Raw genomic sequence first — 57,671 nt, 5'->3', positions numbered from 1 at the left:
ATGTGACAAACTTTCTCATCTACCATTTGCTCCGAAATTTGTGCCATTTTTACTGAAAATGTTCCTCCAAAGCCGCAGCATTGTTCCTTTCCAGGCAATTCAGTCAATTTTAATCCTTTAACATTTTTTAAAAGAGTGATAGGTGCATTTTTCACGCCTAAAAGCCGCGTCATATGACAAGAGGTATGATATGTAACATTGCCTGTAAACTGGGCACCTACATCTTCTACTTTCAAAACATCGACAATAAATTGAGTTACTTCATACGTTTTATCTGCCAGTTTTTTCGCCTTTGGTCCCCAAACAGGATCGTCTTTCAAAAGATGAGGGTATTCCTTAAACATATAGGCACACGAACCCGAAGGAGAGACGACATATTCGGCATCTTGAAAGGCGTCAATCATTCGCTTCATAGCTTCCTTCGATTCTTTGACATAGCCGCTATTATAGGCTGGCTGGCCACAGCATACTTGTGATTCAGGAAACTCAATTTCACAACCAAGTCGCTCTAGCAGCTCGACAGTTGCTTTCCCAACATTACTTTGAAACATATCTACTAAACATGTAGCAAACAGTGCAACCTTCATACTTCTACATCTCCCTAGCCTTCTTAAAATACAAGTAAATCAACAGGTGAATAAAAAAGATCATTGCTATTGCTGAGGACCTTTAATCTTTAATTGCGTTGAAAATGCAGTTCAATTTAATTGAATCTATTACTTATCATAATAAATCAAAATCAAACAAAAGAAAACAAAAATACTAAAGGACTTCCACCCAGGTAAACAAAAATGAGATGTGGTTCCTGTCCCCGTGTCTCCGTCACAAGACAACATGAATGGAATAAAATCAGAAAAATGGAAAGAGGCTGACCCAAAAGGTAGATAATGATCATCCTTTTTGAGTCAGCCTCTGCTAATTTATACTATATTTTTAGTGTTTCTCTTCTAAAAGGATCCCGTTAGTACCCCTAGGTTATGTATTGCCATGCATTTATTTTATAATAAGATTCGCTTGATCCTTTCCATATTGACCTTGCCACTCTTCTTTAAAAACTGTTACGTCCTGTGGAGTAGCGGGAAAAGCAATAAACTTTTCAATTAACTCAGGACCGACGGTAACACTTTCGGCTCCAGCCAGACACACATCATGTACTTGTTGGACATTTTTAAAACTGGCAGCGATAATCTCTGTGGATAATTGATAGGAAGAAAATAAACTCGAAATCTCTGAAACAACTTTTACGCCACCGCCAGTTAAATTATCAATCCGATTTACATATGGAGCTACATATTTTGCTCCCGCCATCGCTGCCACCAGTGCTTGAAAAGAAGTATAAATCGTTGTAGCCAATGTAGGAATGTTTTCGGCGGTCAGAAGCTTTATTGCCTTAATGCCTTCTTCTGTCACAGGGACTTTAATCACAAGTTCCCCTGAAACTTGGCGCCGGACAAACTTTGCTTCTTCCACCATTTCTTCCGCTTTATCACCAATGACTTGGACAAATAATTCTTTTTCCTCACCAATCGCTTCCCTAATTTCCTTAAGCAATTCTAAATATGGGCGATTCTCCCTAACAATAAGGGACGGATTCGTTGTTACTCCAGAAATGGGATAATATTCATTCAAGTAGGCAATTTGTTTTACATCGGCAGAGTCAATAAATAATTTCATACGATTTCCTCCTTGTTATTATAAAACCATCCAATTTTATTACGCTAACCTAATATACTATTTTTCCTAGTCCACCGAATTGGTTAACTATTCTTTTTCGGCCATTCCAAAGCGACATGCCAAGTATAACATAAAATTTGTTATTTTATTAATATTCCGTAAATATGCCATATTGGAACGGCTAATTATCTATTACTTCTCAGCATAATTCACAGTCAAAAAGGCATAGAGATGCAACTATCTCTATGCCTTTTTTTAATCTTCTTATTTCACGAAAGCACCCGTAAGTTGTACAAGTTCATTAGATGCTAAAGCACCTCCTTCCCGAAACGGAAAGAAGCATAACAACCAACCTAACAATCATTTTCCACAAATATAAAAACCTATCAAACTTCGACAAAATCTATCAAATTTCGGGGCGTGACAGGCACCGAAAGGGATCTAATCCATATCCGAAATGTACCATTTGCCGTTTATTTTTTTTAACTCAAAGATGATGGTTTCGGGATTTCCTCTAAGCGGTTTAGGCTTCATATCAGCCTCTACTTTCAACTTGGCGTAATCTTCAGTTTGCTGCATTTCGACAATGCTTCTTATTTTAATAGAAGCCCCAGCCGGTTTAGATGCAGCATTAGCATTCCATGGAAGCTTGGGATCCACATATTGTGCCGCTTTTTTCATGTTCCCAGCATCCACAGCCTTAATAAAGTTTTCCACCACTTTCTTTGGTGAATTTCCGCCATTAAGCATATTAACAACCACGATTAAAGCAATAATAATTCCACCAATTATATAGAGATTTCTTTTCCCAATTTTGTTGATCCAGATCTTAATCGAATCAGACAAATGGCCGCTGTTTGGTGAAGCCGGTATTGGCTGCATGTAACCGGGGCCGAAAGGATTAGGTTGAGAAACTGGCGGGGCTGACATATGATCTAAATGACTTGGATCATTTCTCTTTGCCCCGCAGTTGGAGCAAAATATGCTAGTTTCAGATAATTCATGTTCGCATTGAAGGCATACTTGGGATGCCCCGCAATAACCGCAGAATTTTCCTTTTTCAATTTCTTGATGACACGAAATACATTTTATCATTTAAATCACCTTTCACTCTTGTCCTAATTAATGATATCTAAAAAACTCCAAAATATAGGTTATTTTCTCCAAATGGGACAGGCCTTTATTGGAGAACTCGTTAAACTGGCTAGAAGGAATTTGATTTCGGGGCGTGCCAGGCACCGGAAACCAACATCAATACCACCCAAAGGAAAAACTCTGGGTGGTACCTTGGATAGTGCCTGACACCCTGTTTCTTTGCAACACACTATCCTAAAAATCTATCAATCTTCTACAAAATTCGAGTGGTGATAGGTACCGCATGTCTTTGCTGTATTCGCATTTGGCTAAGCCCTCACTTTAACCACTTTAAATTCTCATTGTCAATTATTGTACTTTTTCTACTGTTGCACCGAAGAATACCTGTACGTTCGTTGATCCACCCGATACATTTTCAAACGAAGAGCCCCCTAAAGGTAATCCCCAGAAACGCACTCGATCTTCTTCAAGGATATCTCCAGTACTCTTATACATAAGAATTTGATAGTTGTTCTCTTCATCATCTATTATATGTAAAACTGAAACCACTTCATTATTATCTAGATTCTTTTCTTCAACAGTAACGACGTCTCCTTCAAACGAAGCAACTTTTTCAAAATATGGTGTTGCATTTTTATTAAGCAGTTTGTAATTGATGGAATCATCCGTCATTTGTTTGACCTTTTGTACATCTTTATCCGTTTTTGATGGAAAAAGTGTATGATTTTTTACAATGAAATCATATGACACTTGCTCTAATTTAAGAAAATCATCTGTGATTAAAGGTAGATCTTCAGACAATCCATAAGCATATAATTCATCAGCAGAACGATCTTTTTCCTTTTTCACAGATTTTGTTTCTTCTGATTTTTTCTCATCGCTAGATTTTGATGCTGGTGCATCAGCTTGATCACTACACGCAGATAATGCTACTAGTAAAAAAACTGACAAAAGACATGAAAAGAAAATCTTTTTCAACACAATAACCCCCTGAATAAATATCTCTTTCTTTTTAAAATTTGAAATCCTTTGCCATTATACCACATATATTTACATAACTAGGTAGAAATAACTAAAAATTTGTCTATCTTTGTAAAAATCGCCAATTTCATCTACTTGGTAGGGTAAGTCGCTAAAATCTTTGTCAGTTAATTAAACGTTTGATTAACATAGATTTGTCTCTCATCGATGGTATTTGATTATAGGTGCAGTGGGAATAAGGATTAATCTTTAAGGTAAATTTTTAAAAATAGAGGATTGATACGGTTATGGCTCTTGAAAGAGCCGATTGATAAAGAAGTCGTGAAATAATCGTTGGAACAAAAAGCCGCCAGATCCGTCTCCATGATTTCATGATTTAGTTTTTATTTCTTCCCTTCTGCCACTATCACCCCTGACTCTAAGGCAATACTTTGCCTTCTTCTGTTCCAAGGTCCCTTCATAGAGATCTAGTAATCGATCAATATTCATAAAACTGGGTTGTACCGCTCTTGGATACTTAAACAAATAATAGCTGCTCCAAGGATAGTATTCAGGCTGCCTGACCATCTTCGCTTCAACAGGATTTAGATGAATGTAGCGACTGACCTCTAACAAGGCCTCTTTATCTTCAATCACTTTGTCAAAATAGCGCTTTTCATAAACATGTCCTGTTAACCGGTACTTTGCATTGTAATAGTTTGCGTACCGTTTGTTGATAAGAGACATAAGTTTTGAGAAAGGGATTTCTGGGGAACGAATCTGCAGGTGATAATGATTGGTCATTAAACAATAGGAGGCCATTTCAAAAGGAACTTTCTCATGAAGTTGATTCAGGATGTGCAAAAAAGCTTGAAAATCAGTTGCATTTCGAAAAAGCGGATCCCGCCGGTTGCCCCTACAAACAATATGGTAAAAACGATTAGGTATCCAAATTCTTTTCTGACGTGACATTTATATCTCCCTCGCTACAGATTGTTGTTTTTTTAAACTAACAAAATATGTTGAAAATAATTAAATGAAGCGTGAAATAGGAATTGAATCAATAAAGGAATTGATGAAGGTATACGGAGTCCAAAAGAGAGTTAGCGGGCTTATATTAAATATTTTTCTACAATAAACTTAAAAGTCCTTCAAAGAAATACGAAAAAACGACAATCTTTATATTTTAATTTTCGACAAAATCCGAGGCGTGACACTGGAGTTCACCGGAATTCAGCGGTTGTGCAACTTATGGGGAGTAAAGTTGGAATCTATAAACAGAAAAGACCAGAAATAACACAGGTAATCTCCCTGTGTTATTTCTGGCTTAATTCTTTTTGGTGGCCCTAAAGAGTGATTCCGTGGAACAGCACTGTGAAACAAGAAAATTCGGGGCGTGACAGGCACCGTTCGTGACAGGCACCGAAATGTTTAAACTTTAGCCGGATGAGGATCCGACCCCGAAATCCTGTCATCTAGAAGTGGGACACTAAATTTAGTTTTTGGACCGAATAATGCTAGCGTAATCGCTCCAACCGCCCAAGTACCGGCAATAAAGTAGAATACAACTTGATATCCGTAACCCGTATAAAGAAATCCGATCAGGATTGGACCAATCATGTTTGATAATCGACCGACACCATACGGAAAACCTGTTCCAACTGCGCGAGCCTCTACAGGAAATAGTTCAGGTGAATAGGAATAGGCTAATGAGGTATAGGTTCTTTCAAAAACATTTAGCAAAATTCCAAAGACTACAATAAAGATAGGTTGAAAAGTAAGTCCATAAAATAATCCGCAAAGCGCTATCGTAAAGCCAGTAATGGAGAGTAACCATTTTCGTTCAAATCGATCCGTAACTAAGGCAGCAATAAAGGAACCAAGTGGTGCTCCTAAAAGCGCTAAAGACACATATGTTAGTGACTTCTCAATATCGATACCTTCTTTAAATAACAATGTAGGTGCCCAACTGGAAAATCCAAAGAAGCCAATTGTTTGAGTGATCCATAATACTGATAGAAGAAGTGTACTTTTTAATAACTTACCTTTAAACAAATCTGTCGTCTTTATAGGTTGAACTTTTACTTTTAATTTTGCAGGTTCTGGTTGAGGAAGAGGCCCTGATTCTTTCTCAGCCTCATTTTCAAGGAGTTGTAAAACTTTATTCGCTTCTTCATATTTTCCGCGACTCTCATACCAACTTGGAGATTCAACGATTTTACGGCTAAAAAATAAAAATACGATTCCGAGGGCCCCCCAAATAAATATTAATCTCCATGAATTATCACTTAGAGGAATAATAAAACGAGCAATCCAAGATGTAGCTGGAGTTCCACAAATCCCAACCATAATAGCTAAAGCTTGGAACTTACCTTTCGATTTTGCAGGAAAGATCTCACTAATATAAGTATTAGCAGCTATCGTCATTGCTGCAAGCCCCATTGCTGTTAAAAAGCGGAAAAATCCTAATGATATTGGATCCCAGCTTATTGAAGTTAACAAGGAAAAAATTGAAAAGAAGATAACTGTGCTACTTAAACCTTTTTTTCTTCCAAGTTTATCAGTTATCCAACCACCTACAATAGACCCCAAGAACATGCCCAAAAATGTAATCGATGTAATATAGGCGATCGTATTTACTGAAATGCCCCAGACTTGAATTAGTTTAGGAGCAGTAACCGCAAATGTATTTACATCAGCGAATTCAAAAAAGTAGGCAAACGAAAGAGCAAATAAGATTACTTTATGTCGTTTTGTAATTGTAAGACGATTTAACCTGTTTTGTGCATTTGAATTCCTAGCTGGATTAACCAATATTCAACACCTCTATTTCTAAAAAGTTAATATTTCCTTGCTCAGTGATAGAACAAGATGCTTCTCACCACATGTAAACCCTTTCATATTTTCAAAAAAACTCAGTTGATTCTGCTCCATTACTTTCTGGATGAAAACTAGTAGTCTTATAAAAGGAGCAGAATCAATGAATTTCAAATACCTAGTTTGAATAGTTACTATTCTTGGGTAAATTAGATTAGTTATTACACTTTTTGATAGCCTTTTTCCATTTCTTCCTTATTGTCATAATACATGACGTTTTCTTTAGCCAACGTTTCTCTTAAGTTATAAAAGTCCAAGCTGAGTTCACCATTAGCTATTTTTTTCTTTGTCCCTTCTTCCTTTAAAACCCTCTTGTCAGCCCGATGATATACTTCTTCCACTTCATCTTTTTTCACAAGAACGACACCATCATCATCTGCCATAATCAGGTCTCCTGGTTTCACTTCAATTCCTCCACAAATCGCAGGGGCATTAACCCAACCAGCCTTAACTTTGGTAGTCCCTTCTGAATAGATAGCCTTGGACCAAATTGGAAATCCTAGCTGTCTAATTTGAGCTGCATCACGAATACCAGCACTAATGATAACGCCCTGAACACCTTTTTTGATCAATGCTGTCACGATAAGTTCACCAATCATGCCGGAGATACTCTCACCTATCGTGGTAATAACCAGAATATCTCCCGGCTGACAGACCTCAATGGCAGCATGAATCATTAAATTATCCCCTGCTTGACATACAACGGTTACAGCCGGTCCACAGATGGATGCTCCAGGAATGACAGGTTTTAACTCGTAATTCATAAGCCCTCTTTTCCCTTGAGCTTCGTAAACTGTAGATACATCAAATCTTTTAAAATCACCGATGATTCGTGGATCAGGGCGTTCAATATTTTTGATGATATATTTTTTCATTAGACAAATTCCCCTCCAACATATGGGAAGAATCGACTGAAAGCTTCTGCATATTTATATTCTTTATTACCAGAGCACCTTCTAGCATGATTTCCTCGAAGTTTCGCTTTGGAACCATAATAATCAATTAGATGTTGTTGAGCTTTAAAACAGTTCATTGCTTGTTCTTTCTGCTCGTATACTTCTGTAATATCGATGATCACTTCTGGTTTAAAGTCGCTAATTTCAGATTGATGTGGTTCAAAGCCAAATAGTTGAGCCTGTTTAGCCGTTTGTGTTCCTTCTATTCGAACACCGTTAGAAGTGGATAGAACACTTGCATCAAAGACAAATTTTGATACTGCTTCATGGTCCGGATTAAAAGCATCCCTTGGACCGTGAGTTAAAATATGATGTGGCTTAACCTCTCTAATTTTCGTTACCATCCGGTCCATCCGTTCTTTATCAAAAGACATATGGTAATCTTCAAAATCCCAGATCTCCAGATTAGTCACACCAAAATATCCTGCTGCTTTTTCAATTTCTTCCCTTCGGATCCTTTTTACATTTTCTAATGTTTGCCCATCGATATTCCACAGATCGTTTGATTCACCTCGAGCACCATAGCTTAAGATAACAAGAGAAACATTTGCATTATGTTTTACATACTTCGCAATTGTGCCACCGCCTCTCCAAACAAAGTCCGCTGCATGAGCACTTACGACAAGCAAGTTTGTATTATGATCAATCATTATTATTTCCCCTTCTTTCTATGAGATTTTTTCCCCCTAGATCAATACTTTTTTATGAGAATATCCTTCTACTAAAAATCCTGTGTTTTCAACGGTCATTTGTTTCACTTCTTCTTTAGTAAATCCATTCTCTAACAAATTAGTCACAAAGATATATAAACCTTCATCAGGATACGGTCCTGCTGGCTGTCCCAAATCTGTTGATAAAATACTTCTTTCAGGCCCTACAAATTTTATTTCTTCATATACAGCATCCCATGTCGTTTTATTGGAATGTGGTGTAGTGAAACAATATTCCATAAAAGCGCCTAACTCTGCTAACTCTTTTTGTTCTTCTTTTGTAAAATTAATAGATGGAAAGTTAGGGTGTGTGACCACAATTTTATTAACATTCATTTTTCTTGCTTCCTTTATTAACTTAACTGTTTCTTCTTTACCAAGGTGACCAGTTGCTAAAATTAAGTCATATTGCACAATGACATCAAGAATGTCATATACTTCTTTTTTTAATTTCCCGTCCTCTAAAATTGTAATACTTGATTGTGTTTTTCCTTGTTCAATTAATTCCATTTGGAGTTTTGCCCAGTATGGAAGTTTCTCATGCTTTCCATTCTTGAAATGTTCTTGTTCATTTGTCGCATCAAATGTTGGCATCCAAATAATTTTCGCTCCATCACGGGCTGCCATTTCAGCTGCTAGTGGATTAAGTCCCCCCACTGAATTGTTTAAACATAATGCCCCGATAGCGTTTACATTCGGAAAGGCTTTGTTGACTAATTTTGCTCTTTCAGCCGTGCAAAAATAATGCGATTTAATTCCGTAACCTTTCATCCCAGCTTTTTGAACACGCTCAGCCATCTCTAAATCATCTAGTTTTCTAGACATAACATCTGGACCAGTATGGACATGAAGATCATAGGCACCTTTTAATAAATCATCATACATCTCAAAATCACCCTTCCACTTTAATCTACAATATTGTTCAACAATTTTGTTTACAATTCGATTTTAGTTTATATTCTGAAAGCTGTCAACCTAACTTCATGAATTTTCAAAAAACAATTCGAGCAATTGAGTAACATTTGTCATCCTGATAAATTAGGAATGATTTAAATGATTAGAAGCCTTCGGTTTATCTTTTCCTGATTTGACAAAAAGTGTCCCTCCAAGTAAAAAGGCTCCACTTATAAAGAACACGGAGATGACCCCTACCCAAGAACCAACTAAGCCAAAAAAGACAGGTGCAATCATTTGAGAAAGTCTATTTGTTGAGAGACGAAGTCCAAGAACCTCTCCCGTCCTATTTTTTGGTGAGGCATTATAGGTTATCGTCATGGATAGCGGTTGTCCACAACCAAGCCCAAATCCCATTAAACAGCTTAATAAACCTAGTATTATCACATTTTCAGTGAATGGAAGTAGAATGAAAGAGACTCCAGCGACAATAATAGAAATGGATAAAATTCTATCTCTTCCTAAAAAATTTGTTAGTTTTGGCAAAATAAAACGAACGATAATCATAGCAAGTGCTTGAATGGATATGATCCACCCAATAATAAACTCGGAAATATGATTTTGTTTAGCAAACAACGGAAAATAGGCAATAAAGATGTCCTTAGAATACAATACTAAAGCACTTGAAAATAAAGCTTTACGTAAGATAGAGATATTTAACAAGCCGATTGAAGAAAGGATAGTGCTTTTCTTTTGTTGCTTTTCCCTAATCACAACTGGTATATAAAAAGAGAAGGCAATCGGGATAAAACTGATAAAAATAGAAACAAGAAAGGCCGTAGTATAGGATAGATGCTCAGAAATATAGCCTCCTAATAGAGGCCCAAGTAAAGCACCTGCTGCAACAGCCATTCCAAACATACTAAAGTAGTAATCTCGATTTTCTTTTGATGCCGTGTTTCCAAGTACATTTTGTAATGAAACAACAAGAAAAACATTTGCGAGTCCTACAATAAACTGGCTGACATATAAAGACCACATCGAAGCAAACATAAATGGTATAAGCATGCCAATTGTGATTCCCAACGAACCTAATAATATTGGTAAACGATCACCAACTTTATCTGCGATTTTACCAGCTTGAATGGCAAAGATTAGTGGAAGAAGTGAATAGGAGGCTGTCAGAATACCGATGTCAAAGGCCGTGGATCCCATATGTAATGCATATAAAGTTATAATTGGTCTAGTAAGATTAATAACTGTCTGAAAACCAAACGTAATAATCATAACGTTCCTAAGTGTCATCTTAATTCCTCCCAATTATTATCGTTTCTAGTAACGAATATTCAAAAAGGACCAATGCTAATGAACAGGTCCCTTTCAATAATTGATTACAGTAGGTACATATAATTTTTTTCTATCGTTAACCTAACATTAGCAATGTGTTTTTTCACAGCTTCTTCCGCGGCATTCTCATCACGATTTTTTAATGCTGCAACGATATTTTTATGCTCTTCATACGATTCAGCATTCCTACCTGGTACGAGGATGGTCCTTAGGTGGAATCTAGACAGCTGTATTTTCAACATCCTGATCATCTCAACTGCTTGAGTATTAGTAGTTGCACCATAAATGATATTATGAAATTCTTTATTCAGATTGGAATATTCATCAAAAAGATTTTCTTTCAAATAATCCCCCATAGTTTGTAGAATGTTTTCCATCTCATGCAAATCTGACGCTGTTATGTTCACTGTTGCATCCTTTATGACGAGTCCTTCGAGTACTTCCCTTATCTTTAAATAATTAATAATCTCCTCTAATGTAAAAGATTTAATATAAGCTCCTTTATTTTTCTCCATCTTAACTAGATTTTCTTGTTCAAGCATTAGAAGAGCCTTCTTTACGGTATTTCGAGAAACTTTTATTGCTTCAGTAAGTTCAAGCTCATTTAACTTTTCCGAAGGTTTATAAGTTCCATCCAATATCCTTTGTTTCAAAAATAAATAGGCATTCTCCACTGCTAGTTGCTTACTCATATTTTCCCTCCGTTACTTTTCATACTAATAAAAATTTTAAAACAATATTGTTCAACAATCAAGCTCCCTAGATTTTGTTTTCTTCCAACTTCCAAAAGAATAAAAAAAAAAGTGCCTGTCACTACCCGAATAATGTCGAAGAATTCGACATTATTCGGGGCGTGACAGGCACCGGAATCTGGCACCGGGATTCAACAAGTTATCCTTAAAATCCTCCCAATTTGCTCAGCAGTCCTCCTAAGATTTAAGCGGGTATGTGCTGGCTTCATCGCCTCTTCTAAATCAACTGGCCCACCCACAATCGTAAAATATGCTGTGATTCCTAAATCTTGCAAAGAGCGATTGCCCTCCGATACGTCACCAGCAAGGGCAATCACCGGAATTCCGTACTTACCTGCTAAACGTGCAATTCCTGCAGGGGCTTTTCCCATCGAGGTTTGTCCATCCAGCTTTCCCTCGCCTGTAATCACTAAGTCCACTTCACGAAGCGCTTCCTCTAAGCGGGCCAGTTCAAGTATTAATCCAACACCTGATTCTAACTCAGCCTGCAAGAAACCAGCAAAAGCTCCACCCAAGCCACCCGCAGCACCAGCGCCCGGGATTTTCTGCAAATCCGTACCTAACTGATCTAATACAACATCTCCAAAGCATTTAAGACCTTCATCTAAATCCTTAACGATTTCAGCCGTTGCTCCCTTTTGTGGTCCGTAAATGTAGGCGGCACCATTGGTTCCATAGAGCGGGTTATTGACATCACATGCAACACGAAACCTCGCGTTCCTTACTTGCTCAGAAACCGCATTCCCATCAATGCTAACAATGTTCTTCAGCTCCGCTCCACCAAGTCCAACTAGCGCACCTTCCTTAGTGAGGAATTGGTATCCTAAAGCCTGAAGCATTCCAACTCCTGCATCGTTGGTTGCACTGCCGCCAAGACCAATAATAAAGTCGCGGCAGCCCTTTTCAATCGCAGCCAAAATCAGCTCTCCGACACCATAAGAAGTTGTGAGTAGAGGATTACGCTCTTCCTTCGTTAATAAGGGCAATCCACAGGCTTCAGCAATCTCGATGACAGCTGTTGTCCCATCGCCTAAAATTCCGTATCTTGCCTTCACTGACTTCCCCAATGGTCCTGTCACAACCGTATCAACAAACCTGCCATTACTAGCAAGAACAAGCGCCTCAACCGTTCCTTCCCCGCCATCAGCAATCGGCATTGTTTGAACATCGAAGTCAGCACTCGCCTGTAAAAACCCTTCCGCTATCGCGCTATTTGCTTCAATCGATGAAAGACTTCCTTTCAACGAATCCATCGCTATTAAAATTTTCAATCTTAATCCCTCCCAAACCTAGTTAGAACCTTAGTGAAATCACTTTCTTGTTTGATATAATAGAAACCATCGAGGTGAAATATGATGCAATTTGAAGAACGCGTCCATAAATTTGAATATAAATTAAATGATACTGACGACCAAATTATAGAATATATTGTAAACAACAAAAAGGACTTCGTGAACCAATCAATCCAAAGCCTAGCAGCCCGTCTATTTACTGTCCCAAATACGATTACAAGACTTTCTAAAAAGCTTGGCTATGATGGTTTTTCACACCTGAAAAATAGTATTAAGGAAGAACTCGAGTCGACTAAACCCGCAACTGAGGATGGCTCCTATTATTTTATTCAAAAAACCTTTGAACTTAGCGATGCGGAACTGATCGAAACAGTCGCTAAAATGATTCACGATGCAAAGCATGTCCTATTCTTTGGCGTTGGCGACAGTGCCGATTTCTGTGAAATGATGGTCCGAAATTTACGAGTAGTTGGGAAAACCTCCGAACACTATATCCATCGCCATGAAATGCTTCATATGCTTGATCAAATGAATAAAAATGACCTACTTTTCTTAATTAGCTTATCTGGTGAAACAGCGCAAATCCTTGAAATGGCTGAAAGAGCAAAACAAAGGGAGACGCCGATTATTTCCTTAACACACTTCACGCGGAACTCTCTTCAAGAAACAGCCACAGTCAATTTATATTGCTATGCACCTAAAAAAATAAAGAACGGCTATAATATCACCGACCGAACCCCGGTTATGGTGGTATTACAGGCATTATCTCAATATTATTGGGACCATTATTAAAAATGTGTAAAAATACACATGAAAACGCTTAATCATGGCCCCAATGTGTAAAAATAAGAAGATTCATTCTTCTTATTTTTATTTTTGTTACGATAGACCCATGAGATGAAAACACTTACAAATGAAATACAGGAGGTAAACCAAATGCAACTACAAACCCTTACCTCACCAAGCCTAATCAGTACGGCAAAGACATTCGGGTCTAAAGAAGATGTCATCCACTACTTAGTTAAAAAGCTTGGTGAAGCCGGAAAGCTATATTCTGAAGCTGAATACCTTCAATCTGTATTAGATAGGGAGAAGCTTTCTCCTACAGGATTTGAAGGCGGTCTTGCCATTCCACACGGAAAGTCAACAGCCGTCAAGGAAGCCGCTTTTGCAGTCGCGACGCTAAAAAAGCCATTAACTAACTGGGAAAGCATTGATCCAACCAATCAGGTACAGCTTGTGATCATGCTTGCCATACCAGAGAATGAAGCAGGTTCCACTCACCTTGCCTTACTTGCGGAATTTGTAAAAAGATTATCCAACGAAGCTTATAAGGAACGACTCCTCAAAGCAAAAACGAATACAGAATTATTTGAGCAGCTAGACAAAACAGAGTCTCAAGAGGAAAAACGAGCAGTAAAGAAACAAAACAAAACCGTTTTAGCCATTACTGCCTGCCCTGCTGGAATTGCCCACACCTATATGGCAGCAGAAGCACTTATTAAAGCCGGAAACGAACTAGGTGTCGATGTATTTGTTGAAAAACAAGGGGCGAATGGTATTGAAGACCGCCATACGACTGCTCTATTGAAAAAAGCGGATGCAATTATCTTTGCCAATGATGTTGCTATTAAAAATGAGGAACGTTTCGCCCACTTACCCAAGTTGAAAACTTCAGTTGCAGCTCCATTAAGAAATGCATCGAATTTAATTCAACAAGCACTAGAAAAAGCAGAAACGGCACCGAAGAAAGAATACAATCCTGCTCAAATCGCTGAATCTTCCTCGGAAGACGGTGAAAAATCATTTAAAACCGAAATCAAAGACTCGATTTTAACAGGTATTTCTTATATAATCCCCGTCATTGTTGCCGGTGGAATGACCTTAGCGGCAGCGGTCTTAATCTCTCAAGCCTTTAACCTTCAAGAAGTGTATGCCCAAGAAGGTTCCTGGCTTTGGTTATTAAGACAGCTTGGTGGCGGACTGCTTGGACAATTAATGGTTCCAATTTTAGCCGCATATATGGCCTACTCCATTGCGGACAAGCCCGCACTTGGACCTGGTTTTGCGGCCGGTGTCGCAGCCAACTTAATTGGCAGTGGATTTCTTGGCGGTATGCTTGGTGGTTTCTTAGCAGGTTTCTTCTTAAAATTCCTAAAGAAAAAGATTCAACCAAAAGGAACGTTTGCAGGATTTATTAGCTTCTGGGTCTACCCAGTTGTCGGAACACTTGTTGTCGGTTCGATTATGTTATTTGTGATTGGTGAACCACTTGCTTGGATCAATCAAAGCTTAATCAATTGGCTGGGAAGTCTATCTGGTGCGAATGCCCTTATTTTAGGAGCAATCCTCGGTGCCATGGTTTCATTCGACTTAGGTGGTCCAGTGAATAAAGCAGCCTACACCTTCTGTATTGGTGCAATGGCAAGCGGAAACTTTATCCCTTACGCAGCCTTTGCTTCAGTAAAAATGGTCTCAGCCTTCTCAGTTACAGGGGCAACCATTATTGGCAAAAGGTACTTCACAAAGCAAGAACAAGAAATTGGAAAACAAACATGGCTGCTTGGTCTAGCAGGAATCACAGAAGGCGCAATTCCATTTATGATTAACGACCCATTACGCGTAATCCCTTCATTAGTTGCTGGTTCTGCTGTTACAGGCGCGATTGTTGCCTTCTTTAATATTGGGTTAAACGTACCCGGCGCAGGAATTTTCTCTCTAGCTTTATTACAAGGCCAGCAAGCCTTAATAGCGGCAAGCATTTGGTTAGGCGCTGCATTAATCGGAGCACTGATATCCATGGTTCTTTTAATTGCAACAAGAAAAATGAAACTAAAAAAAGGAAATTTAGAAGTTTCCACTACACAAAACGTAGCATAATAGGATAAAGAAAACTCGCCGATTGGCGAGCCTTAAGGCGAAGACAGAGGCGTAGTTGCACTTATGCGACATAGGAAAGTGTAAATTTTGAAAAAATTTATACTTTCCTATTAGCCAAAAAAATACGGTACCTAGGGAATCTCTAGGTACCTACTTTATTAGGAGGACATCATGAAAAAAGTTCATATCGTACCCCATATGCATTGGGACAGAGAGTGGTACTTTTCAACCGAAGAGTCTCGAATTTTACTTGTAAACAATATGGAAGAAATCCTGGAAATGCTCGAAACGAATCCAGACTATCCATACTATGTATTAGACGGTCAAACCTCAATCCTGGAAGACTATTTTGCGGTGAAACCAGAAAATAAAGAACGTGTGAAAAAGCTTGTCCAAGCAGGCAAACTAATCATTGGCCCCTGGTATACGCAAACCGATGAAATGGTAGTCGGCGGAGAATCCATCGTTCGAAATCTCCTTTACGGGATCAAGGACAGTGAAGAGTTTGGTTCACCGATGATGATCGGCTACCTGCCTGATTCCTTTGGGCAATCTTCACAAATGCCGCAAATCCTAAATGGATTTGATATAAAATATTCGATTTTCTGGCGTGGTACCTCTGAGCGTCATGGTACCGATAAAACTGAATTTTACTGGGAAAGTGATGAGGGCTCAAAAGTTCTCGTTCAACTCTTCCCTCTTGGCTATGCAATCGGAAAATATCTGCCTGAGGATGAGGAAAAGCTGCAGGAGCGAATCGATAAATACTTTTCGGTTCTCGACCGTGGGGCAACGACAGAGAACATTATTCTTCCAAACGGACATGACCAAATGCCGATCCAAAAGAATATTTTTACTATTATTGAGAAACTACAAAACCTATACCCAGATCGTGAATTTTTCTTGAGTAAATACGAAAATGTCTTTACCGAATTAGAAAAAAATCAAGCCTTACCAACCCTTCAAGGGGAATTCTTAGACGGAAAATATATGCGTGTCCACAGAAGTATCTATTCTACCCGGATGGATATTAAGGCGGCAAACACTAGAATTGAAAATAAAATCACTAACATCCTAGAACCATTAGCAACCATTGCTTATTCATTAGGATTTGAATACCATCATGGCTTGATTGAGTTAATTTGGAAAGAAATCATGAAAAACCATGCCCATGATAGTATCGGTTGCTGCTGCTCTGATAAAGTTCATCGTGAAATCATGAACCGATTCTTCTTAGCAGAGGAAAAGACCGATCAACTGATTGAATACTACAAGCGCAAAATCACTGATTCCATTGATACGGATCGTAAAGAGGACCGCTTAACAGCATTTAACCTGTTGCCTTATGAACGAAAAGAGGTAGTGACTACTACCGTTATTACTAAGCTTCCTTCTTTTACACTTGAGGATGCGGAAGGAAACACCATTCCTTTTGAGGTTTTGGAAAAAGAAGAAATGGATCCAGGCTTAATTGACCGTCAAATCGTTCACTACGGAAACTACGATCCATTCTATCAATATAGGATTCAACTAAAGGATTCTATTCCGGCCATTGGGTATAAAACCTATTTTGTCGTCAGCACCGAGAACAAGATGACCAATACCCTTGCCGAAAAGGAAACCATCGAAACGGACTATTATAAGGTATCCGTGAATCCAAACGGAACATTGAAAATTTGGGATAAGCAGCTTGAAAAGGAATTTAACGATGTGCTGTTGTTAGAAAATGGCGGAGATGATGGAGACGAATATGACTTCTCTCCACTACCAGATGAAACACTTATTTATAGTACTAACACAAAGGCAGAAGTGAAAATCGCCCAAAATCAATACGCTGCCCAGCTTGACATTCAGTTAAAGCTTAATGTACCTGGAGATTTAGAACAGCGAAAATCAAACAAATTCGATCGTTATGTTGATGTTCATTGGACGATTACGATTCCTAATCACCAGCCATTGATAAAAGTAGATGTTGAAATCGATAATCAAGCGAAAGACCATCGTCTTCGCACGATAATTCCAACAGGTATCGCTTCATCCTTCTCTATATCTGATAATCAATTTGGATTCATTAAGCGCAATGTGTATGATTCAGCTATGGATTATTGGCAGGAAGAAGATTGGGATGAACGCCCCGACTCCATTTATCCAATGCTTTCCTTCGTTGGTTTATCTGATCAGGAACACGGAATCAGTGTATTAACCAATAGTACAAGGGAGTTTGAAATTGTCGGGGAGAGCGACGATTCGATTGCGATTACCCTATTCCGCAGTGTCGGTGTTTTAGGAAAGGAAGAAATGCTACGAAGACCTGGCCGCCCATCCGGGATTAAACTACCGACACCTGACTCACAAATGCTCGGCAAAATGGAGCTGAGCTTTGCGATTACAACACATAAAGGCTCAACTACAGCTGCAAACATCGGCAGAATTGCAAAGGAATTTACGACACCAATCCAGACCTATAATAAAATACCGCATAATGCAATGAAGCTGAATCCATCTGGTGTAAAAACACCGTTAAGCTTTAGTTTCCTTCAGGAAACAAGCAATACTTCTGTTCTGAGCACATTGAAAAAAGCAGAAAAAGAAGATCGCTTCGTGGTCCGGTTCTTTAATCCGACAGAAGCAGAATCTCAAGCATCATATACAGTGAACCGCTCCATTGACCATGCACAAGAAGGAAACCTAAACGAAAAAGCAGTTGCTCCATTGAAGCTTGAAAATAATCAATTTTATCTTTCAATAAAACAAAACCAAGTCAAGACAGTCTTATTTTAACCGGTGTCAGGCACCGAAAAAGGTAAAAAAGCCTTAAAAAAAGTGCCTGTCACTACCCGAATAATGTCGAAGAATTCGACATTATTCGGGGCGTGACAGGCACCGGAATCTATTTCTTCCGTACCTGTTCAACAACATGACTTATGGCTTCAATAACAAATTCCGGCCGCGGCATCTGTAGGCTGTGCCCCTTGCGATCACTAATCTTATGGATATGGTTGGTCGAGCGGGAAGCAAGTTCTCTCTGCATCTCCGTCCAGTTATCACCAAATCCTGGGTTGTTCACCACCACAATTGGAAGGTCTCCAAACTGAGGTTTTTCCGCACTATTATTCAATCGATTCACCGCAGCGTCCAAATGCGACCAAGCCTCTTTAAATTCTGCTCCAGCAGCATTACCGGCAATATTGCTGTAGATGATTCCTCTCCATTGTTTGTATTCATCGAAACTAATTTGCTGTTTGTAATACGACTTCTCGTTACCAAACATCGGGAGAATACCTAACACGTTTCCTAGAAACCGTGGAATTCCAAACGGAGAAAGAAGTCGCAACATCTTTAGCATTAAACCGAGGGCGGCGAATCCCTGTTTGAATTTAACATCGTCCTTTAAAAACTCATGGGTAGAGTCCAAGAAGACCAAGCCTGCCACCTTATCGGGATATTCCAAAGCATAGAGCCGGCTAATAAGTCCGCCTAAAGAATGACCGACAATCACATATGGTCCTGGAATTCCAGCCTTGTTTAATAGATTATTAAGTTCCCTAATGGTATGATCGGGGCTTGGCGCAGGCCCCGGACCACTTGATCCCAACCCTGGGCGGTCATAAGTAAACACTCGGGTAAACATGCTAACTTCATTGCAAATATGGAGCCATGAATAAGTAGAATCTCCCGCACCATGAAGCAGGACGACTGTGGGCCCGCCCTGACCACGATCGATCATGTGGAGACGATAGCCATCCACATCCATCATTTGACCAGGAAGGGATCTTCGCGCATCCCGATTTCTTGAAACCTGTTCGTACACAATCCCAAGTAGAACTACCAACACAACTACTGTAAACCCAATTATCATCTTGTTAACTCCTAATTTCATAATTTTTCCTATGCAAATGATTTGGCATCGTTCCCCAACACTTTCTAAAAAACTTTTTTTGTACAATTTATTAGGAAATTATTACAATATGAAAGACTTTAATAAAAGCAAAAAAAAAACGACATCCTCCTTAATCACGTTATATGTTTTATACCATATAGGTAAAATATACCATGGTGCAATTTTACTAATCAATAAAAACATATGCTAATTTGCAACAATAGAATGCATAATTCGAGGCGTGACACTGGAGTGCAACAGAATGCGGCGGTTGCGCAACTTATGTGGAGTAAAGTTGGAATCTATTAAAAGAAAAGACCAGAAATAACATAGGTAATTTTCCTAGGTTATTTCTGGCTTAATTCTTTTTGGAAGTCAAAAGAGTTATTCCGTGGAACAATGCTGTGAAACAAGATTATTCGAGCGGTGACAGTGAACCCTATTCAAAATGTTCCTTCTGAAATGCAAGCTCTTCTTCGTCCTGGAAGCCAATAAAATAGATTTTCTCAATTTGATCATGATTAAACAGGAACATATACTCTTCATTAATGTTTCCTTCAGGATAAAGGCAGGCAATATAATCCCAGATTTGATCCGATTTTAATTGCTGCTGTTTTCGGCCATAGATCATAATCCTCTTTGTGCCGCTCTTTAATTGGACAACAGAACCAATTGGTAAATACTTTTCCATTTCTATTTCCCCCACTTCTTTGAACGATAAATAAGAATGAATACCGCTATACTGCCAAACCCGATGATGACAGAAGCCATTAAAAACTCATATGGTACTTTCACCGTTTCAGGTTGAACAAAAAAGACATCTTTAACCATAAGCATTCCAGCGAAGGTCACAACTACTAAGCAAATGCCTCCAGCAATCGCAGCTACATACCCTTTGATACTTTTACTCTTTCTAAATAAAAGTTTCGGAGATGATAAGATATAGATTAACAAGGATAATAACGCAACAGCAATCACATATTCTACAAATGAAAATCTTAGGAAATTTACCTGCTCTGCAATCCTGCCGGCATCCTGGTCGGCCCGATAACTGATATTTGAGATGAGGTAAAAATGAATGCTCATCAATAGTAAAAAAATCGACGTGAAGAATCCAAACTGGTGCTTTAATTGGTAGCGAGAACGAAGCCAAAAGCCGTAAATAAACATCGCAAAGCTTCCTGTAAAAACGGCATATGATGCGTATTCTATCCATTTTGGAACAACGGAAGAGAACTGATAGCTTACCAATGTTGCAAAGGCATTAATGGCAAAGAAAAAAATCGTCAAAAACAGGACATTTTTTCGATATAAACGCCTTTCTGCAGGCAATGATTTCGTTTCTGGGAGATTCATTTCTCATTACACCTCCGTTTCGAAAAGAATATTGGGTAAATCCCCAAAAGGATATCGGGCCAAAATGACGTAATCTCCATCTTCCGAATAAATGCTTTTAATGAAACTGATTCCGCCAAGATAACAATGAAACTTTGTTAAGATTGTACAAGGTTTCCCGATATATTCAGTAAGAATAATTATGGAATCATGTAAATGGATATGATCGAGAATCATTTTACACTCGGGAAAATTCTCCTTACATAGCTCCTTCATCTTTTCATTTTTATTTTTTTCATAGTATGTAAGTAATTTTTCAAACTGTTTTGCTGCTAACTGAAAATGAAACGGGGGAACTTCCAGAGTGTTTTCGCTTTGTTTCAAATGGATTGCCGTTAAGAAGCTTTCGCTAAACTCTTCTTCATTTTCAAAAAGGGTTACTTCATATAGTCCACTCACTTTCTTTATTAGCACATTTTGCCCCGAAGTGAGATAAAAAGCACTGTTTATCTGTTCACCTTCAAGCAGTGACACCACTTTATCAGCCTGAAAACAACACATGAGTGTTTCGGTAAGCGTTTCGTCTACACGCATACTATAATCGGTATCATCCACTGAAAAATATCCCCGATTTTTGAAATCCTTAAGGACAAACTCCTCCTCCTTACGCATATCCTTTTCCGAGACATTTCCAAACGAATCCTCTACTATTAATGGTAAGGGATGTTGAAAAATGGAACATAACAGGGCCATTTCAATTGCGGAAAATTTATATTTCATCTTTTGTTCTCCTTCCGGCATGTAATTTACTTTCAGCCTGTTAGCCACCTGTTGCAGGTTTTTCAGTATGGAACAGCCCGCCTATCCATTTAGAAGCTCCTCTAACACAATCCCCAACTGATTTTGCTGCCTTTTCAACTTGATCGCCTGAAAAATCCTTTACAAGACTCATAACTGACTTTTTATCCTTTCCTGTACCGATAAAGTTCCAGTTGAGAAGTTTATCTACACCATAGGCAATACCAACTCCAACAGCAGCACCAACTACCGCTCCGACGATCGTTCCTCCGACTGGAATCACAGAGCCAACTGCTCCTCCAATAACAGCCCCCGCCTCTGCTGCTCCAATGGCAAGACCAACAGTAGTTCCTCCCGTGATGACAGCATTGCTAATCTTTCTTTCTGTCGAGATGCTTTTTGGCATGGTTAGTTCTTGGTAGGCTGCGGCAGCCCCTGTCATCCATGGTAGGGACTTGGAGACTAACGCTAATTTACTGACGGCCCGATTCAAATTATATAATTTCAACGCGTTCGGATATTTGCCAGCCGTCAGGTTATCCAATGTGTATCTTCTTGCTAAACCTTCGCCGCCTTTATAATTTTCACTGTTTAATATCTTCATATATTTTCCGTCTATCCTAAATCCGGGGATTTTATAATAGACTGGTAAGGCGCCTTTCGGCAGTTCGATTAAAAGATCCCTTGCGGCGCCAATTTCTGAATTCGCCAGGATACCAGCGACTTTTCGATCCCATCGCTCACTATTTTTAGTGGGCGAAGACTTCTGCGTACCCTTCATTTCCACATTTTGGGCATTTTTATTAAAGGAGCTAAGAAGCGTCAATGCCCTGGCCGATAAATGGTTATCAGCAGAAGAATACCTGTCCATAGATTCATTGATGAATTGAACGAGACTCCTAAGGTCCATTTCTACCTCGGTTAAAGATTTATAGACAGTATTTATTCTTGCACCAATATTTCTCCGCGCCAAAACTTGCGCATCAATCGTTTGTGAAAGGGATGACAAGCTATTTTTAGATGCTGAAAGTTTGACGATATTTCGTCCAATATTTGTATTAACGTGCATGACTTCATTAACATTCAATTTAATCATACTCAATACATTCACCTGCCATAAGATCTATTCATGGCAGATGCTGTTGCTTCTGCCATAACTTTAGTAGCTGCCTTTTCGGCTTCCAATTTTTTTTGAACTTATACTTTAGGAATCGGATGTAAGAAAATTCCTAACTTCAATAGTATAATATATAAAAAGGACCAATAACCGCTTTTTCACGGCACATGGCACAAATTAGGTGTCAGGCACTATTTGCGGGGAAAAGGCGGGCATGTTTTTCTGGTGGAATTGAGGCTATAGTCCCGAGAAGGTTGCAGACATTGGGGTCTGTCCCCCGATACGAAAATCCCTCCGTTGGAATCATTTTAAAATGACAAAAAGCTCGTTTCAGCTAAAAAACGAGCTTTTCCGTATACTCTCCAAATTGCTTTAGCATCTGCTTCCTTCATCATTTCCGCATTTGCTTTACGTAAGTTATCAAGCTTGTTTAATTCTTTTCTTTCTTGATCGGATAACATCCCTTTTTTCTTCAATTCATTGATACGGGCATCATATGTTGTTTGTTTGTCCTTCATATCATTTAAAAATTGAGTCATAGTTTTTTGCTTTTTTGATCGATTAATAGAGTAATTGGTATGATTTAAATTGGTTTCTGAATTGGCTAAATCCACTCCGTTTAATTTTGCTAGGTAAACAGCGGGATCATCATGAATTTCCTTTGCAGCAATGGTATGATCTAAATCGTACCTTTCATTACGTGCAATTTTTTGCCCGGTGTAGGAATCTTTAAGTTGACCTTTATCTCTCAATTCCGATGCCTGACGGTTTTTATCTTTATAATTCTGAGCACTATGATATAAACTACTATTATCCATATACTCGACCCGGCTACCGTACCGACCTTGGGCGGCCTCATCCTTCAATCCATATTTTCGAGCAGTCAATGGAGTGTCTACATTCCCACCATTTTGGTCCTTAATCATAAAATCAAGCGCAAAAGAGCGTAGCAAGGTTGTCACAATCATCTTTTCATATTGCTGCAATAAAGATTGTGATGGAGGAAGTTCTTCATCTATCGGCGTTTCATTTAAAAATTCTAGTGAACTGGCAACAGTCATGGTCATCTACCTTCTCTTTTATTTCTGTTTTTTGCAAAAAAAGTGTAAGTGTCAAATGGACTTACAACTATGTAATTGATTCTATTTTACTAAAATATGGTGTATTTTTACATGCTATAATGACAAATTTCGGGTGTACAAAAATAGAAATAAATCTTCAAGATAAAGTAGTACCTGAAACCATTTTTAATAAGAAGTTTGATGAAAATACCTTAAGTGATTACCTTGCATGCTTGTTACATCAAATTCGAAGCGGAATAGATTTTGCACCCCTTCTAGCAATCTTATTTGACTTTGAGCACGGTACTTTTTTGTTTGCCCCTTGCCCCTAATACTTACCATACCATGGATATTCCTTCAGATAGAATAGATATTTGAGTAGTGCCTATTACCTAGTCCTCCATTTCAGGCAATGCCTCGCGACAATGCAATAGATTAATCTTCTTAGTTGTAGCAAAACTCCTAAGAAAGGACCTTCACCTCCAGGAAAAATAACCCTACCAGTCATATATTTTTCCCCCCACCCTGTCCTTTTCACCTAAAAAGCCGTATATAGAAGGTGAAAGGAGGTGGTAACAATGGCAAAGGGATTATTACTAGGGACGAAGCTTCGCTTGGTGTTTGAAGCGGGGATGGATGACGAAGGGAATCCACTTTACAAATCTAAAACATTTAGCAATGTGAAAAAAGAAGCAACAGTGGATCAGTTGTTGCGCCAACCTATGGGCACATGGATTTTGACAAATATTTTAGTGAGGTTCGTTATTGCCAGGAGAAATTTCGCGACCAATTAACAGTAAAAGCCGGGATTAGAACTTTGTGAACCCCATCTTTTAACGGATCAATATGATCAAACTCTTAAACACCTAAATTTAGATTTCATACTAGGCTCCGTCCATAATATAAACAACCAAAAACTTCGAATTGTACTCAATGAACATAATCCACAAGGCTACCAGCTATATTTTGAAGAATTGTATAATATGGTGTCAGCAGCTGACATCGATGTGATCGCCCATTTAGATTTAATGAAGTGCCATGGCTATAAAGAGTATGGAATCTATCGATTTGAAGACTATCAGGAAATCATCCAACAAATTTTAAAAAAGGCCATCGAACGGAATATTGGAATTGAAATCAATAGTTCTGGTCTCAGAGCAGGTTTGAAACAGACTCTGCCATCCATGAATATTATCCAACTTTACAAGGAGTTGGGCGGAGAGATTTTAACCATCGGATCGGACCTCACACAAAGCCGAAACCGTTGGCGCCAATCTGACGGAAGCCTATCATTTAGCGAGGGAATGTGGATTTACCTATATTTATAAGTTTGAACAAAGGAAACCAATAGCAATAAAAATAGTTGTGTGAATAACAGCATGCAAATAAAAGTGCGTAAAGATTCCCAATCAATAAAGGGCCATTACGCTATTTTATTATTAGCTTTCGTGCTTTATCGCTTTTAAACTTTACTGAGTGGGTGTCTGAGCCAAAATTAAGGAGGTCTTGCCACAGCAAGCCCCTCCCTGTTTAACAGCATTAACTAACATACGATTAACCGTCTCCACCATGCCTATCTGCTCAAAATATTCCACTACCCTTTTAGTAATCAGGGGAAAGGGATTCTTCATTAAAGTCTTATGACTTTTTATTTTTACGTGAATCAATTAACACAGCACTTACAATAATCGCACCCTTAAGGATCTGCTGCCAATAGGAAGATACCCCCAATAAATCAAGGCTATTATTTAATACACCAATAATCAATGCCCCAATAATGGTTCCAGGAATTGTACCAACCCCGCCAGATAGGCTTGTTCCACCAATTACTGCTGCCGCGATGGCATCTAACTCAAAAGAAACGCCCATACTTGGTTGCCCGACACTAATCCTTGCGGTTAGCATCATCCCCGCAATCGCCGAGAGTAAACCCGCATACATATAGATAAATATTAAATAGCGGTCAACATTAATTCCACAAATTTTTGCAGCGTGTTCATTACCACCTATAGCATACGTATATTTACCAAACTTCGTTTTACTTAATAAAATATGTGAGATAATACCAATTAAAATAAACACTATAATTGGAACCGGAATGCCAGCTACGACACCTTTCCCCAAGAACATAAATGATTCTGACAAATTTGGAATTGGCCTTCCGTCACTAAACAGTAAGGCTAAACCTCTTGCTGCCGTCATCATTCCTAGGGTAGCGATAAATGGTGGAATTTTTCCCTTTGCAGTAATAATACCATTAACTGCACCGCAAGCAATACCGATTCCGGCCCCAAGAGCTAATGCTCCAATCAACGAATCACCTGGGTGAGCCACACTTGCAACCAAAACAGATGTTAAGGCGATAACAGAACCAGACGATAAGTCAATTCCCGTTGTAATAATAACGATAGTGACACCCATCGCCACAATTCCGATAAATGAAATTTGCCGGACGATATTCAGGATATTCTGGGTCCTAAGAAAGGTATCTGACATAAAGGACATGACGATAATCATAGCAAGCAAAATAAATACAATTCCATATTTGCTCATGAAAGGAGCAATACTCTCTTTCCAGATGGATTTATTACTATTTTCTTTAATCGTAGAAACTGGACTGCTCATTGGATTACTCAAATGAAGAACCTCCCTTTGATATTTTTGTAAAAATTTAACTGTAGGCTAGTTCTAAAATTTTTTCCTGATTGGCTTCTTCCCTGGCTAGCTCTCCCTTTTTATTTCCCTCATGCATAACTATGATCCGGTCACTCATTCCTAATATTTCCGGCAATTCAGAAGAGATCATGATAATTGCTTTTCCCTCTTGAGCTAACTTTGACATAATCTTATGAATTTCTGATTTTGCCCCAACATCGACACCTCTGGTCGGTTCATCCAAAATAAGAATGTCAGGATCATTCAGCAGCCATCTGGCAAGAAGCACCTTCTGTTGATTGCCCCCGCTCAAATTCATAATAAGTTGATTAATATGTGGCGTTTTAATATTTAAAAGCTGTACCTGTTGATTACATTTTTCATTTACTAACTTCCGATTAATCAAACCAAACTTTAAAAATTTATTGATATTGGAGATAATCATATTTTCTTTAATGGAAATAGGTAGGAACGCACCGGTCAGTTTCCGGTCCTCCGTTAATAGGGCCATCTTGTGATTAATCGCATCCTGTGGTGATTTAATCTTCACTTTTTTACCATTTATATAAATATCACCAGAATCATATGGGTCAACACCAAAAATGCTTTCAATAACCTCGGTTCTTCCTGCCCCCATCAATCCTGCAATTCCAAGAATTTCCCCTTTTCTCAATTCAAAACTAACATTTTGAAACTTCCCTTTGCAGGATAAGTTTTGGACAGATAAGGCAACTTCTTTAATTTCTGCCTTTTCTTTATGAAAGACTTGTTTAATTTCTCTACCAACCATCATTTGAATTAACGTATCCTGATCAATTTCATTTGTACCTTTTGTACCGATATATTTGCCATCACGGAATACGGTTAAATCATCACAAATCTTAAAAATCTCATCCATTTTATGTGAGATATAAATAATAGAAACTCCCTTTGCTTTCAAGGAGCGGATAATTCCAAATAGTTGCTCTACTTCCTTTTCCGTTATTGCGGACGTTGGCTCATCCATGATAATTAAATCCGCATTATACGAAACGGCCGTTGCAATCTCAACCATTTGCATTTTTGCAATGCTCAAATTCTTCATCTTTGCATTTGGGTCAATATCCATATTCAAGGATTCAAATAAATTTCTCGACTCTTCAATCATTTTCTTATTGTTGACCCAACCGGTCTTTCCATAAGAAAATTCCCTGCCTAAAAATATATTTTCTGCAACGGTCATATGTGGGACTGGACTTAATTCTTGATGAATCATGGAAATGCCATTTTTTACTGCCTCTTTTGGTCCTGAAATCTCTAAATCTTTTCCTTTAAATTTCAACGTTCCGTTGTCAGGCGTATAGATGCCAAATATAATTTTCATTAAGGTTGATTTCCCTGCACCATTTTCCCCCATTAAGCCATGGACTGTCCCTTTTTTCACTTTTAATTGGATATCATCTAAAGCCTTTACGCCAGGGAATTCCTTGGTTATGTTATCAAGTTCTAAAATATATTCAGTCACCTTTGTCACCACCTATATCATGATTTCAGAGAGGCCGCCCAGGAATCGTTCTGAACGACCTCCAACTTGGAAATTATAAACTAGTATCTTCACTTATACTGCTTTTGGTGCCAGAGTTTCTTGTACACCTAAATCAGCTACTGATTACTTCTCCCACTTTTTGATGAACTCGTCAACATTATCTTTTGTAATTAATTGGAATGGAATATTAATAAAGTTATCTTTAGGTGCCTTCTCACCTTTTACCGCTTTGATTGCTGCTTCGACAGCACCTTTCCCTTGTCCCATGGGATCCTGGAATGTAGATATGTTTAATGTACCGTCTTTTACATATTTTAAGGCGTCAATGGTCCCATCTACCCCGGCAATAACGGTGTTTCCGCGCTTACCACTTTCCTCTAAAGCCATAATTGCGCCAATAGCCATTTCATCATTATTAGCTACAATCGCATCAAAATGTTCACCGGATTGTATCCAGTTCTCCATTAAGGTTATAGCTTCTGACCTTTGCCAATTAGCTGTAGCCTCACGGACGATTTTTATATCAGGGTACTTCTTCTTAATAAGCTCTTTATTACCTTCTGTTCTTTTTGCCGCAGCTTCTTGTCCTAATTGCCCGTTCATGAGGCCGATATTTCCTTTGCCTCCAATCAATTCAGCGACTTTTTCCATTTGTATGGTACCGGCCTCAAGAGATTCAGAACCAACATAGGCATAGATTTTTTTCATCGCTTTGTCATCCGGTTTTCTATTAACAATGATAACTGGAATGTTTGCTTCATTAGCCGCATCTACCATCGGTCCTGCGGTATCTGTGTCTGCAGGGGCGATAATAATGGCATCAACACCTTGTGAAATAAATGTCTCAACCTGAGAGAGCTGTTTACCTGAGTCATTTTTTGCATCAACCATTTTAACTTCTACATCGTCATGTTCTTTGTCATATGCTCTAATTGCATCATATAAATAGGAAAGCCATTTATCATCAAATATCGGCATTGCTGCTCCTATAACGATAGTCTTTTTATCTTTTCCCCCAGAGGCACTATTCGTTCCACAACCAGAAAGAATTCCCGCCAGCAAAACAAATATCATTAGAAAGCCAACTAATTTTTTATTCATCTACAATTCCCCCTTTTTAATTTCACTCTTATGTAAGAAACAGGCTGCCATAAAATATTCCCAAAAATAAATGCATTAAACTGAAATGTACACAGCCCTTAATGTACCTAAAGACTATTTAATATTTATTCCAAAGGTACTTCACCCCCTTAAATAGATAATAGAATTTCTTAACCTATCCCCTCTGTTTGACTCTTAATTTGGTTAAATATTGGATAACTTCGAAAAAAATATTATTTTTAAGCGTTTACAATTTGAGGTGCATACAATATTTTAACCAAATTTGTTATATATTGATTATTTGTTGATGTCTTTATGATAATTTCAAAAACGCCCCCAGTCAAGATTTTTTTTTATTTTCAAAAAATTATATTAGGATAAAAGTAGTAAAAAGTAGACAAAAGAAACCAAGTTTATACTTGGTTTCATCTATATCCTCCTTTTTCTTCCACTCTATTAATCATTTCTTCCCTCTAATATTGCCATGGATTTAAATCCAAATGAACACGTTAAATATTTATTTTAAAAAACCCATTTAAATGATGAAGTTTTGATAATTTATTGGTAATATATATTATTATATAGGTTAGTTGAAAACGGTACCAAAAAGAGTATTATTTGTAAAATAAAGGGTGATTTATAATGATTAAAGATAAACGGATCAATAAAATCGAGGAGTATATTATAAAAAACAAATCTGTATCTTTAGATGAATTGATGGATGTATTTCAGGTGTCTAAAAACACGATTCGGCGTGATGTACAGGAACTCGTTGAAAAAGGTGATTTTAAAAAGGTTTATGGTGGTGTATCAGTCAGCGAGGACAACCGTGCAAAATTAGAATCTTTCCATGACCGACAAGTACGGAATCAGACGGAAAAGGAAATGATCGGGAGGGCCGCAGCAAATTATGTAAAAGACGGAGATATCATTTTTATCGATTCAGGAACAACTACAATTGAAATGATTGAATTTATCAATAAAAAACAGATCACGGTTATCACCAATAGTCTTGATTTTATTATTAGTGCACTTCCTTTTGAAAATTTAAATGTGATTACAGCCGGGGGAATCCTTGAAAGAAAAACAAATTCGTTCGGGATCTTGAAATACATGGATATTTTAAACGCCTACAATATTAATAAGGCATTTATGGCTTCAACGGGAGTTTCCTTATCAAATGGTGTTACGAATTCTTCACCACTTGAAAGCGAATTAAAAGCTTCCATTGTGAACCGAAGCTCTGAAGTATTTTTATTAGTTGACCATGATAAATTTGATAAATACGGCTTAATGACTTATTGCGGGTTAGATAAGATTGATTACCTTGTAACTGATATGGCGCCAAATGAAATGTACCAGGATTATGCGAAAAAGAAAGATATTAAACTGATCATAGCTGATTAAGTCAAAAAGGGATGAGTCCATTTCTGAACCATCCCTTTTTGCTTTTTATCCTACTTCAACTGTATCAAATTCAAAATACTTTGAAGCAACCTTTACCGTTGTTTCTTTAGCTGTCTTAATCGCTTCTTCTGCATCTAGTTGATAATATTCCGGACGGAATAATTCAACTGACGCAACATCAGAAAAACCAATTTCCTTTACTGTTGATAGAATACCATCTAAATCGATAGCACCTAACCCCGGCCATACACGATCTTCATCTGTCAGGAAGCCAATAGGGAAGTCTTCTGTATCATCCATGTGTAAAATGAAGACTTTTGAGCCATCCGCCTTTTTCAAATCTTCCATCTTGGATCCCATTGCATGAAAGTGGAAACAATCCAATACTAAACCTACATTATCGCGATCAACCGTCTCAACAATATCATATGCTTGGCCAAACGTATTCACCGTACATTGTGGATGGCCAACAAACTCCACTGCAATTTTAATTCCATAAGGCTGAGCGATCTCTGACAGTTCCGTCAACACCTCAACACAGCTGTTTTTTATATCTTGTTTTAATATTTTTTCTTCTGTTACAAGCGGGACAGCTACGACATATTGAACACCTAATTTCTTGCCGGCTTCCATCATGCCTTTAAATTCATTGATAATTTCTTGGTGTCCAGCTTCATCACGATTATTAAAGAACACTAACGCATTAAATGCCAGCGGCTTAATATGATGAGTATTGAAATACTCTACCAAATCTTCCATTGTATGGTCTTCAAGATACTCGGGTAACTTGTCCATCGTACGAATTTCAATGAAATCATAGCCGTGTTTTTCACAATACTCTAAATCCCTTACAAGATTAGAGTTTTCCAGTGTTGTAGCTTGATTAAAACATAGTTTCATTTCTGTCATCTCCCTATCTCTATAATCAATTTAATTTTCTAAACAGTTTCACAAACAGTGGTTTCACGATAAAATGCTGGTCTTTCTTGGAGTGTGATGGCTTCTTTTTCACCTGTTTGCTGAGCTTTTACACATGCATCAGCCGTAACTGCTGCAATATAACCATCCCATGAATCCGGACCTTGTGGTTCACCTTTTTTAACAATTGCGTCCATAAAATCTTGGATTTCAACATCATATGCATCCATAAAACGGTATTTCCAATCTGTTAAAATTTTGGTACCTAAGGTAGCTTCTTTACGGAAGCTGATGCTTGCCGGTTCAGGCAGTTTAACAATACCTTCCTCACCAACAACTTCACATTGGATGTCGTATCCATATTTACAGTTCACAAATACTTCTACATTTATCACGATGCCGCCTTTTGTTTCGATGATGAACAGTTGCGGATCACGTAAATGCTCTAATGCATTTTTGGTTTTCTTCGGAAAAACAACCTGTACTGTTTTGTAATCATCATTGACTAACCAATGCAAGACATCAATTTCATGGATAAGGGTATCCACGACTGCCATATCTGTTGTATAGCGCGGATCAACAGTCGGGTTACGGTGTGCCGCGTGAATTATTAACGGTTCTCCAATGAACCCCTCTTCAATTGCCTGCTTTAATTGAACATATCCACTGTCATAACGGCGCATGAAGCCAACTTGAACCAATTTCTTTCCATGCTTCATTTCCGCTTCCACAATTCGCATACAGCCTTCTGCAGTGGTAGCAAGCGGCTTTTCACAAAATACATATTTACCAGCTTCAACCGCTGCTACTACTGTCGCTTCATGCGCAGGACCCCAGCTTGTCACAAGGACAACATCAACATTTTCATCAGCAATGAGTACCTTATCATTCGGGTAAATAACTGCATCCAATCCAAATTGGTCAACCGTTTGTTTTGCTGATTCTTGATTAACATCAGTAACAGCTACAATTTTTCCACCAGCTAATTTATTTGTAATTCTATTAATATGTTCGCGGCCTATTGCACCTGTACCTACTACTCCAAATCCTAAAGTCATGTTAATCTTCCTCCTACTAAATTTTTTCCGGACCATCGTCCTTCATTTTAATTCGCAACTTTTCTTACATCATTTCTTATCTCATTATTACCATAATGACGGAAGTAATTTTCCAACTGTTCAAGTGACTTTCCTTTTGTTTCCGGTAAGAATTTCTTTACGAATGTAATAGCTGCAATACCTAGTACAGCGAAGATGAAGAATGTTACCGATAAGCCAACCGCACTAAGTAAGATTGGGAAGAAAAAGCCGACTAGAAAGTTTGTAATCCATAAACAAAAAACAGTAACACCCATTCCAAGTCCTCTCAACTTTAATGGGAATATTTCAGAAAGCATAAGCCACGTTACTGGTGAAATAGCTCCTTGTTGAAAAGCAAGAAAAGTAACCGTCATGCCAAGCACTGCGTATGGAAGCGCCGCAGACCCATTAAGTGTAAATGAGAATACGCCAATTAATGTAAGAGCTGTAGTGGTCCCAATCAAACCGGTAATTAACATCGGACGACGTCCAACTTTACCAAGGAGCCAGATGCCTACGAAAGTAGCCAAAACTGAGATAACACCATTAGCAATATTCCCTACAAGTGCGGCATCTGTAGAAAAGCCAGACTTTTGTAGAATTTGCGTACCATAGTACATAATCGAGTTAACACCAGTAATTTGCTGCACTACACCGATTCCAATTCCGATATATACGATCCGGCGAACCCATGGTACGTTTAAATCACTAAATGTTGCTTTCTTAATTCCGGACTCCTGTGCAATAGCACCTTGAATCTCTTTAAGTTCTGCTTCGGCACGGCTTTGTTCACGGATTTCTTTCAAGACCCGAAGGGCATCGCCAACTTTACCTTTTGAGGCCAGCCAACGTGGACTTTCTGGTACAGTTAACATTCCAAACCATAAGACAACTGCCGGAAGTGAGGCAATGACTAACATATAGCGCCAAACATGTGCTGCTTCCTGCCCAATTGTAGTACCTAGAATAGCGTTAAAAACGAATGCTAAAAGTTGTCCAGTGACAATCATTAATTCATTCTGAGTAACCATCCTTCCCCGTCTTTCAGCTGGAGACATTTCTGCTAAAAAGGCTGGTACCATGACAGATGCGGCACCGACAGCCAAACCCAGCAAGAAGCGGAAGATAATCATAATGCCAGCATTCGGCGAAACCGTACATCCTATTGCGGCTATGAAAAATAGTAATGCGAGATGGAGAATCATTTTGCGCCGGCCGAAACGGTCTGCTAAACGCCCGCCAAACACGGCCCCAAATGCGGCTCCAAATAGAAGTGAACTCGTAACTAGACCTTCTGTAACCGGGGTTAGATTAAGTTCATCCGGCCTTGCCATATAAGGTAATGCTCCGTTAATTACACCCGTATCATATCCGAAAAGAAGGCCTCCAAATGTGGATATGATGGTAATCTTTTTTAATGCCTTTTTGTGGTTATGCGATTTCTCAGTTAGTTGATTACTCATTTTTTACCATCTCCATGGAAAATTTTAATTGTAGCAATTTTAAACTAATACACAATCTTCATTAAAAGATTCCCGCAAAACCGAATGACCGTCACCTCCAAGGACTATGTATGAGGATTGAGAATATTATGACAACTAGGGACAACCAATAGCCATTTTAGGAAAGCGTTTTCCAGCAATTCCAAAAAAAATAGTAATAATTAATAGAGTTTTATTATATTTTGGTTATCTCTTGATCATCTATGAATAAATGATAATATTAAAAACGCTTACAGTCAATTAAAAAAGCCACAACTTTCAGGGAAGAAACGTAAAGTTCCTTCCCTTTTAATGACTATTTTATTGTTTCATTGTCTTATTTATAAATTATTGCTATCAGGTACTGAGGGTAATATACTTTATGGTACAAGGTCATTACAAAAAAATGTTACTTTTTTTAAAATCTTGCTCATTTAAATAGTAACTGTTGTATATGGAGGCTGAAAAGAGTTGAAGGAAAAAGGGGTATTACCGGGTTCTAAGTTATTTTTCCACACAGCTAGTAATTTCGCCAAACAAGCTCTCTATTATCCTTTTAGCGGCGGGAGATATATCATTTCTAATAGTTACGAGACGAAAAGAGATTATTTTGATCAGTTTCTTTTCATCCATATTATAAAAGGTAAAATGGAGATTCATTATAAAAATGATGAATTTATCGGTGATGAGAATTCTTTTATTTTCCTTAATTGTCATGAGCCGCATTTATATAAGGCATTAGAGAATACAGAATATCATTGGATTCACTTTAAAGGAAATGCAACGAAAAATTATTATGATCGCCTTTTTGAAAACAATGGTTGTGTTTTTTCGTTAAAGAACAATTGGCAAATCCCAAATTGTTTGGACAGAATCATTAGTATGTTAGAAAATGAAAGAGTAGATGAGCATGAATCCTCAGTCATGATTCACCAAATTCTTTTGGAATTAGAGAAGATCTCAAACCAGGATGAACATAGTTTGGAAGGGACAGTAAAGCAGGCAATTGCATTCATTGAAGGTCATTACGGTGAAAAAATCGATTTACATGCTATCGCCAGCCACGTAAATGTAAGTCCCTTTCATTTCTCAAGGGTATTTAAGAAACATACAAATTTTACACCTCACCAGTACTTAATTAATTATCGGATAAATACTGCCAAAAGCCTTTTATTCAGCTCAAATCTATCCATTAATGAAATTGCCCTTAAGTGTGGATTTAACAATGTTGCTTATTTTACAACTACATTTAAAAACCAAACGAATTTTTCTCCTAAAAAATATCGTGATTATATGTTTAGGAAGAAGAGCTAAGGCGGAAGCGCCCTGGTCAGCGACGTATGCCCTGGTGCTGGACATTTCTCAAAGTCAAAACTCATAAATTCTTTTTATAAGGAATAACAGAGGACCAAACTGGCCCTCTGTTCCTTTTGATAAAGTGAAACTTCAATCAGTGGGGGGGTTTTTCCATCCCCCACTGATTGTTAGTTGAACCAATCGGGCTTTTACGGGCAGTTGACCCCCACTTATCCTTCTTGAAACTCTAAGTCTTGAAGTGGGGGTCTTACTGCCCGTTAATGCGGGAAAAAAATCAACACTAGCGTTTAACAGGATCTAAACATTCAATTCATCATTTATTTATCGACCTTATCGAAAGCCTTCATGCGGTTCAGCCAACTACTGAGGAATAATCAAAGCACTCCTTAACAGCCTTCACTGCTGTAGGCGTATCTGTTTGCGGATAAAACTCAAATCCAACCGATCCGTTATATCCAAGTTTATCTAAATGCTTTATAAAGTTCTTAAAATTAATTACACCTGTCCCCGGCTCATGACGCCCAGGTGCATCTGCGATATGAAGATGTCCAATATATGGCAGATATTTCTCCACTGTCTCATAAATTTTACCTTCATTTAAATACATATGATACGCATCATACAAGACCTTAATATTCGGTGAACCAACGGCAGCAACCAGATCAACCGACGTCTTCGTCTTAGTCAAGAAGTTCCCGCAATGGTCTTTCTCAATGTTTAATGCCTCAAGCACAAAGGTAACACCTGCTTCCTCAGCCCATGGTGCAATGGTTTTAAGCACATCAAGCATTGCACAAATACGGGTTTCATACGAATAATCACTTGACATTGGTTTGGCAAACTGCGGCCATTCCTGCAAAGCGTCTGAATGGATCACGAGTATCGGGCAGTCAACAATCTTTGCGGCTTCAATTGATTTCTTAATATACTCCAAATAAACTTCCCTTTTTGCCGGGTCACACATGGAATAAGGACCATCGCCCGACATAGCCGTAAGCTTTAGAGCATTTTCATCTAACAGGTTCTTCATCTCTGGAAGATCTTTATCCTCCCACCCCCACATTTCAACAAAGTCAAAGCCGTCCTTTTTAGCTGCTGCAAATCGCTTTTCAAATGGAAGTTCCGAATAAATAGACTCGATATGGATATCTCTTTTTAACATCTTTGTTCCCCCAAATCCTAATTAATTTTTTACAAGTTTTTTATTGATGTGTACACTTTCAAAATGAATTACAAGTTAAATTTTATCTACTTATCGTCATTTTGTATTTTCAATTCTTGCTTAAATTACACATAATTCTCCTTGCCTTTTCCGTTACAGCAAACCTTCATTGTAAATTCTTGCTATTTTCAAATAATGTCGTTATAATTCAGCGAAATCATTGAAAATTTTAATAATATAAATAAATATCTATGGTTAATGTAATGGTAATGTGTTTTAAGGGGGGGAGATGTTGTTTAAAATTGGAAAAAATTCGCCCGTTGTAAGTAATTTGGAAAGACAACCGTATCTGTTATCAATTAACGCGGAAAATAGGATACAGACGCGGTTAGCACGGATGATGCATGTACATGATGACAGGGTAGAAATCCTGCAGATGCAAAGCGGCCATGGAGTTCATATAATTGATGGGAAGGAATATAAGACAAAGCAGGGTGATATCTTAATTTACAACGCTGGGGCCAAGCATGAGGAATTTGCGGATTCGGAGAACGGGATGGATATTTTAAGCTGCGCGATTGGTAATGTTTGCATTAAAGGGCTTGCACCAAATGTGCTTTTTCCGAAGAAATACAGCCCGGTTATTCAAAATAGGGGTTGTTACCATGAAGTCGGTACACTTATGGGCATGTTACATACGAACTTTTTAAGCCGCAGTCCATCCACAGAACTTGAGTATCATCTGCTGTGCTCACTGCTTTTGACGATTCGAGAGATTGTCATGCGTGAAGAAAGTGAAGAGGAACAAAAGGAACAGGAACTTGGGCACCTCATACAGAGTTATATTGATGAGCATTATATAGAGGATATAAGCCTGCAGGATATTGCAGACGAGCTGAATATGAACCAGTATTATATATCCCATGCGTTTAAAAGCACGACTGGCTTATCGCCGATGCAGTACGTCATCCGGCGGCGGATTGGAGAGGCACAGTCATATCTTTTAAATACCGATAAGACCGTGACAGAGATTGCTTATATTGTTGGTTACAACAGTGCAAGTAACTTTAATAATGCGTTTAAGAAAATGATTGGCATGTCGCCGCAGAGGTATCGAAAGCTTTGGAGGAATCAACCGTAAAAGGGCAAGTTAATGTGTGTATATATTCACAACAAATGATCCTACAATTTCCTCTTCCATCAAAAAAGGCTGACCATACATCTTTGCTTCTGGGGCAGCCTTTTACTTTTTCAATTTTACTAATAACTTTTAAACTTTTTACACTAATTGAGGGTTTTTGTTCTCAATCTCTACCCAAACTGCTCCATTGTCTGCAGAACGAACGCAATTTTCAATCCAGCGAATTCCATCAATACCAGCATTAATATCCGGATAAACTAGATTTTTCAGAGTTTCCTCATCGTTTCGATTTTTAGCATCAATCGCAATGGCAAATTTGAGATAAATATTTGCCCAGGCATCGGACAAACCTTCGACATGTAGTGCCCCTAAACGTTCGTCAGCATTACAGCTTTCATCTAAGTATGGCATCGCTCGAATGAACGTTTGGGAAGGCTCACCTTGAACTTCAAACTTAAGTTCGCCGCCTTTATTATCCCACCATTCTAAACTTCCTTTAGAACCTACAATACGGATTCTATGACCATCCATACATCCTGCATTGATAGAAGAAGTCCAAAGTCTTCCTACCGCTCCGTTTTCATAATGCATCATAACAAAAGCATTATCTTCTAAGGGAGCGCGGCTTCCAACAAAACTCTGCCGATCACATAACAATTTTTTAATTTTCATATGCGGCATAATCAGTTGGGACATATAATACGTATGGGTGGACAGGTCCCCTAAAACAAAACTTGGTCCTGCAACCTTAGGGTCCACACGCCATTTTTGTGCATCACTTGTTTTATCAGCCTGATCATTTGCATTAAATCCATGTGTATACTGCAATTCAACCACACGAATCTCACCTATTTTACCTTGTTCAATCATGGCCCGCATTTGAAGTAACATTTGATTCCCAGAAAATCCATACGTTACACCAACAATTTTCCCTTTTTGTTCTGCCAGAGCTTTAATCTCTTCCCCTTCTTCAGAGGTAAAAAACAAAGGCTTTTCACAAATTACGTGTAAACCGGCTTCCAATGCACCTTTTGTAATTTCATAATGAGTCCCATTAGGAGTCGCAATGGAGACAACCTCAATGCCATCTTCTCTCTTTGCTTCAGCGGCAAACATGGTTTTATAATCAGGATAGCAGCGGCTTTCATCCATACAGATATTGACCCCAAAATCTTTACCTCTTTCTGCATCTATATCAAAGGCACCTGCTAGTAATTGAAAAGCGGTATGATCTCTTAGTGCACCGGTACGGTGCTTGTAACCAACCTGACTAAGCCGGCCGCCTCCGATCATTCCCCAACGCAGCGGTCTTGCAATTTTTTTCTCTCCATTTAGCATGATAATCGCCTCTCTTTTTTTGTGTTTTATTTTTTGGATTTTCAGATACCTATACGCAATAAAGGCTATACTTTACAAATAGAATGTAAAAATTACATATTTTGTTTGGACTAAAAACTAAGTGTTTGTTGTAATGCATTGATAGATGTCCGGATCCCTGCTTCTACTGACATGGTTAGGTCTTCCATTTCCAAAGAAACCTCTGCATCGTAGCCCACCATCTTTACTACAGAGAAAAATTCTTTCCACCATTGCAAATCTTGCCCGCATCCTACTGCTACATAATTCCAGGCTCTATTCACTACATCTGTAATTTCTTTTGTTTCCAATACACCATTCACAGCCGATAGGTGCCGCTCAATCCGGACATCTTTCCCATGTACATGATGAATCGCTGCCCCTAATTCTCTTGCTGCTAGGATCGGATCGGCTCCCATCCAGATAAGATGGCTAGGATCCAGGTTTAAGCCAACTACTGGTCCAACTACATTACGTAATTTAAATAAAGTTTCAGGATTATACACTAATTGGGAACTGAAATTTTCAAGAGCAATCTTTTCCACTCTGCAAGTTTCAGCTTTTTTCACTAGACCTTTCCAATACGGAATAGCTACCTCATTCCATTGATAATCTAATATTTCTTTCAGAACTGGAGGCCAGCTGACGGTATACGTAATCCAGTTAGGAATCTTATCTTCAGGACTTCCTGCCGGCAGACCACTCATCATAATTACTTTTTTTACCCCTAACAAGTTAGCTAACTCCATTGTTTTCTCTGTAATTTCCCGATGCTGTTGGCCAAGTTCACCTGGGTCTAACGGATTTCCGGAACAATTTAAAGCACACAGTTTGATATTCCGTTTTTCTAAACTATGTAAAAAATCACTTCTTTTTTGCTCACTTTCTAATAGATCGTTTAATCTTAAATGAGGTGCCGGGGACCAGCCCCCAGTAGTCATTTCAATTGTATCGATGCCTAACTCTTCCACAAAGTCCAACATCTCCTCAAATGGCAGATGGCCCAGACTATCTGTTACATAAGATAGTTTCATAGAATTTTCTCCTTCATGTCTTCGTGTTTTATTTTTCATTTAAGGACATCTTTAACATTCACTTATTTTATTGAATCCGCTTTCAAATTCGCATTGTTATTATTTCCGTATGAATCACCCTCTTCTAGATTGTCATTCCCTTGTTTCTACAAGTAATTATATAAAAGTCTTTTCTATTAGTAATTAAACTATGGAGACATGTTTTTATACTTTTAGGACATCTTTCTTTTGGGAATAAACATAAAGTATAAAAAAAAGAGACTCCAACATAATGAAGGAGTCAGTTATCAGAGTATGTAGTTGTATTAATATCTACAAACAGCGAGCGAAACCGCCCAGGCGATGTTTGCATCATTGTAGTAAACACACGGGTAAAATATTGAACATTAATAAAACCCGTTTCCTCCGCAATTTCCTTTATCGATAAATTCGTTTTTTTGAGTAATAAAACTGCCCTGTTGATCCGTTCATCCCGAACATATTTTGAGAAACTAACTCCTAATTCAGATACAAATATTCGCGACAAATGTCTGCCGGATATGTGCAAATGTTTTGCTACTTCGGTAAGCTTCAAGGAATTGGACAAATTGTCATGAATATATAATTGCGCTTGATTAAGGAGCATAGAATACTTTTCGGGAATATTCATATGATTACTCTTATTCAAATCAGGAACAAAATCTTGCAGTATGGAAATAATGAGGGAATATGCAATGTTTGAAAGCACTTCTTCAAAAAACTCATTATTGCGCTTTGTTGCTTGGATAAGAAGTGATTTCCATAATAAAGCTGTTTCGATTTCGTCTTTCCCATGTACTACTATTTCGGTGCATTGTTTTGCCGTCTCCACGATTCTGATCCAGGATTCACTCGACTCTGATTCGATTAGTTCAAATGCAACATATAACAGGGACAGTCCCTTTTCGCTTTTTATTTGGTGTAAAACTTCCGGTCTGGATAAAAAAATAGTATTCTCTTGAAGCAAATAGGAACTATAATCATCAGTATATATCCCTTTCCCCTCAACTACATAACATACCTCAAAAAAGGAATGTTTATGTAATGGAGTGTCATAATGTTGTGGCATAACGCCCCAATAATGAACTTGGAAAGAAGCACCATTTTGGTTTAAACGATGAAGATAATCATTCAATGAAATTTTCCCAGATATATATTTATGTAAATCCAAGTCAAGCACTCCTTATCCAAGTTGTTCATTATTCTTATATGCAAAAAGCCTTTCCTCGTTTTCACTTAGAAAAGGCTTTATAATATGATTGGGATTTAGATAGATTTACAGATGTAATCCCTCTCTGATGGATTTTAACGTTACTTCGTTGGACCAATCTGGTTTGTCCGGATAAGCGAAGACTGAATTTGTTACAATTCCATCAAATTTCATTTCTCTTAATTGACGATATAACGCATCGAAATTGATTTCCCCTTCACCAGGGTTCAAATGCTGGTGGATGGTTACGTTGGCATTAGGTGGATTAATAATATAACGTAATCCAAATGCTGCTTTATGATTAAGAGTATCAGCAATTAGAACATGAGCAAGTAAATCACCTGCTTCTTCCAAGTGTTTTGCTACATCGCCAATGCCATCATCATAGTAGAAAGCATGTGGTACAGAATAGACTAACTTAATCCAATCTTTGTCAAATGCACGAATCATACGAATGGCTTCTGTGTTCAACTCAATAAAATCATTAGGATGGGATTGTATATTTAGGTTAATCCCTTCTTTTTCAAACAGTGGAATAAGCTCTTCCATTGATCTCACAAAAGCGGCTTCACTATCTACCGGACGGCTTTTATCTCCGGCAAATTCGGTGTTCATTAAATCTACGCCCAATTCAGAAGTGATTTCAATGCAGCGCTTCCAATTTTTCACCGCGGCTTGGCGTTCTTCTTCAATTGGTGAAGACCATTGTTGAACAGGAAGGACAGAAGAAATTTTGACACCGGCATCTAGACAAAATCTTTTTAAATCTTTGATGAGCTGCTTATCTACCTTTGGGTATTCATTAAACCAAATAAAATCTTTCCGTGGTGATAACTCTACCCATTCATATCCTAATCTTGCAACTGTATCAATCGTATCTTTTAAATTCGTATTGTCACGATAATGTGACGGATCGTATGCTAAACGCAATGTAATTTTCCCCTTTCTTTAGCGGGCAAAGAGTGCCCACAAACACCAATTTCTATAGTCATTAAATGGACAATATCCCGTCTTTCCCTTAATTAACTAATTCTTTATTCAGCAGTAATTCATCAATATATTTTCTCGCCTTCAGCGCATATTCAAACGGATTAGCTTTGGCAGGGTCTTGTTCCGCCTCGACCACAATCCAACCTTCATACCCGCTTTCAACAATTGCATCCATGATTGGATGAAAATCAATCATTCCATCTCCGGGAACCGTAAAGACACCTTTTTTAACACCTGTTAGGAAACTATCATTCTGTTCTTTCACTTCTTTGGCCATCTCTTCACGAATATCCTTAAAATGAATATGTTTAATACGTGATTGGTATTTGTTAAAAATCGCTAACGGATTTTCTCCTGAAAATACAAGATGTCCTGTATCAAATAATAATGATACGTGATCAGCTGCTGTATGTTCCATTAAGCGCTCAATTTCTTCAGTGGTTTGCACACCTGTTCCCATATGGTGATGGTAGACAATTTCCATCCCCTTTTCGTGTGCTAGTTCCCCTAATGCCTCTAATCCATGGGTCAATAAATCCCACTCTGCATCCGTAAATACTGGCTTATCCTTAAATACAGGGGTATCCATCTGCCCTTGAATGCTCCGGCCCTGCTCCGCAACAACAATCACCTTTGCCCCCATTGCATGTAAGAAATCTCGATGTTCAATAAAGGCTTGTTTCGTTTCTTCAAATGGCTTTGTTGTTAAAAAAGAACTGAACCAGGCACTCGCTACCTGAAGATTTCTTAGTTCTAAATATCTTTTTAATGTTCCCGGATCTCTGGGATATTTATTGCCGATTTCCGTTCCTGAATAGCCAGCCAATGCCATTTCACTAACACATTGCTCAAAAGTATTCTCTTTTCCTAACTCTGGCATATCATCATTTGTCCAGGCGATAGGTGCACAGGCAAATTTGATTTTCTTACTTGTTTCCATAAAAAAATTCTCCCTTCAACTTTAACTGGATATATGGAATTAAGCTTTTACTAATACATCAAGATCGATAAGTTGTTTCGTATCGACAGATTGTTGACAGGCAATTGCCACTTTCGTGCTTTGCAATCCGTCATACGCACTGACTTCCGGCTGACGTTTTTCTTGAATACAAGCAATAAACTCGTTCATTTCATTCTTAAACGCTTCACTAAAACGCTCAGGGAAATTTTGCGAAGTAGGTCTTACTACACCATGTTCGTCGAAAACAGTCACTAAATTCTTTTCCGGTGCCGCTGCTACTCGCAGCATTCCTTTTGTACCAATTAGTTCTGTCTCCACATGATATCCGTGGGCAGCGTTTCGTCCCGCCACAAGAATCGCCATCGTCCGGTCCTCTAATTGCATCATGGCTGCACCTGTTTCTAATTCGTTCACTTTGTCTAATTCAGGGTATGCCGCATTTTTTCCTATTGCCCATACACGGCTAACTTCTTGTTTCGTGAACCATCTAACTAAGTCAATATCATGAATCGACATGTCGGCGAACAAGCCACCGCTGTTACTTGCCCCGGCAAATTTCACAAAGCTCTCTAGCCCTGAGCTTGGGTCAATTCCATAACAGCGGACAACCGTTAATTCACCTAATTGACCTTCATCCACCATTTTTTTTGCATATTGATACGATTCATCATAACGTCTCATAAAGCCAAGCATAAAAATCTGTTCAGGATGGGCATCGATGACTTCAATCGTTTTTTCAATATCTTCTATCTCTAATCCAATTGGTTTTTCACTAAATACATGCAGGCCTTTTTCTATCGCTAAACGAATTTGCTCTGGGTGAAACCCTGAAGGTGATACAATCACGACCGCATCAAGATTTAGACTATCTACCATTTCTTCATATGTTTTATACGTTTCTGTTACGCCTAATTCGTTTTTAGCAAACTCTAACTCTTCTTCTATAAAACTACAAGCAGCGTAGAGCTCCGCTCCAGGAGTATGTTTTGCTATATTCTTAGCATGTACTTTACCAAGCCTTCCTAACCCAACAATCCCGATTTTAATACTAGTCATTCATTCCCCCCCAGTCTAGCTATCAAAAATTAAGCGTTTTCACTAATTGCATAAAGAATGGATGATTGTTAATCCTTTAATGAATAAAACAAATAGGATATAAGTTTATTATATTTTGGTTACCTATTGGTTATCTATACCCAAATATTATTACTAATACTTATCAAAGTCAATGACTTTTTTTGAAATGTTTTGTTATTTAAAAAGCCTTCGGTAGTACTCCCCCGAAGGCCTAAATTTTCTAGTAAAATATTTTATTTATAATCTACCCAAACAGCACCATTATCAGCGGAACGTACGCAGTTTTCTACCCAGCGAACGCCCTCGACTCCTGCATGAATGTCTGGATACCACAGATTTTCTAATGTTTCGCCACGATCTGCCGCATCCATTGCTAACGCAAACCGGGTATAGAGATTTGACCAGCCTTCGAACAGCCCTTCCGCATGTCCTGCACCGATACGGTCAGCCGTTAATGCTTCCGGATAGTTATAGTCCATACCACGGTCTAAAATTTGTGCTGGCTGTCCTTGAACTTCATAACGCAACTGATTAGGACGCTCATCATCCCATTCAATGCTGGCCTTCCCTCCGACCACACGAATCGAATGGCCGTGCATCGAACCGGCATTGACACAGGAAGACCATACAGTTCCCATTGCACCGTTTTCATATTCCATAATCGTAAATGCGTTATCCTCCAGCGGAGCCCGGCTTTTTACAAAGCTTTGACAGGAACACATTAATTTCTTGATTTTAAAATTGGGCAGCATGACTTCAGATAAAAACAATGGATGTGTTCCAACATCACCTAATACATAACTAGGACCTGCTACTTTCGGATCAACACGCCACTTTGTACTTGCATTACCTTCTTCTACCGCAGCTGAATGGAAACCGTGAGCGAATTGCATTTTAACAATGCGAATTTCTCCTAAATCACCGTTCGCAATCATTTGACGGGCTTGTTCAATCATCTGGTGTCCGGCATAACCATATGTAATACCGACAATGCGGTTTTTCTCTTTGGCAAGAGCCTCTAATTCTTCGGCCTCTTCCGTAGTAAAGCAGAGCGGCTTTTCACAAACTACATGCATACCTGCAGTTAAAGCAGCTTTCGTTATTTCATAATGAGTTCCATTTGGCGTTGCAATGGAAACAGCTTGAATGCCGTCTTCACGTTTCGCCTCTTCGGCAAACATGGTTTTATAATCAGGATAGCATCGTTCTGGATCAACATGTAAATTGACTCCAAAGTCTCTCCCTCGTTCTGGATTAATATCAAACGCTCCAGCTACTAATTGAAAGTTATGATCACGTAACGCGGCTGAACGATGGATATACCCAATCTGGCTTCCTTTTCCACCGCCGACCATTGCCCAGCGAATTGGTTTTTCAACATTTTTTTCTCCGTAAATCATCGATTATTACCCTCTTTCTTCAAATTAATATCCAACGCTTTTTAAGTAATCAACACTTTGTTTTACATCTCGTAAACTTGTATCTGAGTTTCTAGGGTCACGCTCTTGTTCAATCGTGATATACCCGTGATAATTAATTTTCTTTAATAACTTGTGAATAGATTTATAATCTATTACACCCTGTCCAATCGGACACATCACACCTTTACCACAAGCATCAAAAAAGCGAATCCGTTCCCCCATCACTTGCTCATATATATCAAGATCAATATCCTTAAAATGAATATAATCTAGTCGGTCTGCGCACTTTCTAAGCCACTCTAACGGGTCTATTTTTGAATAGTACAAGTGTCCAGTATCAAGACAAAATCCAGCAGTTTCATATGGAATATCGTTTAAAAGTTTATTAATTTCATCCTCAAATTCGATATATCCGCCGGCATGTGGGTGGATTACAGCGCGTACCCCGTACTTTTTCCAAGCGCGCTCTGAAATTAATCGAATATGTTCCATCATCTGCTTCCACTCATTTTCATTTAATCGGACTGCTTTGTCTGGATGACCTGCGTAATAATCACGTTCATCATGCCCCCAATCCATAACTGTTAAATATGGAGTCGGAAACTTTTGTCCTTCTTCTTGCGGTATGGCAGGAAGTTTGGTGATTAAAGAACAAATATCATCAACTTGATTTAGTAAATTTTCTACATTAGATTCTGAAAGCAAATCATCAAAAATCGTTCCGGCAATGATCGTTAAATCATTTTTAGCAAGCTCGGCTTGCACTCTTTCAATCTCCATTGGTATATATCCATATGGGCCTAACTCAATACCTTTATAGCCTGCTTGTGATGCTTCACTTAACACCCTCTCCCATGGTGGGAGATACGGGTTCTTTGGATCATCTACGCCCCAGCAGCATGGCGCTCCTGAAATTTTAATACTCATGTATAACACCTCCAGATTCCATGTCTCTATTATAAATCCACCTTATTTTAAACGCTTTCACATTATTGTTTTAATACTCATATAAAAAAACGATAGTTTACCTTTAACAAAATAAAAAATTTCACTATCTTGTTATTATCAGAAAAGCGCAAGTGCCCTGGTCAGCAGCGTCCACCATTTCGATTACAGTTAATCTGAACTTAGCACCTAAAGAATTTAGAAAGCTACCATTCTAAAACCTTATGAACTTATTTAACACAGCAAAAAAGTAACACCCTTTCGGTGCTACTTTGATATTTTTGTCCAAATTTGACGGTATTTTTTTGGAGTCATCCCAACAGTTTTTGAAAAAAGAGTAGTAAAATAGCTGATATTATCATAACCAACCATTCCGGATATTTGTGTGACACTGTAGTCTGTATTAATAAGCAGTGACTGTGCTTCACCAATTCGCCGGCGAATAATATATTGAATCGGAGAAGAACCAGTTGCTTCTTTAAAAACATGCACCAAATAAAAAGGGCTGATCGCCAGTGACTGAGCGATCGATTCTAAATTAATATCCTCTAAATAGTTTTCATCGAGATAATCTTTTATACGATTTGATAGGAAGGATTCTTCTGCATTCGTTAATGCTCTAACCTCTTGAGGAATTTGCAAAATGAGCGAAATAAGTGCACACAGTAAATAGTTACACAGCTCCACTAAACCCGTTTTTCCCTCTTGGGCTTGGGTGCACATCATTTTTAGTAAAGCTTCAATTTGATCAGCATACTCCCCACTATGGATTACATAAGAGACATCCTCTGAAACTAAATGGTTGGCCGGCAGTCCCTTTAGTTTCAAATTCGTAACCCCGCAGCAGTAAACACTCATGGATGTATCTGGATTTGCCATTTCATCATGAAGAACATGGCTGTTATAAATCAATAGATCCCCTTTTCGAGTATCATATTTCCGTTCACCAATCACATGAACCCCTTTGCCCTCTTTAATAAAAACAATTTCCATAATATCATCATGACTGTGCATGATGCGAGGCAGCCTTGTATACGCTTGATCAACATCACAAATATAGAGGAGTTTAGGGAGCAATCCATCCTCAAATATAGAATGAACGTCTTGCTTTAAAAAATACTGCGTCACTTTATTCACCTTCAATCTAATTACAAATATTTGTTCGATTTTTATGAATATCTTAACATATTAGAAGAAAATGAAATATAAAATGGAGACATCCATTTTTAACCAAATAGATGTCCCCACCCTACTCTATACCTTCTTAGAAATCTTTAAGTGAGGCTTTTTCAAACTCTGAATCTTTTTTTACTGATTCTTTGATTAACCCTTGATAATCTAAATTTAAAATTAATAATATTAAAAATGCATACAGTCAATATTTTTATAATATTATTTATCTTTTAAACTGTAAAAAACAAATTAGAGAAGAAACAATCTTTTCCCTTTAAAAAGAACATTTCCTTTATTTCTAATTTTGATATAACTTTTGTTGACCTTTTTCTAGTTTTGATTGTACCTCACTTGTATTCCACCTAATAACTAAAATGGTGGCGATCAAACCTAGTGATCCTACAAAGTAAAATCCGCCTGCGATACCAAACTTTGCATTGAAGATCCCCGAAAAAAACGGGCCAGCAAAGATACCAATTGCATATAGTGCCTGGTACGCACCCATAGCAGTTGCTCGTTTTTCAAATGCGATCTTTTCTATGGACATCCCCAACAGAAGCGGGAAAATTAATCCAAGTGCAAAGCCGCTAAAACCTTGATTAGCCAAGAATAACCCTTTTGTCTCAATAAAGGGGATCATGATCGTAAAAATAGATGCTGAGGAAAAGGCAATGATTAATGATTTCCATTCACCTAAGCGCGGAACCAGTACACTCCCCATAAAAAGGGTTGCAATGGCATGAGGGATCATAAAGGCAGCCACAATGAATGTAAGTTCCCTGGGCTTAAATCCGATGTCCAAAGCATAATGGCTTGTAAACCCAAACATTGTGGAGAAGATGATACTATGGGCGATAATAGATAAGAAAGATACCTTTAATAATGAAGGTTCCCGCATAACAGATGCTAATTCCTTCAACTTTACAGGAGCTCTCTCAATCTCTTCCTTCGGTTCAAAAATAAAAAAAGAAAGAACAGTACCAATGAGACTAAAGAACGCACCAATCCAAAATGGAGATTTAAAACCCCATGCATCGACCAAATAGCCACTAAAACTCATGCCTAAAAATTGCGCTAAAACAACAATAAATGAAATGCTTCCCATAGCACGATGAACTTGCTCTTTCGTAAAATAACTAGGATATAACACGGTAAATGCAACCCATGATGCTGCCCCAAGCCCTGCAAGTGTACGAGCCACGAGAATCCAGCCTAAACTATCCGTTATCAAATAAATCGTGCAACTGATGGTGCTAGCCAGCATGCCAATGATGATAAAAGGTTTCCGCAATTTCAGTAAATCAGAAAATATTCCGATAGGAAGCCTGCATAGAAGTTGCATAAGACCATAGCTGCTCAATACAATTCCGATAAATGTATACCCTCCCCCAATTGACTCCATATAGGGCGATAAAATAGGAATATAAATAAAATGTGGAAACCATAATAAAAAGGAAACGACCATAAACAGATTTTTATTTTTATTTTTATGTACATGGAATATCCCCACCATACCACGCCCCTCTTTTCAAATTGAAATAATTAAAAGATAAAAGGATGTCTTTGTAAATATAAAGACATCCTCCTTTATTAAGCTTTATTACTTGATTTGAATTCTCTCAGTTTGGCTTTTACGGTTTGTTTTACCGCTTCGTTACCCGGAGAAAGGATGGTACGTGCATCGTATACTTCTTTGTCTTTATCCAAAACTTCGCGCACAGCTTTAGCCCATGCCTGCAAACATTCTGTATTGACATTAATCTTCGCATGACCAAGTTCAATCGCCTTTTGGATTTGATAATCAGGGATACCGGAACCGCCGTGTAAAACAAGTGGTACATTGGTCATCTCGGAAATCTGCTTCATTTCAGCAAATCCTAACTTTGGCTCACCTTGATATGGACCATGAACAGAACCAAGCGCTGCTGCTAAAGCATCAATTTCTGTTTCTTTGACAATACGTAAACATTCCCCTGGATCGGCATATTGAATACCGCCAATTAGTCCGTCTTCATTACCGCCTACGGTCCCAACTTCCGCTTCCACTGAAACGCCGCGAACTCTTGCATAATCGGCTACTTGCTTAGTCATATCAATATTTTCATCAATTGGATGATGTGAGCCATCAATCATGACGGATGTATATCCAGCGTCAATTGCTTCTTTACAACGTTTCACACTACTTCCATGGTCTAGGTGTAAAGCGACTGGTACGGTTATATTTTTTTCTTTTACCAGACTATTAATCATTGTTGCAATCGTTCTAAATCCACCCAAGTAATCTACAAGTCTATCAGAGGATGCTACAATTACAGGAGATTGTTCTTCTTGTGCCGCTTCTAAGATCGCTTCAGCCCATTGATAATTATTAATATTGATTTGCGCAACGGCATATTTTTCTTGTTTCGCTTTTAAAAGCATTTCTTTCATCGAAACTAATCTTGTTGCTACTAAAGACACTGGAATCTCACCTCTCTTATCAACCAATATTTAATACGTTCTTAGTACTGTTTAGCCGTTTCTAATTTTTGCTGTCTAAATGCATATGCCTTTTGGATACTTTCTTTTTTTGATACTTCTGCCACTCCCACATTCCACCAGCTGTCATAACCATCTGTCATCGTTTTTGGAAGCACTTTAATATCGATTAAAGTAGACACTTCTTGTTTCTTCGCATCTTCTAACGCTTCTTTCAATTGTTCAACTGTATTAACGCGATATGTTTTCGCACCATATCCTTCTGCTACCTTCGCATAATCTATAGTTAAAATCTTGTTGTCATGTGTTCTAAATTCGCAGAAATAGCTGCCGCCGCCATGATCCATTTGCAGATTATTTATACAGCCGAAACCAGAGTTGTCAAAAAGGACAACATTGATTTTTTGTCCATATTGAATCGCTGTAATTAGCTCAGAGTGCAGCATTAAGAAACTTCCATCCCCAACAAGTGAATAGACCTCTTTTGTTGGCTCAGCCAATTTAACCCCTAATGCACCTGATACCTCATAGCCCATGCATGAATAACCATATTCTACATTGTACGTATTTGGTACAGTCGGATTCCAAACACGCTGAACATCGCCTGGAAGGGACCCGGCTGACGTAATAATGGTGCTGTCCGGTGAAATCGTATCATTCACTGCGATTAACGCAGTGGTTTGCGCCAATTCCGTGTTTAGCGCATCAGCATATTCATTCAAAACTTCTTGCGAGAAATGGTTTTTGACCTCTGGATCGAAATTTTCACGCGTAAAACTTACTTTACTTAAGCGGTCACGTTCAGCAATCCACTCTACTTTTAATTCAGTAATAAAAGAGCCGAATTCACTTTCATAACCCTCTAAAAGAGGCGCCAATTGTTCTAATGTTGTTTTCGCATCAGCAACTACCTGAAAGGCATCCAGTTTGTATGCCTGTAGACGGCTGACGTTGATGTTTAAAAACTTGGTTGTTTCAAAGTTAAATGCTGTTTTTGATGACGTCGCGAAATCTGTATATCTAGTACCGATCCCAATAATTAAATCTGCCTGGCGTGCTGCTTTATTTGCTGCTACCGTACCAGTGATGCCCATTCCGCCCAAATTGTTTTTGAATGTAGATTCTACGGTTGCTTTACCAGCCTGTGTCTCTACTAATGGAATATTGTGTTTTTCTGAAAGAGCTAGTAAAATGTCACGTGCTTTCGAATATTTAGCACCGCCGCCAATAAGAATCACTGGCTTTTTACTCGACCTGATTAATTCAGCTGCTCCGTTCAATTCACGTTCTACCGGCGCTTTACGATCTACATAATGCACGCGCTTTTCAAAGAATTTCTCATCATAGTTAAATGCTTCCCCTTCAACATCTTGGGAAATACAAATCGTTGCGGGGCCAGCTTTACCTGGATCTGTCATGACCTCAAACGCACGAATTAAACTTGACATTAACTGTTCAGGGCGAGTAATACGGTCCCAATATCTTGAAACAGGTTTTAACGCATCATTTGTCGTAACCGCTAAGCTATATTCTTGTTCCACTTGTTGTAACACTGGATCGGGCTGTCTTGTTGCAAATGTATCCCCAGGAATAAATAGCACTGGGATATTGTTAGCTAATGCCGTTCCTGCCGCTGCTGCTAAGTTAGCGGAGCCTGGTCCAACAGAAGTGGTCACAGCATAAATTTTTTGACGTAACATTTGTTTACTATAAGCAATGGCCGCGTGTGCCATCCCTTGTTCATTTTTCCCTTGAATGACCTTCAAATGGCCTGCATCCTGTTCCAGTGCTTGACCAATCCCCAATACATTTCCATGTCCGAACACATTGAACATACCTTCAACGAATGGAAATTCCTCTCCATCAACATGGATATATTGCTGATTTAAAAATTTGATTAAGGCTTGTGCTGTTGTTAATCTAATTTTCCCCACGGACCTTTTCACCTCTTACTGATTTAGTGGTACTTTGGTGCGTTCAGCAATTAATTGCTCAATTTCTTCTACGGTTGGCATAGCTTCAGAAGAACTATGCTTACTGACAACAATTGCAGCAGAAGCACTGCCGTATTTAAGAGCATTTTCAATATCTTTACCGCTGATTAAGGCATATAAAAATGCGGAAGCATACGAATCACCTGCACCAAATGTTTTTAATACCTTCGTTAAATAAGCATGGCCTATGAATACTTCCCCTGATTTTGCATAAGCATATGATCCTTCGACACCGTGTTTAATCACTACTAGATCTGGAGAATGTTTAAATAAATGGCTTACAGTAGCCTCGTTGCTGCCATCTGTACGATTTTCCATGACATCAAATTCATCACGTGTTCCGATAACAACATTTGATTGCTGTGCAACCATTGTATAGTAGACAGATGTTTCTTCTTTCGATGCCCATGTATAACCGCGATAATCTAATTCAAAAATAACCTTCACGTCATTTCTCTTTGCCAGCTGGACTGCTTTTAATACAGCCTCACGTGATGGGCTTTTTGCAAGAGCTGTCCCAGAAACTAAAAGTATTCTTGAACGTTTAATATAATCTTCACTTACCTCGGTAGGATCTAAGAAAAGGTCAGCTACTTCATCACGATACATTAGGATGCTGCACTCCTCCGGGCTTTTAATTTCCGTAAAAGCTAAGCCGGTTTTATGTCCCTCTTGGTCTACTACCATATTGGATGTGTCTATACCGACACCAGCCATATATTGTTTAATAAAACGGCCATGCTGGTCATCGGCCAGTTTACCGATAAAGCCAGCTTTTAAGCCAAGTTTAGAGGCTCCAATGGCAATATTCGCCGGTGAACCGCCAACATATTTTTTGAACGTCATAGTTTCTTCCATTGGACGGTTATATTCTACTGCGTTTAAATCGATGCATGCACGACCAATCGCAATGATGTCAAATTCTCTTTCTGAAATAAATTCAATCTTCATGTTGTTTAGCACCCCTTATTGCTTATTATCGTTCTAGGATCCATTCATGAGCAGGTTCGTTGTGGAACTTCCAGATTCGGGTAGGGCCTGCCATAATGTTTAAATAATAGGATTCATAACCATCTGGAACCGCTACGGGATGATACCCTGCTGGGACTAATACAACATCTCCATTTTCCACTGCCATCGTCTCATCAAGCGAACGATCGTCAGTATACACACGTTGAAACACAAATCCTTGTTTTGGATTCATTTCATGGTAGTACGTTTCTTCTAAAAATGACTCATGCGGCAAGTTGTCTTGATCATGTTTATGAGGTGGATAGCTGGACCAGTTTCCACTTTCCGTAAACACTTCTACCACTAGTAAACTATTTGCAGATGGATTAGAATCGGCTAGAATATTGTGCACTAACCGTTTATTATTATATTTTCCTCTTTGTTCAATGCTGTTATCTTCAGCTTTAATAAGTCTTGTCGGTAATTGTTTTTCAGATGGAGAATAGCAAAGAATGACCCTCGCGGCTGTTACGGCTTCAACTGCAAACGTACGGTCGTTTGAAACATAGACACTATCTGTTGGTTTCTTTTCAAAAACACTTTCTCTAGTACCTATGTTTTCAAAGGTTTCTACATTGTCTGTTACATTAATTTTTCCTGTTAAAGCAACAATGCAGCATTCTGCTTTTCCTAAATTTTCCCGATAGCTTGCTCCTGGAGCTAAATCCACTACTTTCAATGCTACGTATTCTAAAGGTGAATTTTCACTTGTTACTTCATGAACCAGATTAACTCCTGGTGATGTTTCTACTCGATTTGGTTTTCGGAGTAATTTACTCACTTATTTCAACTCCTATATAGTCGTTTATGAATAGCTATTATCCTAGCTTAATTAGCCAGGATAATAGCCTCTATTCAAAGTCTCATTCAAATGATGGGGCTTTGTAGTTTGCAGTCACAACTTTTTTACGAGTGTAGAACTCAACGCCATCTTTTCCATTTGCAGGTAATGTTCCATAAAACGAAGACTTCCATCCGGAGAATGGGAAGAATGCCATTGGTGCGGGAACACCCAAGTTAATTCCTAACATACCTGCATCGATATTTTCACGGAAGTAACGAATAGATGAAGCGTTTGATGTATAAATACATGCACCATTTGCAAATTCTGATTTATTTGTTGTTTCCACTGCTTCTTTTAAGTGTTTAACACGAATGATGGATAATACTGGGGCAAAAATTTCATCTTTCCAGATTTGCATATCAGTGTTAACGCCGTCAAAAATCGTCGGTCCAACAAAGTATCCTTCTTCCGGTTGTCTTTCGCGGCCGTCGCAAACTAACTTCGCGCCTTCTTCAATACCTTTTTGGATATAGCCTAATGTACGTTGATGGTTTTGTTCACGAATAACCGGACCTAGGAACACACCTTCATCAAGGCCGTTACCAATCTTTATATCTTTTGCTTTTTCAACTAATTTTTCAAGGAATGCATCAGCAACGCCTTCTTCTACTGTTACAACAGAGCAAGCCATGCAGCGTTCGCCAGCAGAACCGAATGCAGAAGCAATAACGTTTGTTGTTGCATGATCTAAATCAGCATCATTTAAAACGATGGAGTGGTTTTTAGCACCTGTTAACGCTTGAACACGTTTTAGGTTCTCGCTGCCGCGTTTGTAAACATATTCACCAACTGGCTGTGAACCAACAAAGGAAATAGCTTTAACTTTCGGATGATCAAGGAGTCCGTTTACGACATCATGTGCACCATGAACGACGTTGAATACACCTTTAGGAAGACCAGCCTCTTCTAATAATTCTGCTAATTTTTGTGCTAACAATGGAGTTCTTTCAGATGGCTTCAATACAAATGTATTACCTACTGCAATCGCCATTGGGAACATCCAGCAAGGTACCATCATTGGGAAGTTAAATGGTGTAACTCCGCCGACAACCCCAATTGGATAACGGTAGTTTGTAACTTCAACATCTTTTGCGATTGTTGTAAGTGAATCACCCATCATTAATGTAGGAGCTCCTGCTGCAAATTCAACATTTTCAATTCCGCGTCCTACTTCTCCTAATGCTTCGGAAAGAGCTTTACCATTTTCAATGGTAATAATTCGAGCTAGTTCTTCTGTATTTTTTTGTAATACTTGTTGGAAATTAAATAGGATTCTTGCGCGTTTTTGAACAGGAACATCCTTCCACTCTTCAAATGCTTTTGCTGCCACTTCCACTGCATAATCAAGATCTTCTTTTGTAGAGATCGGAACTTGAGCAATTACTTCTTTTGTAGCTGGGTTATATACATCTTCATATTGAGCAGTCTTGCTTTCTACCCACTCACCATTTATGTAGTTTTTTAGTTTTTCAACTTTTACTGCTGTTTCAGCCATTTCTTTTTCCTCCTTAATGATTTCATCTCAATAATTGGGGTATTTCTCTTGAAATCAATTTCAAGTTGAACTTATAGATTGATAACTTCTTGGCACTTCTTGCTAAATCAAGAGTGTTTATTACATATTGGTTATCTTTTGGTTATCTTTGGTTACATATTAATACTAAAAGCGCTTTCAGTCAACCCCTTTTTCTTTCCTTTTATAATATGTTGGGTACTTTTTAAAATACCACACGCGACTGAAGTCGATTTCAATTAAACTTTCAAACTACTAAACTTTGATCCGCAAGAATGTCTAATAAACAAAAAAGAAGGAATGGGGTAAAATTACAAATTTCCCGTTAAAAACTGAGCCTCACCAAAACCAAAACTCCAGTCTGCCGCTCCATTTGTCACAATCGAAATCATAATATCATTAGGTTCAATGCCGCAGCTTTCCTCTAACTCTTTGACAACTAATCGATAGAAGTCTTTTTTCTGCTGGTTGCTTCTTTCTGTGCTGGTTACACTAATCACAACAAGATCATGGCTTCTTTCAAATCCTAAGCCTGTATCTTGAATCACTAATTCGTTTGCAGGATGCTGGGTAACGATTTGATAACGGTCTCTTTCTGGTACTTCAAATGCTTTTACGACAGCTCGGTGAGTTGCATCCAATAATTTTCTTAGGGACTCCTCATCTCGTCCCTCTATAACATCAAATCTTATTAATGGCATGTTAGCTCCTCCTAATAACAAATAGTTTGTCGAATAAAAGATTATATAATTATTAAGTATTGGTTATATTTTGGTTATATCTGGTTCCATCATAATATGAAAAATCGATTCAGTCAATATTAAACCTTCTCACAGGTGCCCGTCACCGCCCGATATTTGGCAGACCTTGTCGTACAAAAAAAGCCCGTCCCTTAGAATGTACTTAACTTTCTTGGGCTTGGGACATTTTCAACTTTAGTTTTATTAATCTAACACTTTGTACCTGAAGATATATTTTTATTTATCCTGTTGAAAAGGAAATGTCCCATCAAATGAGGTCATGCCACACTTAATATAGAAAGGAGCGAGGTCGGATTCCCTGATCTTTTCCTACAAAGATTAAAAAAACGATGATGATTAGTCTTTTATGCTCTTGAAATAGCTGATTGATAAGGAAGTCGTGAATTTATCGTTGGAACAAAAAGTCACCAGATCCGTCTCCATGGTCTCATGATTTAGTTTTTATTTCTTCCCTTCTGCCCTTATCAACTCTCACACACATACAATACTTTTCCTGCTTCTGTTCCAAGGTCCCTTCATAAAAATCAAGTAATCGATCAATATTCATGAAACAAGGTTGTACTGCACTTGGATACTTAAACAAATAATAGCTGCTCCAAGGATAGGATTCTGGCTGCCTGACCATCCTCGCTTCAACAGGATTTAAATGAATGTAGCGACTGACCTCTAACATTCCCTCCTTATCTTCAATCACTTTGTCATAATAGCGCTTTTCATAAACATGTCCTGTTAACCGGTACTTTGCATTGTAATAGTTTGCGTACCGCTTGTTGATAAGAGACATAAGTTTTGAGAAGGGGATTTCTGGGGAACGCATCTGCAGGTGATAATGATTGGTCATTAAACAATAGGAGGCCATTTCAAAAGGAACTTTCTCATGAAGTTGATTCAGAATGTGCAAAAAAGCTTGAAAATCAGTTGCATTTCGAAAAAGCGGTTCCCGCCTGTTGCCCCTGCAAACAATGTGGTAAAAACGATTAGGTATCCAGATTCTTTTCTGACGTGACATTTATATCTCCCTCGCTATAGATTGTTGTTTAGATTTTAAAACTAACAAAATATGTTGAAAATAATTAAATGAAGCGTGAAATAGGATTTGATGATGAAGGAATACGGAGTCCAAAAGAGAGTTAGCGGGCTCGGGCTTATATTAACTATTTTTCTACAAAAAACTTAAAAGTCCTTCAAAGAAATACGAAAAAACGACAATCATTATATTTTAATCTTCAACAAAATTCGAGGCGTGTCACTGGAGTGCACCGGAATTCGGCGGTTGTGCAACTTATGGGGAGTAAAGTTGGAATCTATAAATAGAAAAGTCCAGAAATAACATAGGTAATCTCCCTGTGTTATTTCTGGCTTAATACCGTGGAACAACTCTGTGAAACAAGATTATTCGGGCGGTGACAGTGAATTGCGCCCATAATAGTTGACACGAATAATTCCGGAAATCTATGACCATAATTGTCAT

50 protein-coding genes (1 of these 50 running past the window's edge) are annotated in these 57,671 nt (G+C 38.3%); 8 read left to right on the top strand and 42 right to left on the bottom strand.

Annotated features, from left to right (window positions below; translation table 11 throughout):
* The 12 genes from AA980_RS10080 to AA980_RS10020 form a co-directional block, all read right to left on the bottom strand.
* Nucleotides 1–587 carry the 5' portion of a (Fe-S)-binding protein gene (locus tag AA980_RS10080; RefSeq protein WP_024030076.1) on the bottom strand. It extends 136 nt beyond the left edge of the window, so the window shows 587 of its 723 coding nt (coding positions 1–587); it begins with the start codon at nt 585–587; its stop codon lies off the left edge, out of view.
* Between the two features lie 406 nt (nt 588–993).
* The gene (locus AA980_RS10075; RefSeq protein ID WP_024030075.1) at nt 994–1,674 is read right to left on the bottom strand and encodes a transaldolase family protein; all 681 of its coding nucleotides are present in this window, start codon (nt 1,672–1,674) and stop codon (nt 994–996) included.
* 441 nt (nt 1,675–2,115) lie between these two features.
* Nucleotides 2,116–2,769, bottom strand: a complete 654-nt coding sequence (locus AA980_RS25770; protein WP_024030074.1) for a zinc ribbon domain-containing protein — start codon at nt 2,767–2,769, stop codon at nt 2,116–2,118.
* A gap of 348 nt (nt 2,770–3,117) precedes the next feature.
* The gene (locus tag AA980_RS10065; RefSeq protein ID WP_024030073.1) at nt 3,118–3,747 is read right to left on the bottom strand and encodes a hypothetical protein; all 630 of its coding nucleotides are present in this window, start codon (nt 3,745–3,747) and stop codon (nt 3,118–3,120) included.
* A 372-nt stretch (nt 3,748–4,119) separates the two neighbouring features.
* A complete protein-coding gene (locus AA980_RS10060) occupies nt 4,120–4,701 on the bottom strand; it encodes an REP-associated tyrosine transposase (protein WP_047771525.1) in 582 nt (193 codons plus the stop codon).
* Between the two features lie 459 nt (nt 4,702–5,160).
* A complete protein-coding gene (locus AA980_RS10055; protein ID WP_024027233.1) occupies nt 5,161–6,543 on the bottom strand; it encodes an MFS transporter in 1,383 nt (460 codons plus the stop codon).
* Nucleotides 6,544–6,767: 224 nt separating this feature from the next.
* Entirely contained in the window at nt 6,768–7,481 is a 714-nt protein-coding gene (locus tag AA980_RS10050) for a 4-carboxy-4-hydroxy-2-oxoadipate aldolase/oxaloacetate decarboxylase (RefSeq protein WP_024027232.1), read from the bottom strand.
* The gene (locus AA980_RS10045; protein WP_024027231.1) at nt 7,481–8,212 is read right to left on the bottom strand and encodes a PIG-L deacetylase family protein; all 732 of its coding nucleotides are present in this window, start codon (nt 8,210–8,212) and stop codon (nt 7,481–7,483) included. The genes AA980_RS10050 and AA980_RS10045 overlap by 1 nt, the downstream gene beginning before the upstream one ends.
* A 36-nt stretch (nt 8,213–8,248) precedes the next feature.
* Complete coding sequence (locus AA980_RS10040) at nt 8,249–9,157, bottom strand: DUF6282 family protein (protein WP_024027230.1); 909 nt, start codon at nt 9,155–9,157, stop codon at nt 8,249–8,251.
* A gap of 153 nt (nt 9,158–9,310) precedes the next feature.
* Nucleotides 9,311–10,471, bottom strand: coding sequence for an MFS transporter (locus AA980_RS10035; protein ID WP_024027229.1), 1,161 nt, complete (start codon nt 10,469–10,471; stop codon nt 9,311–9,313).
* An 86-nt stretch (nt 10,472–10,557) separates the two neighbouring features.
* Entirely contained in the window at nt 10,558–11,205 is a 648-nt protein-coding gene (locus AA980_RS10030) for a GntR family transcriptional regulator (RefSeq protein ID WP_024027228.1), read from the bottom strand.
* Nucleotides 11,206–11,396: 191 nt separating this feature from the next.
* The gene (locus AA980_RS10020) at nt 11,397–12,536 is read right to left on the bottom strand and encodes a glycerate kinase family protein (protein ID WP_024027226.1); all 1,140 of its coding nucleotides are present in this window, start codon (nt 12,534–12,536) and stop codon (nt 11,397–11,399) included.
* Between the two features lie 81 nt (nt 12,537–12,617).
* Between AA980_RS10020 and AA980_RS10015 the strand changes: the two genes are divergently transcribed.
* The 3 genes from AA980_RS10015 to mngB all read left to right on the top strand — a co-directional run bounded on the left by AA980_RS10015 (nt 12,618) and on the right by mngB (nt 18,218).
* Nucleotides 12,618–13,349 (top strand): MurR/RpiR family transcriptional regulator, encoded by a 732-nt coding sequence (locus tag AA980_RS10015; protein ID WP_082195695.1) that lies wholly within the window; start codon nt 12,618–12,620, stop codon nt 13,347–13,349.
* A 144-nt stretch (nt 13,350–13,493) separates the two neighbouring features.
* A complete protein-coding gene (gene mngA / locus AA980_RS10010; protein WP_024027224.1) occupies nt 13,494–15,437 on the top strand; it encodes a PTS 2-O-a-mannosyl-D-glycerate transporter subunit IIABC in 1,944 nt (647 codons plus the stop codon).
* Nucleotides 15,438–15,608: 171 nt separating this feature from the next.
* Entirely contained in the window at nt 15,609–18,218 is a 2,610-nt protein-coding gene (mngB, locus tag AA980_RS10005; protein ID WP_024027223.1) for a mannosylglycerate hydrolase, read from the top strand.
* A gap of 109 nt (nt 18,219–18,327) precedes the next feature.
* Here the strand turns inward: mngB and AA980_RS25765 are convergent, their stop codons facing one another.
* From AA980_RS25765 to AA980_RS09975, 6 genes are all read right to left on the bottom strand, one after another.
* Nucleotides 18,328–19,296, bottom strand: coding sequence for an alpha/beta fold hydrolase (locus tag AA980_RS25765; RefSeq protein ID WP_024027222.1), 969 nt, complete (start codon nt 19,294–19,296; stop codon nt 18,328–18,330).
* 460 nt (nt 19,297–19,756) lie between these two features.
* On the bottom strand, nt 19,757–20,008 hold the full coding sequence (locus tag AA980_RS09995; protein ID WP_024027221.1) for a DUF4176 domain-containing protein: 252 nt from the start codon (nt 20,006–20,008) through the stop codon (nt 19,757–19,759).
* Between the two features lie 2 nt (nt 20,009–20,010).
* On the bottom strand, nt 20,011–20,673 hold the full coding sequence (locus AA980_RS09990; RefSeq protein ID WP_024027220.1) for a hypothetical protein: 663 nt from the start codon (nt 20,671–20,673) through the stop codon (nt 20,011–20,013).
* A gap of 6 nt (nt 20,674–20,679) precedes the next feature.
* Entirely contained in the window at nt 20,680–21,432 is a 753-nt protein-coding gene (locus AA980_RS09985) for a hypothetical protein (RefSeq protein WP_024027219.1), read from the bottom strand.
* A gap of 40 nt (nt 21,433–21,472) precedes the next feature.
* Nucleotides 21,473–22,546 carry a hypothetical protein gene (locus tag AA980_RS09980; RefSeq protein ID WP_024027218.1) on the bottom strand — a complete coding sequence of 358 codons (1,074 nt, stop codon included), beginning with the start codon at nt 22,544–22,546 and terminating at the stop codon, nt 21,473–21,475.
* A 329-nt stretch (nt 22,547–22,875) separates the two neighbouring features.
* Entirely contained in the window at nt 22,876–23,634 is a 759-nt protein-coding gene (locus tag AA980_RS09975) for a hypothetical protein (protein WP_156351161.1), read from the bottom strand.
* Between the two features lie 572 nt (nt 23,635–24,206).
* Between AA980_RS09975 and AA980_RS09970 the strand changes: the two genes are divergently transcribed.
* The gene (locus tag AA980_RS09970; RefSeq protein WP_024027216.1) at nt 24,207–24,422 is read left to right on the top strand and encodes a DUF1659 domain-containing protein; all 216 of its coding nucleotides are present in this window, start codon (nt 24,207–24,209) and stop codon (nt 24,420–24,422) included.
* Nucleotides 24,423–24,509: 87 nt separating this feature from the next.
* Nucleotides 24,510–24,956, top strand: a complete 447-nt coding sequence (locus AA980_RS27580; RefSeq protein WP_328586680.1) for a PHP domain-containing protein — start codon at nt 24,510–24,512, stop codon at nt 24,954–24,956.
* 310 nt (nt 24,957–25,266) lie between these two features.
* Here AA980_RS27580 and AA980_RS09955 read toward each other — a convergent pair whose 3' ends face one another.
* From AA980_RS09955 to AA980_RS09945, 3 genes are all read right to left on the bottom strand, one after another.
* Nucleotides 25,267–26,253 (bottom strand): ABC transporter permease, encoded by a 987-nt coding sequence (locus tag AA980_RS09955; protein WP_034723385.1) that lies wholly within the window; start codon nt 26,251–26,253, stop codon nt 25,267–25,269.
* 46 nt (nt 26,254–26,299) lie between these two features.
* Nucleotides 26,300–27,796 carry a sugar ABC transporter ATP-binding protein gene (locus AA980_RS09950; protein ID WP_201779384.1) on the bottom strand — a complete coding sequence of 499 codons (1,497 nt, stop codon included), beginning with the start codon at nt 27,794–27,796 and terminating at the stop codon, nt 26,300–26,302.
* A 135-nt stretch (nt 27,797–27,931) separates the two neighbouring features.
* A complete protein-coding gene (locus AA980_RS09945; protein ID WP_024027211.1) occupies nt 27,932–28,909 on the bottom strand; it encodes a sugar ABC transporter substrate-binding protein in 978 nt (325 codons plus the stop codon).
* 642 nt (nt 28,910–29,551) lie between these two features.
* Here AA980_RS09945 and AA980_RS09940 point away from each other — a divergent pair.
* Nucleotides 29,552–30,316 carry a DeoR/GlpR family DNA-binding transcription regulator gene (locus tag AA980_RS09940; RefSeq protein WP_024027210.1) on the top strand — a complete coding sequence of 255 codons (765 nt, stop codon included), beginning with the start codon at nt 29,552–29,554 and terminating at the stop codon, nt 30,314–30,316.
* Nucleotides 30,317–30,361: 45 nt separating this feature from the next.
* On the opposite strand, the gene iolI is transcribed toward AA980_RS09940, so the two are convergent.
* The 3 genes from iolI to AA980_RS09925 are packed head-to-tail and all read right to left on the bottom strand — an operon-like array spanning nt 30,362 to nt 33,776.
* Complete coding sequence (iolI, locus tag AA980_RS09935; protein WP_024027209.1) at nt 30,362–31,216, bottom strand: 2-keto-myo-inositol isomerase; 855 nt, start codon at nt 31,214–31,216, stop codon at nt 30,362–30,364.
* A 38-nt stretch (nt 31,217–31,254) separates the two neighbouring features.
* Nucleotides 31,255–32,292, bottom strand: coding sequence for a Gfo/Idh/MocA family protein (locus AA980_RS09930; RefSeq protein ID WP_024027208.1), 1,038 nt, complete (start codon nt 32,290–32,292; stop codon nt 31,255–31,257).
* A gap of 47 nt (nt 32,293–32,339) precedes the next feature.
* Nucleotides 32,340–33,776 (bottom strand): sugar porter family MFS transporter, encoded by a 1,437-nt coding sequence (locus tag AA980_RS09925; RefSeq protein ID WP_024027207.1) that lies wholly within the window; start codon nt 33,774–33,776, stop codon nt 32,340–32,342.
* A gap of 489 nt (nt 33,777–34,265) precedes the next feature.
* Between AA980_RS09925 and AA980_RS09920 the strand changes: the two genes are divergently transcribed.
* Nucleotides 34,266–35,108 carry a helix-turn-helix transcriptional regulator gene (locus AA980_RS09920; protein ID WP_024027206.1) on the top strand — a complete coding sequence of 281 codons (843 nt, stop codon included), beginning with the start codon at nt 34,266–34,268 and terminating at the stop codon, nt 35,106–35,108.
* A 355-nt stretch (nt 35,109–35,463) separates the two neighbouring features.
* On the opposite strand, the gene AA980_RS09915 is transcribed toward AA980_RS09920, so the two are convergent.
* Nucleotides 35,464–36,273, bottom strand: coding sequence for a TIM barrel protein (locus AA980_RS09915; protein ID WP_024027205.1), 810 nt, complete (start codon nt 36,271–36,273; stop codon nt 35,464–35,466).
* A gap of 289 nt (nt 36,274–36,562) precedes the next feature.
* Between AA980_RS09915 and AA980_RS09910 the strand changes: the two genes are divergently transcribed.
* Nucleotides 36,563–37,414, top strand: coding sequence for a helix-turn-helix domain-containing protein (locus AA980_RS09910; protein ID WP_082195691.1), 852 nt, complete (start codon nt 36,563–36,565; stop codon nt 37,412–37,414).
* A 138-nt stretch (nt 37,415–37,552) separates the two neighbouring features.
* Here the strand turns inward: AA980_RS09910 and AA980_RS09905 are convergent, their stop codons facing one another.
* From AA980_RS09905 to AA980_RS09825, 17 genes are all read right to left on the bottom strand, one after another.
* Complete coding sequence (locus tag AA980_RS09905; protein ID WP_152681122.1) at nt 37,553–38,755, bottom strand: Gfo/Idh/MocA family protein; 1,203 nt, start codon at nt 38,753–38,755, stop codon at nt 37,553–37,555.
* 107 nt (nt 38,756–38,862) lie between these two features.
* Entirely contained in the window at nt 38,863–39,804 is a 942-nt protein-coding gene (locus tag AA980_RS09900) for a sugar phosphate isomerase/epimerase family protein (protein WP_024027202.1), read from the bottom strand.
* Nucleotides 39,805–40,084: 280 nt separating this feature from the next.
* A complete protein-coding gene (locus tag AA980_RS09895) occupies nt 40,085–40,993 on the bottom strand; it encodes an AraC family transcriptional regulator (RefSeq protein ID WP_024027201.1) in 909 nt (302 codons plus the stop codon).
* Between the two features lie 105 nt (nt 40,994–41,098).
* The gene (locus tag AA980_RS09890) at nt 41,099–41,962 is read right to left on the bottom strand and encodes a sugar phosphate isomerase/epimerase family protein (protein WP_024027200.1); all 864 of its coding nucleotides are present in this window, start codon (nt 41,960–41,962) and stop codon (nt 41,099–41,101) included.
* 88 nt (nt 41,963–42,050) lie between these two features.
* Nucleotides 42,051–42,962, bottom strand: a complete 912-nt coding sequence (gene iolE, locus AA980_RS09885; protein ID WP_024027199.1) for a myo-inosose-2 dehydratase — start codon at nt 42,960–42,962, stop codon at nt 42,051–42,053.
* Between the two features lie 39 nt (nt 42,963–43,001).
* Nucleotides 43,002–44,039, bottom strand: coding sequence for an inositol 2-dehydrogenase (gene iolG, locus AA980_RS09880; RefSeq protein WP_024027198.1), 1,038 nt, complete (start codon nt 44,037–44,039; stop codon nt 43,002–43,004).
* 254 nt (nt 44,040–44,293) lie between these two features.
* Complete coding sequence (locus tag AA980_RS09875; protein ID WP_024027197.1) at nt 44,294–45,460, bottom strand: Gfo/Idh/MocA family protein; 1,167 nt, start codon at nt 45,458–45,460, stop codon at nt 44,294–44,296.
* A gap of 24 nt (nt 45,461–45,484) precedes the next feature.
* On the bottom strand, nt 45,485–46,408 hold the full coding sequence (locus AA980_RS09870) for a sugar phosphate isomerase/epimerase family protein (RefSeq protein WP_024027196.1): 924 nt from the start codon (nt 46,406–46,408) through the stop codon (nt 45,485–45,487).
* 285 nt (nt 46,409–46,693) lie between these two features.
* The gene (locus AA980_RS09865) at nt 46,694–47,554 is read right to left on the bottom strand and encodes an AraC family transcriptional regulator (protein ID WP_024027195.1); all 861 of its coding nucleotides are present in this window, start codon (nt 47,552–47,554) and stop codon (nt 46,694–46,696) included.
* 343 nt (nt 47,555–47,897) lie between these two features.
* Nucleotides 47,898–49,112 carry an MFS transporter gene (locus tag AA980_RS09860; protein ID WP_024027194.1) on the bottom strand — a complete coding sequence of 405 codons (1,215 nt, stop codon included), beginning with the start codon at nt 49,110–49,112 and terminating at the stop codon, nt 47,898–47,900.
* A 77-nt stretch (nt 49,113–49,189) separates the two neighbouring features.
* Entirely contained in the window at nt 49,190–50,029 is an 840-nt protein-coding gene (gene fba / locus AA980_RS09855) for a class II fructose-1,6-bisphosphate aldolase (RefSeq protein WP_034723380.1), read from the bottom strand.
* A 71-nt stretch (nt 50,030–50,100) separates the two neighbouring features.
* The gene (gene iolD / locus AA980_RS09850; RefSeq protein ID WP_024027192.1) at nt 50,101–52,011 is read right to left on the bottom strand and encodes a 3D-(3,5/4)-trihydroxycyclohexane-1,2-dione acylhydrolase (decyclizing); all 1,911 of its coding nucleotides are present in this window, start codon (nt 52,009–52,011) and stop codon (nt 50,101–50,103) included.
* 15 nt (nt 52,012–52,026) lie between these two features.
* The gene (gene iolC / locus AA980_RS09845; protein ID WP_024027191.1) at nt 52,027–53,022 is read right to left on the bottom strand and encodes a 5-dehydro-2-deoxygluconokinase; all 996 of its coding nucleotides are present in this window, start codon (nt 53,020–53,022) and stop codon (nt 52,027–52,029) included.
* A gap of 25 nt (nt 53,023–53,047) precedes the next feature.
* Nucleotides 53,048–53,863 (bottom strand): 5-deoxy-glucuronate isomerase, encoded by an 816-nt coding sequence (gene iolB, locus AA980_RS09840; RefSeq protein WP_024027190.1) that lies wholly within the window; start codon nt 53,861–53,863, stop codon nt 53,048–53,050.
* Between the two features lie 82 nt (nt 53,864–53,945).
* The gene (locus AA980_RS09835; protein ID WP_024027189.1) at nt 53,946–55,421 is read right to left on the bottom strand and encodes a CoA-acylating methylmalonate-semialdehyde dehydrogenase; all 1,476 of its coding nucleotides are present in this window, start codon (nt 55,419–55,421) and stop codon (nt 53,946–53,948) included.
* 329 nt (nt 55,422–55,750) lie between these two features.
* Nucleotides 55,751–56,140, bottom strand: a complete 390-nt coding sequence (locus AA980_RS09830; RefSeq protein ID WP_024027188.1) for a tautomerase family protein — start codon at nt 56,138–56,140, stop codon at nt 55,751–55,753.
* Between the two features lie 487 nt (nt 56,141–56,627).
* Nucleotides 56,628–57,209: an REP-associated tyrosine transposase gene (locus AA980_RS09825; protein WP_047771521.1), complete on the bottom strand. Its 582-nt coding sequence runs from the start codon at nt 57,207–57,209 to the stop codon at nt 56,628–56,630.
* Nucleotides 57,210–57,671 lie beyond the last annotated feature (462 nt).

Origin of the sequence: Neobacillus vireti (genome assembly GCF_001026695.1) — a bacterium.
Lineage (GTDB): Bacteria > Bacillota > Bacilli > Bacillales > Cytobacillaceae > Neobacillus > Neobacillus vireti.
The sequence above is the reverse complement of the archived record's forward strand: the minus strand, read 5'-3'. Positions and strand labels throughout refer to the sequence as shown.

Bases quoted from the DNA above. Each gene is read 5' to 3' on its own strand.
- iolI (WP_024027209.1), bottom strand. From the start codon at position 31,216: ATGAAACTATGTTTTAATCAAGCTACAACACTGGAAAACTCTAATCTT.
- AA980_RS09955 (WP_034723385.1), bottom strand. From the start codon at position 26,253: ATGAGCAGTCCAGTTTCTACGATTAAAGAAAATAGTAATAAATCCATC.
- iolE (WP_024027199.1), bottom strand. From the start codon at position 42,962: ATGGAAACAAGTAAGAAAATCAAATTTGCCTGTGCACCTATCGCCTGG.
- AA980_RS09995 (WP_024027221.1), bottom strand. From the start codon at position 20,008: ATGGAAAAGTATTTACCAATTGGTTCTGTTGTCCAATTAAAGAGCGGC.
- AA980_RS09940 (WP_024027210.1), top strand. From the start codon at position 29,552: ATGATTAAAGATAAACGGATCAATAAAATCGAGGAGTATATTATAAAA.
- AA980_RS10060 (WP_047771525.1), bottom strand. From the start codon at position 4,701: ATGTCACGTCAGAAAAGAATTTGGATACCTAATCGTTTTTACCATATT.
- AA980_RS09970 (WP_024027216.1), top strand. From the start codon at position 24,207: ATGGCAAAGGGATTATTACTAGGGACGAAGCTTCGCTTGGTGTTTGAA.
- AA980_RS10040 (WP_024027230.1), bottom strand. From the start codon at position 9,157: ATGTATGATGATTTATTAAAAGGTGCCTATGATCTTCATGTCCATACT.
- fba (WP_034723380.1), bottom strand. From the start codon at position 50,029: ATGAAAGAAATGCTTTTAAAAGCGAAACAAGAAAAATATGCCGTTGCG.
- AA980_RS25770 (WP_024030074.1), bottom strand. From the start codon at position 2,769: ATGATAAAATGTATTTCGTGTCATCAAGAAATTGAAAAAGGAAAATTC.
- AA980_RS09930 (WP_024027208.1), bottom strand. From the start codon at position 32,292: ATGACTTTAGGATTTGGAGTAGTAGGTACAGGTGCAATAGGCCGCGAA.
- AA980_RS09980 (WP_024027218.1), bottom strand. From the start codon at position 22,546: ATGATTAAATTGAATGTTAATGAAGTCATGCACGTTAATACAAATATT.
- mngA (WP_024027224.1), top strand. From the start codon at position 13,494: ATGCAACTACAAACCCTTACCTCACCAAGCCTAATCAGTACGGCAAAG.
- AA980_RS09945 (WP_024027211.1), bottom strand. From the start codon at position 28,909: ATGAATAAAAAATTAGTTGGCTTTCTAATGATATTTGTTTTGCTGGCG.
- AA980_RS10050 (WP_024027232.1), bottom strand. From the start codon at position 7,481: ATGAAAAAATATATCATCAAAAATATTGAACGCCCTGATCCACGAATC.
- AA980_RS09875 (WP_024027197.1), bottom strand. From the start codon at position 45,460: ATGATTTACGGAGAAAAAAATGTTGAAAAACCAATTCGCTGGGCAATG.
- AA980_RS09910 (WP_082195691.1), top strand. From the start codon at position 36,563: ATGTTGTTTAAAATTGGAAAAAATTCGCCCGTTGTAAGTAATTTGGAA.
- AA980_RS09860 (WP_024027194.1), bottom strand. From the start codon at position 49,112: ATGGTGGGGATATTCCATGTACATAAAAATAAAAATAAAAATCTGTTT.
- AA980_RS25765 (WP_024027222.1), bottom strand. From the start codon at position 19,296: ATGATAATTGGGTTTACAGTAGTTGTGTTGGTAGTTCTACTTGGGATT.
- AA980_RS09915 (WP_024027205.1), bottom strand. From the start codon at position 36,273: ATGTTAAAAAGAGATATCCATATCGAGTCTATTTATTCGGAACTTCCA.
- AA980_RS09870 (WP_024027196.1), bottom strand. From the start codon at position 46,408: ATGAGTATTAAAATTTCAGGAGCGCCATGCTGCTGGGGCGTAGATGAT.
- AA980_RS09975 (WP_156351161.1), bottom strand. From the start codon at position 23,634: ATGACCATGACTGTTGCCAGTTCACTAGAATTTTTAAATGAAACGCCG.
- AA980_RS10030 (WP_024027228.1), bottom strand. From the start codon at position 11,205: ATGAGTAAGCAACTAGCAGTGGAGAATGCCTATTTATTTTTGAAACAA.
- AA980_RS09835 (WP_024027189.1), bottom strand. From the start codon at position 55,421: ATGGCTGAAACAGCAGTAAAAGTTGAAAAACTAAAAAACTACATAAAT.
- iolG (WP_024027198.1), bottom strand. From the start codon at position 44,039: ATGACTAGTATTAAAATCGGGATTGTTGGGTTAGGAAGGCTTGGTAAA.
- AA980_RS09990 (WP_024027220.1), bottom strand. From the start codon at position 20,673: ATGAATCTCCCAGAAACGAAATCATTGCCTGCAGAAAGGCGTTTATAT.
- AA980_RS10035 (WP_024027229.1), bottom strand. From the start codon at position 10,471: ATGACACTTAGGAACGTTATGATTATTACGTTTGGTTTTCAGACAGTT.
- mngB (WP_024027223.1), top strand. From the start codon at position 15,609: ATGAAAAAAGTTCATATCGTACCCCATATGCATTGGGACAGAGAGTGG.
- AA980_RS09830 (WP_024027188.1), bottom strand. From the start codon at position 56,140: ATGCCATTAATAAGATTTGATGTTATAGAGGGACGAGATGAGGAGTCC.
- AA980_RS09825 (WP_047771521.1), bottom strand. From the start codon at position 57,209: ATGTCACGTCAGAAAAGAATCTGGATACCTAATCGTTTTTACCACATT.
- AA980_RS09985 (WP_024027219.1), bottom strand. From the start codon at position 21,432: ATGAAATATAAATTTTCCGCAATTGAAATGGCCCTGTTATGTTCCATT.
- AA980_RS10045 (WP_024027231.1), bottom strand. From the start codon at position 8,212: ATGATTGATCATAATACAAACTTGCTTGTCGTAAGTGCTCATGCAGCG.
- iolC (WP_024027191.1), bottom strand. From the start codon at position 53,022: ATGAAGATTGAATTTATTTCAGAAAGAGAATTTGACATCATTGCGATT.
- AA980_RS10075 (WP_024030075.1), bottom strand. From the start codon at position 1,674: ATGAAATTATTTATTGACTCTGCCGATGTAAAACAAATTGCCTACTTG.
- AA980_RS09900 (WP_024027202.1), bottom strand. From the start codon at position 39,804: ATGAAACTATCTTATGTAACAGATAGTCTGGGCCATCTGCCATTTGAG.
- AA980_RS10015 (WP_082195695.1), top strand. From the start codon at position 12,618: ATGATGCAATTTGAAGAACGCGTCCATAAATTTGAATATAAATTAAAT.
- AA980_RS09925 (WP_024027207.1), bottom strand. From the start codon at position 33,776: ATGAGTAATCAACTAACTGAGAAATCGCATAACCACAAAAAGGCATTA.